At 69.4% G+C, this 56,551-nt stretch carries 50 protein-coding genes and 1 riboswitch (2 of these 51 only partly in view); of the genes, 31 read left to right on the top strand and 19 right to left on the bottom strand.

The window, feature by feature from the left end:
* From ACO6VK_RS10830 to pnuC, 4 genes are all read left to right on the top strand, one after another.
* Positions 1-1,027, top strand: the 3' portion of a protein-coding gene (locus ACO6VK_RS10830; RefSeq protein ID WP_422506995.1) for a PLP-dependent aminotransferase family protein. It extends 356 nt beyond the left edge of the window; only the last 1,027 of its 1,383 coding nucleotides appear in the window; its start codon lies off the left edge, out of view; its stop codon occupies positions 1,025-1,027.
* 91 nt (positions 1,028-1,118) lie between these two features.
* Positions 1,119-2,252: a phosphotransferase enzyme family protein gene (locus tag ACO6VK_RS10825; RefSeq protein ID WP_422506993.1), complete on the top strand. Its 1,134-nt coding sequence runs from the start codon at positions 1,119-1,121 to the stop codon at positions 2,250-2,252.
* A gap of 39 nt (positions 2,253-2,291) precedes the next feature.
* A riboswitch (TPP riboswitch) is annotated at positions 2,292-2,387 on the top strand.
* 70 nt (positions 2,388-2,457) lie between these two features.
* On the top strand, positions 2,458-4,629 hold the full coding sequence (locus ACO6VK_RS10820) for a TonB-dependent siderophore receptor (protein ID WP_422507033.1): 2,172 nt from the start codon (positions 2,458-2,460) through the stop codon (positions 4,627-4,629).
* Complete coding sequence (pnuC, locus tag ACO6VK_RS10815; RefSeq protein ID WP_422506991.1) at positions 4,626-5,216, top strand: nicotinamide riboside transporter PnuC; 591 nt, start codon at positions 4,626-4,628, stop codon at positions 5,214-5,216. Before ACO6VK_RS10820 ends, pnuC begins: the two co-directional genes overlap by 4 nt.
* Before the next feature lie 122 nt (positions 5,217-5,338).
* Here the strand turns inward: pnuC and ACO6VK_RS10810 are convergent, their stop codons facing one another.
* From ACO6VK_RS10810 to ACO6VK_RS10800, 3 genes are read right to left on the bottom strand one after another with little or no spacing between them, the layout of a single operon-like run.
* On the bottom strand, positions 5,339-5,554 hold the full coding sequence (locus ACO6VK_RS10810) for a heavy-metal-associated domain-containing protein (protein ID WP_422506989.1): 216 nt from the start codon (positions 5,552-5,554) through the stop codon (positions 5,339-5,341).
* Between the two features lie 59 nt (positions 5,555-5,613).
* On the bottom strand, positions 5,614-6,108 hold the full coding sequence (gene cueR, locus ACO6VK_RS10805; RefSeq protein ID WP_422506987.1) for a Cu(I)-responsive transcriptional regulator: 495 nt from the start codon (positions 6,106-6,108) through the stop codon (positions 5,614-5,616).
* Positions 6,109-6,130: 22 nt separating this feature from the next.
* Complete coding sequence (locus ACO6VK_RS10800) at positions 6,131-8,653, bottom strand: heavy metal translocating P-type ATPase (protein WP_422507031.1); 2,523 nt, start codon at positions 8,651-8,653, stop codon at positions 6,131-6,133.
* Between the two features lie 190 nt (positions 8,654-8,843).
* Here ACO6VK_RS10800 and ACO6VK_RS10795 point away from each other — a divergent pair, with 190 nt between their 5' ends.
* The 6 genes from ACO6VK_RS10795 to ACO6VK_RS10770 all read left to right on the top strand — a co-directional run bounded on the left by ACO6VK_RS10795 (position 8,844) and on the right by ACO6VK_RS10770 (position 15,196).
* Positions 8,844-10,628, top strand: a complete 1,785-nt coding sequence (locus tag ACO6VK_RS10795) for an FAD-binding protein (protein WP_422506985.1) — start codon at positions 8,844-8,846, stop codon at positions 10,626-10,628.
* A gap of 71 nt (positions 10,629-10,699) precedes the next feature.
* Positions 10,700-12,595 carry a DUF885 domain-containing protein gene (locus ACO6VK_RS10790; protein WP_422506983.1) on the top strand — a complete coding sequence of 632 codons (1,896 nt, stop codon included), beginning with the start codon at positions 10,700-10,702 and terminating at the stop codon, positions 12,593-12,595.
* Between the two features lie 118 nt (positions 12,596-12,713).
* The gene (locus ACO6VK_RS10785) at positions 12,714-13,514 is read left to right on the top strand and encodes a DUF2092 domain-containing protein (protein ID WP_422506981.1); all 801 of its coding nucleotides are present in this window, start codon (positions 12,714-12,716) and stop codon (positions 13,512-13,514) included.
* A gap of 463 nt (positions 13,515-13,977) precedes the next feature.
* A complete protein-coding gene (locus tag ACO6VK_RS10780; RefSeq protein WP_422506979.1) occupies positions 13,978-14,127 on the top strand; it encodes a hypothetical protein in 150 nt (49 codons plus the stop codon).
* A gap of 29 nt (positions 14,128-14,156) precedes the next feature.
* Positions 14,157-14,966, top strand: coding sequence for a hypothetical protein (locus ACO6VK_RS10775; RefSeq protein ID WP_422506977.1), 810 nt, complete (start codon positions 14,157-14,159; stop codon positions 14,964-14,966).
* Positions 14,967-15,019: 53 nt separating this feature from the next.
* Entirely contained in the window at positions 15,020-15,196 is a 177-nt protein-coding gene (locus ACO6VK_RS10770) for a hypothetical protein (RefSeq protein ID WP_422506975.1), read from the top strand.
* A 6-nt stretch (positions 15,197-15,202) separates the two neighbouring features.
* Here ACO6VK_RS10770 and ACO6VK_RS10765 read toward each other — a convergent pair whose 3' ends face one another.
* From ACO6VK_RS10765 to ACO6VK_RS10720, 10 genes are all read right to left on the bottom strand, one after another.
* On the bottom strand, positions 15,203-17,506 hold the full coding sequence (locus ACO6VK_RS10765) for a patatin-like phospholipase family protein (RefSeq protein ID WP_422506973.1): 2,304 nt from the start codon (positions 17,504-17,506) through the stop codon (positions 15,203-15,205).
* Entirely contained in the window at positions 17,497-18,648 is a 1,152-nt protein-coding gene (locus tag ACO6VK_RS10760) for a BamA/TamA family outer membrane protein (RefSeq protein WP_422506971.1), read from the bottom strand. The genes ACO6VK_RS10765 and ACO6VK_RS10760 overlap by 10 nt, the downstream gene beginning before the upstream one ends.
* Before the next feature lie 135 nt (positions 18,649-18,783).
* Positions 18,784-19,332 carry a DUF4136 domain-containing protein gene (locus ACO6VK_RS10755; RefSeq protein ID WP_422506969.1) on the bottom strand — a complete coding sequence of 183 codons (549 nt, stop codon included), beginning with the start codon at positions 19,330-19,332 and terminating at the stop codon, positions 18,784-18,786.
* A 150-nt stretch (positions 19,333-19,482) separates the two neighbouring features.
* Entirely contained in the window at positions 19,483-20,007 is a 525-nt protein-coding gene (locus tag ACO6VK_RS10750; RefSeq protein WP_422506967.1) for a hypothetical protein, read from the bottom strand.
* 1 nt (position 20,008) lies between these two features.
* Entirely contained in the window at positions 20,009-20,815 is an 807-nt protein-coding gene (locus ACO6VK_RS10745) for a DUF2092 domain-containing protein (protein ID WP_422506965.1), read from the bottom strand.
* Positions 20,816-20,860: 45 nt separating this feature from the next.
* Positions 20,861-21,853, bottom strand: coding sequence for a SphA family protein (locus tag ACO6VK_RS10740; protein WP_422506963.1), 993 nt, complete (start codon positions 21,851-21,853; stop codon positions 20,861-20,863).
* 41 nt (positions 21,854-21,894) lie between these two features.
* On the bottom strand, positions 21,895-22,821 hold the full coding sequence (locus tag ACO6VK_RS10735) for a formylglycine-generating enzyme family protein (protein WP_422506961.1): 927 nt from the start codon (positions 22,819-22,821) through the stop codon (positions 21,895-21,897).
* 54 nt (positions 22,822-22,875) lie between these two features.
* On the bottom strand, positions 22,876-24,465 hold the full coding sequence (locus ACO6VK_RS10730; protein ID WP_422506959.1) for an arylsulfatase: 1,590 nt from the start codon (positions 24,463-24,465) through the stop codon (positions 22,876-22,878).
* A 72-nt stretch (positions 24,466-24,537) separates the two neighbouring features.
* The gene (locus ACO6VK_RS10725) at positions 24,538-25,047 is read right to left on the bottom strand and encodes a DUF202 domain-containing protein (RefSeq protein ID WP_422506957.1); all 510 of its coding nucleotides are present in this window, start codon (positions 25,045-25,047) and stop codon (positions 24,538-24,540) included.
* 4 nt (positions 25,048-25,051) lie between these two features.
* The gene (locus ACO6VK_RS10720; protein ID WP_422506955.1) at positions 25,052-25,483 is read right to left on the bottom strand and encodes a hypothetical protein; all 432 of its coding nucleotides are present in this window, start codon (positions 25,481-25,483) and stop codon (positions 25,052-25,054) included.
* A 154-nt stretch (positions 25,484-25,637) separates the two neighbouring features.
* Here ACO6VK_RS10720 and ACO6VK_RS10715 point away from each other — a divergent pair, with 154 nt between their 5' ends.
* Positions 25,638-26,780, top strand: coding sequence for a hypothetical protein (locus ACO6VK_RS10715; RefSeq protein WP_422506953.1), 1,143 nt, complete (start codon positions 25,638-25,640; stop codon positions 26,778-26,780).
* Here the strand turns inward: ACO6VK_RS10715 and ACO6VK_RS10710 are convergent.
* The 3 genes from ACO6VK_RS10710 to ACO6VK_RS10700 all read right to left on the bottom strand — a co-directional run bounded on the left by ACO6VK_RS10710 (position 26,777) and on the right by ACO6VK_RS10700 (position 29,106).
* The gene (locus ACO6VK_RS10710) at positions 26,777-27,184 is read right to left on the bottom strand and encodes a response regulator (RefSeq protein ID WP_422506951.1); all 408 of its coding nucleotides are present in this window, start codon (positions 27,182-27,184) and stop codon (positions 26,777-26,779) included. The genes ACO6VK_RS10715 and ACO6VK_RS10710 overlap by 4 nt on opposite strands.
* A 105-nt stretch (positions 27,185-27,289) precedes the next feature.
* Positions 27,290-27,940, bottom strand: coding sequence for a response regulator (locus ACO6VK_RS10705; RefSeq protein ID WP_422506949.1), 651 nt, complete (start codon positions 27,938-27,940; stop codon positions 27,290-27,292).
* Between the two features lie 194 nt (positions 27,941-28,134).
* Positions 28,135-29,106: a helix-turn-helix domain-containing protein gene (locus ACO6VK_RS10700; RefSeq protein WP_422506947.1), complete on the bottom strand. Its 972-nt coding sequence runs from the start codon at positions 29,104-29,106 to the stop codon at positions 28,135-28,137.
* A 140-nt stretch (positions 29,107-29,246) separates the two neighbouring features.
* Here ACO6VK_RS10700 and ACO6VK_RS10695 point away from each other — a divergent pair, with 140 nt between their 5' ends.
* From ACO6VK_RS10695 to ACO6VK_RS10685, 3 genes are all read left to right on the top strand, one after another.
* Complete coding sequence (locus ACO6VK_RS10695; RefSeq protein WP_422506945.1) at positions 29,247-30,887, top strand: histidine kinase; 1,641 nt, start codon at positions 29,247-29,249, stop codon at positions 30,885-30,887.
* A gap of 109 nt (positions 30,888-30,996) precedes the next feature.
* Positions 30,997-31,845 carry an acid phosphatase gene (locus tag ACO6VK_RS10690; RefSeq protein WP_422506943.1) on the top strand — a complete coding sequence of 283 codons (849 nt, stop codon included), beginning with the start codon at positions 30,997-30,999 and terminating at the stop codon, positions 31,843-31,845.
* Between the two features lie 99 nt (positions 31,846-31,944).
* Entirely contained in the window at positions 31,945-32,337 is a 393-nt protein-coding gene (locus ACO6VK_RS10685; protein WP_422506941.1) for an OsmC family protein, read from the top strand.
* A 177-nt stretch (positions 32,338-32,514) separates the two neighbouring features.
* Here ACO6VK_RS10685 and ACO6VK_RS10680 read toward each other — a convergent pair whose 3' ends face one another.
* The 3 genes from ACO6VK_RS10680 to ACO6VK_RS10670 all read right to left on the bottom strand — a co-directional run bounded on the left by ACO6VK_RS10680 (position 32,515) and on the right by ACO6VK_RS10670 (position 39,251).
* A complete protein-coding gene (locus ACO6VK_RS10680) occupies positions 32,515-33,378 on the bottom strand; it encodes an OmpA family protein (protein ID WP_422506939.1) in 864 nt (287 codons plus the stop codon).
* 68 nt (positions 33,379-33,446) lie between these two features.
* Positions 33,447-38,012 carry a YadA-like family protein gene (locus ACO6VK_RS10675; RefSeq protein WP_422506937.1) on the bottom strand — a complete coding sequence of 1,522 codons (4,566 nt, stop codon included), beginning with the start codon at positions 38,010-38,012 and terminating at the stop codon, positions 33,447-33,449.
* A gap of 252 nt (positions 38,013-38,264) precedes the next feature.
* Positions 38,265-39,251: a helix-turn-helix domain-containing protein gene (locus ACO6VK_RS10670; protein ID WP_422506935.1), complete on the bottom strand. Its 987-nt coding sequence runs from the start codon at positions 39,249-39,251 to the stop codon at positions 38,265-38,267.
* Positions 39,252-39,914: 663 nt separating this feature from the next.
* Between ACO6VK_RS10670 and ACO6VK_RS10665 the strand changes: the two genes are divergently transcribed.
* From ACO6VK_RS10665 to ACO6VK_RS10585, 17 genes are all read left to right on the top strand, one after another.
* On the top strand, positions 39,915-40,094 hold the full coding sequence (locus tag ACO6VK_RS10665; protein ID WP_411851174.1) for a Flp family type IVb pilin: 180 nt from the start codon (positions 39,915-39,917) through the stop codon (positions 40,092-40,094).
* A gap of 104 nt (positions 40,095-40,198) precedes the next feature.
* Positions 40,199-40,744 carry an A24 family peptidase gene (locus ACO6VK_RS10660; RefSeq protein ID WP_422506933.1) on the top strand — a complete coding sequence of 182 codons (546 nt, stop codon included), beginning with the start codon at positions 40,199-40,201 and terminating at the stop codon, positions 40,742-40,744.
* Entirely contained in the window at positions 40,741-41,229 is a 489-nt protein-coding gene (locus ACO6VK_RS10655; RefSeq protein ID WP_422506931.1) for a pilus assembly protein, read from the top strand. Before ACO6VK_RS10660 ends, ACO6VK_RS10655 begins: the two co-directional genes overlap by 4 nt.
* A 22-nt stretch (positions 41,230-41,251) precedes the next feature.
* Complete coding sequence (cpaB, locus tag ACO6VK_RS10650; RefSeq protein WP_422506929.1) at positions 41,252-42,274, top strand: Flp pilus assembly protein CpaB; 1,023 nt, start codon at positions 41,252-41,254, stop codon at positions 42,272-42,274.
* Between the two features lie 20 nt (positions 42,275-42,294).
* Positions 42,295-43,650, top strand: a complete 1,356-nt coding sequence (locus ACO6VK_RS10645; protein WP_422506927.1) for a type II and III secretion system protein family protein — start codon at positions 42,295-42,297, stop codon at positions 43,648-43,650.
* A gap of 68 nt (positions 43,651-43,718) precedes the next feature.
* Entirely contained in the window at positions 43,719-44,951 is a 1,233-nt protein-coding gene (locus ACO6VK_RS10640) for a fimbrial protein (protein WP_422506925.1), read from the top strand.
* Positions 44,936-46,288, top strand: a complete 1,353-nt coding sequence (locus tag ACO6VK_RS10635) for a CpaF family protein (RefSeq protein ID WP_422506923.1) — start codon at positions 44,936-44,938, stop codon at positions 46,286-46,288. Before ACO6VK_RS10640 ends, ACO6VK_RS10635 begins: the two co-directional genes overlap by 16 nt.
* A 2-nt stretch (positions 46,289-46,290) precedes the next feature.
* Positions 46,291-47,226: a type II secretion system F family protein gene (locus ACO6VK_RS10630; protein WP_422506921.1), complete on the top strand. Its 936-nt coding sequence runs from the start codon at positions 46,291-46,293 to the stop codon at positions 47,224-47,226.
* A gap of 13 nt (positions 47,227-47,239) precedes the next feature.
* The gene (locus ACO6VK_RS10625) at positions 47,240-48,187 is read left to right on the top strand and encodes a type II secretion system F family protein (RefSeq protein WP_422506919.1); all 948 of its coding nucleotides are present in this window, start codon (positions 47,240-47,242) and stop codon (positions 48,185-48,187) included.
* A gap of 17 nt (positions 48,188-48,204) precedes the next feature.
* A complete protein-coding gene (locus tag ACO6VK_RS10620; RefSeq protein ID WP_422506917.1) occupies positions 48,205-49,089 on the top strand; it encodes a Flp pilus assembly protein TadD in 885 nt (294 codons plus the stop codon).
* Complete coding sequence (locus ACO6VK_RS10615; protein ID WP_422506915.1) at positions 49,086-49,535, top strand: DUF3613 domain-containing protein; 450 nt, start codon at positions 49,086-49,088, stop codon at positions 49,533-49,535. The genes ACO6VK_RS10620 and ACO6VK_RS10615 overlap by 4 nt, the downstream gene beginning before the upstream one ends.
* A gap of 10 nt (positions 49,536-49,545) precedes the next feature.
* On the top strand, positions 49,546-51,729 hold the full coding sequence (locus tag ACO6VK_RS10610) for a TadG family pilus assembly protein (RefSeq protein ID WP_422506913.1): 2,184 nt from the start codon (positions 49,546-49,548) through the stop codon (positions 51,727-51,729).
* 107 nt (positions 51,730-51,836) lie between these two features.
* Entirely contained in the window at positions 51,837-52,556 is a 720-nt protein-coding gene (locus tag ACO6VK_RS10605) for a DUF2968 domain-containing protein (protein WP_422506911.1), read from the top strand.
* A gap of 110 nt (positions 52,557-52,666) precedes the next feature.
* The gene (locus tag ACO6VK_RS10600; protein WP_422506909.1) at positions 52,667-53,980 is read left to right on the top strand and encodes a serine hydrolase domain-containing protein; all 1,314 of its coding nucleotides are present in this window, start codon (positions 52,667-52,669) and stop codon (positions 53,978-53,980) included.
* A 76-nt stretch (positions 53,981-54,056) separates the two neighbouring features.
* On the top strand, positions 54,057-54,572 hold the full coding sequence (locus tag ACO6VK_RS10595; protein WP_422506907.1) for a sigma-70 family RNA polymerase sigma factor: 516 nt from the start codon (positions 54,057-54,059) through the stop codon (positions 54,570-54,572).
* Complete coding sequence (locus ACO6VK_RS10590) at positions 54,569-55,516, top strand: FecR domain-containing protein (protein ID WP_422506905.1); 948 nt, start codon at positions 54,569-54,571, stop codon at positions 55,514-55,516. Before ACO6VK_RS10595 ends, ACO6VK_RS10590 begins: the two co-directional genes overlap by 4 nt.
* Before the next feature lie 85 nt (positions 55,517-55,601).
* On the top strand, positions 55,602-56,551 hold the beginning of the coding sequence (locus ACO6VK_RS10585; protein ID WP_422506903.1) for a TonB-dependent receptor domain-containing protein. 2,020 nt of this gene lie beyond the right edge of the window; the window shows 950 of its 2,970 coding nt (coding positions 1-950); its start codon is at positions 55,602-55,604; its stop codon lies beyond the right edge, outside the window.

The raw sequence follows: 56,551 nt of genomic DNA, 5'->3' as shown, positions 1-56,551 counted from the left end.
ACTGACCCGCAGCGATGCCGGCAACCTGATGACGTACCACGTCGGCGGCGGCAGCGCGGCCGACCAGTTGGCCGCCGCGCAGTGGCTGAAGCCGATCCTGGGCCGCTGCGAGCCGGCACGGCTGGTGGTCACCGAGGGCGCGCAGGCAGCGTTGTCGGCGCTGCTGCTGGCCTTGACCGACGCAGGCGATACGGTGCTGTGCGAGCCGCTGGTCTACCCGGGCCTGCTGCACGCCGCACGGGTGCTGCAGCGGCGACTGCAGGTGGTGGACAGCGACGAACACGGCATGCGCCCGGACGCGCTGCGCCGGCTTGCCCGCACCACCGGGGCGCGCGTGGTCTACCTCAACCCGACCGCGCAGAACCCCACCGCGCATACGCTGCCCGACGCACGTCGGCGCGCGTTGGCCGAGGTGCTGCGCGCGCAGGATCTGCAGCTGATCGAGGACGACCCTTACTGGCTGCTGGCCGAGGACGCGCCCGCCCCGCTCGCGCTGCATGCGCCCGAGCACACCTGTTACATCTCCACCCTGTCCAAATGCCTCAGCCCCGGGCTGCATACCGCGTTCGTGCACCTGCCTGACGGCGTCGCCCGCCAGGCGGTGCTGGATGCGCTGCGCGCCGTCAACCTGATGGCACCGCCGCTGATGAACGCGCTGGTCACCCAGTTGATCCTGGACGGCTCGGCACAGGCGATGCTCAAGCTGGTGCAGGACGAGGCGGCCGAACGCCGCTACCTGGCGCGCTCCGCGCTGTCGCCGCGGTTCCTGCAGGCGTGCGCGGGGGTGCACGCCTGGTGCCGGCTGCCTGCACACTGGACCGATGTCAGCCTTACCCACGCCGCCCGCCTGCAGGGCCTCGGCATCGCGCCGTCGTCGGCCTTTACCCCGGAAGGGGTGGCCATCACCGATGCGGTGCGGATCTCGCTGGGCGCCGCCGCCAGCCGCCAGGAGCTGCACCGGGCGCTGCGCCAGCTCGACCAGCTGATGCACCTGCCTGCGGGCCAGGAAGCGACATGGACGGTGTGACCGCTGCGCCGGGCGGAGTAGCATGTGCGCCCACGCAGCGACGGCGGGCCCGTCGCCCTGCCCCTGCACCGCCGTCTTCGATCGCCACGCCATGACCCATCCCAACCACCGCGTCCAAGGCCTCGACAACGATGAGGTGGCCCCGGACTGGCCCGCCATCGACGCGACCGAGATCGCCTGGCTGCGCACGCGCTTTCCGGCGTTGCAGGGGGATGCCGCGCTGCAGTGGCACAGTCCCCGCCCGCTGTCCGCCGCGGCCATCGTCGGCCACGGCGCGGATGCGGTGTTCGTCAAGCGGCACCACGCCAGCGTGCGCAGTGCCGCCACCCTGCAGGAAGAGCACCGCTTCATCGCGCACCTCGCGGCCCACGGCGTTCCCGTGGCCGCGCTGCTGCGCGACCGGGCAGGCGCAACGGCGGTCGAACATGCCGGTTGGACCTACGAACTGCACGGGGTCGGCCAGGGCGAGGACCGGTATCGCGACGCCCCCTCCTGGACCCCGCTGACCGACACGGCCCAGGCCAGGGAAGCCGGCAGGGCGCTGGCCGGACTGCACCAGGCCGCGGCCGGGTACCACGCGGCCCAGCGCGGCACGCACCTGCTGGTGGCCCGCGACGATCTGATCCGCGCCGCCGACCCGATCGCCGCCCTCGCGGCACAGCTCGGCGAGCGCCCTGCCCTGGCCGACTACCTGGCCGGCACCGCCTGGCAGGACGATCTGCAGCGCGACCTGCTGCCCTGGCATGCGCGCCTGGCCGGGCGCCTGGAGCAGGAGCCACGGTTGTGGGCGCACAACGACTGGCATGTGTCGAACCTGCTGTGGCACCAGGCTGCCACCGGCGACCGGGTCAGCACCGTGCTCGACTTCGGCCTGGCCTCGCCGACCAGCGCCCTGTTCGACCTCGCCACCGCGATCGAGCGCAATGCGATTGCCTGGCTGGACCTGGACGGCCCGGTGCCGGTACGCACCGATATCGCGCTGGCCCTGCTCGACGGCTACCGGGCCGTACTGCCGCTGTCGGCGGCACGCGTTCATCTGCTGGCGGACCTGCTGCCGCTGGTGCACCTGGATTTCGCCCTGTCCGAGGTGGAGTACTTCCACGGCGTGACCCTGTCCACGCCCAACGCGGACGTGGCCTACCGGACCTTCCTGCTGGGCCATGCGCAGTGGTTCGGCACGCCCCACGGCACCGCGCTGCGGGAGGCGCTGCACGCCACTGCCTGAGCCCGCGCTCGCAAACGCGCGCCATTTGGTGTGAAATAGCCGCTGAAGCGGGGGTGCCTGGCGAAACCAGGCTGAGAGAGTCCCTTGGAACCTGATCCGGTTTGCACCGGCGTAGGGAGCTTTGAGCAGTGGGCGCAGGGACCGTTGACGGTCGATGCGCGCGCGCCGTCGCTTCGTCTCCTTCTGCTGGCTGATGACGAATCGAATGAACCGCTGCTATCCCCCTGCGTTGCTGACCGTCGCCCTGTGCGCCGCCCTGCCGCTGTACGCGGCCGAACCCGCCCCGGATACCGCCGACCGCTCGCCGACCGAGCTGGCCGCGGTGCGCGTGCAGGCACGCCAGCCGGCCGCCGATACCGCGCAGTCCACCAGCTTCGGTGCCGGCGACTGGAAGAGCACCCCGGCCTCGGTGACCCGGCTGGACCGCACGCAGATCGAACGCCGCCAACTGCGCACCCTGTCCGAGATCGCAACCCAGGACGCGTCGCTGGGCGACAGCTACGCCCCGGTCGGCTATTACCAGAACATCGCCATCCGCGGTTTCGCCCTGGATACCGCGACCGGCTACCGGTTCAACGGCCTGCCCATCGCCGGCGAGCAGCGGCTGGCGCTGGAGAACGTGCAGGCGGTGGAGATCCTCAAGGGCGAAGCCGGTCTCGCCGCCGGCGTGATGTCGCCAGGCGGCATCATCAACTACGTCGGCAAGCGTGCCGCGGACGTGCGCACGGTGACCCTGGGCACCGATGCCGAAGGCTCGCGCTATGCCGCCGTGGACGTGGGCCAGTGGCTGACGCCGCGCTTCGGCGTGCGGGTCAACGCCGCCTGGGAAGACACCGCGTCCTACATCGACCATGCCGACGGCCGCCGCAACTTCTATTCGGTGGCGGCCGACTGGCTGATCGGCGAGCGCGGCAAGCTCGAGGTGGACGCCAACTACCAGACCAGCGCGCAGCGTTCGGCCTCCGGCTACCAGCTGCTCGGCGCAACGGCGCTGCCGCGCGGCGTGGACCGGTCGCGCATGCTCGGCTACCAGGCCTGGCAGCAGCCGGTGGGCATCGACAGCACCAACATCACCGCGCTGCACACCTATGACTTCAGCCCGGACTGGCAGTCGCGCGTCTCGGTCAGCCACAGCCGCACGGTCATCGACGACAACGTCGCCTTCGCCTACGGCTGCTACTACGCCGCGTCCTGCGCCGATGGCAGCGTGCCGGGCAACTACTTCGGCCCGGATGGTGCCTACGACATCTACGACTACCGCAGCCCGGACGACACCCGTCGCAACCAGGCCGCACGCGCCGAACTGCGCGGCACCCTGCACACCGGCCGGGTGGAACACGCACTGACCTTCGGCGCCGAAACGTTCCGGCGCACGGTGGACAAGCGCCGCAACGTCAACGAATACGTGGGCACGGCCAACATCAACGACGCCCAGGTGCCGCAGTTCGCACCGTCGCCCCTGCAGCCGGGCGCCTCGGCGCGGCGTCTGGACAGCCGCCAGAATGCGGTGTTCGCGCTGGACCGGATGCGCTTTGGCGACGACTGGGAGTGGCTGGCGGGCGGCCGCTTCGTGCGCCTGGACGAGCATGCCTACAGCAAGGCCGGCGTCCCCGAACGCCACAGCCGGCTGTCGCGCTTCCTGCCGCAGACCGCGCTGGTGTGGAAGGCCACCGACGAGGTCAGTGCGTACGCAAGCTACGTCCGTGGCATCTCGCTGGGTCAGGAAGCCCCTTTCTGGACCAGCAATGACGGCACCTTCCTCGCACCGATGCTGTCGCGCCAGGTCGAAGTGGGCGTCAAGTTCGCGTCCACCGATGCGCTGACCCTCGGCGCGGCCCTGTTCCGCACCACCCAGCCCTACCAGTACGCGATGCCGGACCAGAGCGACGCGGGCTTCACCTTCGTCCAGGCAGGACAGCAGGTCCACACCGGACTGGAACTCACCGCGCAGGGGCATCTGACCGAACGGCTTGAACTGAACGCCAGTGCCAGCGTACTGCGGGCGCGTGCCGGCGATACCGGCACCGCGGCCCACGAAGGCCATCAGCTGGTCAACGTGCCCAAGGTGCGGGCCACCGTGCATGCCGACTACCAGGTGCCGTTCGTGCCGGGCCTGGGCGTGACCGGCGGCTGGCGCTATGCCGGCGCGAACGTGGCCACGGTCGACGGTGCGGTGCGTGCACCGGCCTACCACGTGTTCGACGTGGGCGTGCGCTACCGCCACCTGCTGCGCGAGCGGCCGGTGACCTGGAACCTCACCGTCGACAACGTCACCGATCGCTTCTACTGGCGCGATACCGGCAGCAGCGCCGGTGACTACTACCTGTTCGCCGGCGCACCGCGCCAGGCGCGCCTGTCGGTGACGTTCGCGCTATGAACGCCGCCGTGCTCGAGTGGACCGCCGCGATCGTCAGCATGGCCGGCGTCGCCATGATGGGGCGCCGCTGGATGATCGCCTGGCCGGTCGGCCTGCTGTCGGTGGCGCTGTATGCGCTGGTCTTCATCGAGGCCCGCCTGTACTCGGACACGCTGCTGCAGGTGGCCTTCGGCGCGTTCCTGGTCTACGGCTGGCTCAGCTGGCGCCGGCATGCGGTGGAAGACGGTGCGATCGTCATCGTGCCGCTGTCGCGTCGCCATGCGTGGCGCGACCTGGGCGTCGGCGTGGTGTCCGGTATCGCGCTGGGCGCGGCAATGCACACCTTTACCGATGCCGCCCTGCCCTGGCTGGATGCGCTGCTGGCCGCACTGAGCCTGGTCGCGCAGTGGTGGCAGGCGCGGCGGCACGTGGCCGCGTGGTGGCTGTGGATCCTGGTGGACGTGGTGTACGTCGGCATGTACCTGGTCAAGTCGCTGCACGTGACCGCCGTGCTCTACCTGGTCTTCGTCGGCCTTGCGGTGATGGGCCTGCGTGCCTGGTCCGCCGCCGGTGTTCCGTCGGCCACCCTGGCGGCGCGACACCGCTGAGCGTTGGCCGGCGGCGCCGTGCCGGCCGGCCCGGCCAGGCGTCCCCACAGGGACGCCTCCGCCGCGAGCGAGGGCAGGATCACCAGGAGGTGATGCTGGGCATGCATATGCGGTCTGCCCGGTCAGTCGCGCGCGGCATCGGGCCGCGCGGTGTGCGGGTACCCTGCCGCGAGCAGGGCGGCCAGCAGGACGCTTTCATCGCGCTCCGACTGGACCTCCACCGAACGCGCGGACGGATCGGTTTCGATGCGGGCCTGCGGATCCGCATCGAGCAGCGCGCGGGTCACGGAATGGGCGCAGCCGCCGCAGGTCATGTTGGGGATGTGGAACTGGAACATCGTGTCTACCTGTTGAGTGAGGGTGTCCGATCACTCTCCGGCCTGACAGCATGGCAATGTCAACGGTTTTTTCGTGCGCCGGTGCGGCGTGACGGCACCGGCGTATCGACGCCGAACAACGGCGCTCTGCGCGCCGCCGGCGGCGTCTGCGATGCCGCGTCGGCGGCCGGTTCGGCCAGGTCGGCGATGATCGGGCAATCGGGCCGGTCGTTGCCGTGGCAGTGCTCGGCGAGGTGTTCGAGGGTACCGACCATCGCCTGCAGTTCGTCGATCCGCGCCTTCAATCCGGCCACATGCGAGAGCGCCATTGCCTTCACATCGGCACTGGCGCGGGTGCGGTCGCGCCACAGCACCAGCAGGTCGGCGATCTGTTCCACCGAGAAGCCGAGGTCGCGCGCGCGCCGGATGAAGCGCAGGCTGTGCGCGTCCTGGGGACTGTAGTGGCGATAGCCGGCCTCCGAGCGCATCGCCTTCGGAATCAGGCCGATCTGTTCGTAATAGCGGATCATCTTCGCCGAGACGCCGGAAAACTGCGCCGCTTCACCGATGTTCATCGTTTCACCCTCCCGTTGACGGTTAGAGGGTACCGGCTCGCGCCGGTACATAGGGCGCCTGGAAGCGCTTGAGACGCAACGCGTTGCCCAGCACGAACACGCTGGACAGCGCCATCGCCGCCGCCGCGAAGATCGGCGAGAGCAAGGTGCCACTGAACGGATACAGCGCACCGGCCGCCACCGGAATCAACAACGCGTTGTAGGCGAACGCCCAGAACAGGTTCTGCTTGATGTTGCGGATCGTCGCCTTGCTGATCGCGATGGCATTGGCCACGCCACGCAGGTCGCCGGAGATCAGCACCACGTCGGCCGCCTCGATCGCCACGTCGGTGCCCGACCCGATCGCCAGCCCGACATCGGCCTCGGCCAGCGCCGGAGCGTCGTTGATGCCGTCGCCCACGAACGCGACCCGCATGCCGTTGGCACGCAGCTGCTGCAGCGCAGCGACCTTGCCGTCGGGCAGCACCTCGGCCACCACGTCATCGATGCCGAGCTGGCGGGCGATGGCCGCAGCGGTGGCGGCATTGTCACCGGTGATCATCGCGACCTTGAGTCCGATCGCATGCAGCGCGCGGATCGCCTCGGGCGTCGTCTCGCGGATCGGATCGGCAACCGCGATCACCGCCGCGAGGCGGCCGTCGATGGCGGCGTACAGCGGACTGCGGCCCTGCGCGCCGAGGCGCTGCGCGGTCGCGACGAAGGCCGTGACATCCAGCCCCAGCCGGGTCATGTAGCGGTCCGCGCCCACCGCGACGCTGCGGCCGGCCACGGTGGCCGAGACACCAAAGCCCGGCACCGCATCGAAATTCCCGACCGCGTCCAGCGCAAGGTTGCGCTGCCGTGCGGCCGCTACGATGGCCGCGCCGATCGGATGCTCCGACTGGGTCTCCACCGCCGCCACCAGAGCCAGCACCTCGTCGGAGGTAAAGCCGTCGGCGATCTCCAGATCGGTCAGCTCCGGACGCCCCTTGGTCAGCGTACCGGTCTTGTCCAGCGCGACCACGCCCACATCGCGCAGCGCCTGCAGCGCTTCGCCCTTGCGGAACAGCACGCCCAGCTCGGCCGCGCGGCCGGTGCCGACCATGATCGAGGTCGGCGTGGCCAGCCCCATCGCGCAGGGGCAGGCGATGATCAGCAGCGCCACCGCATTGACCAGCGCGAAGCTCAACGCCGGTGCGGGCCCGAACACCAGCCACACCACGAACGTCACCACGGCCGCGGCCATCACCGCCGGCACGAACCACAGCGTCACCTTGTCCACCAGCGCCTGGATCGGCAGCTTGCTGCCCTGCGCCTGTTCGACCAGGCGGATGATCTGGGCGAGCACGGTGTCCGCGCCGACCTGGGTGACCTCGAAGCGGAACGCGCCGGTGGTGTTGATCGTGCCGCCGACCACGTTGGCCCCGGCCTGCTTGGCCACCGGGACCGGTTCGCCGGTGATCATGCTTTCATCCACGTAGGAGCTGCCGTCGACCACCGTGCCGTCCACCGGCACCTTCTCGCCCGGCCGCACCAGCACGACATCGCCGGTCACCACCTGGTCGAGCGCGACCTCCTGCACCTGGCCATCGCGTTCCACCCGTGCGGTCCGGGCCTGCAGCCCGACCAACCGCTTGATCGCCTGCGAGGTGCGCCCTTTCGCGCGCGCTTCCAGCACGCGGCCGAGCAGGATCAGCGTGACGATCACAGCGGCGGCCTCGTAATAGATGTTCGCGGTGCCGGCCGGCAGCACCTGCGGTGCGAACGTCGCCACCAGGGAATAGCCGTACGCGGCCGCCGTGCCCACCGACACCAGCGAATTCATGTCCGGCGCCCCCCGCAGCAGCGCCGGAATGCCTTTGCGGAAGAAGCGCAGGCCCGGCCCGAACAGCACCAGCGTGGTCAGTACGAACTGCACATACGCATTGGTCTGCCCGCCCAGCGTGTGCTGCACCCAGTGGTGCAGCGCCGGAATCAGATGGGCGCCCATCTCCAGCACGAACACCGGCAGGGTCAGTGCCGCCGCCACCGTCAGCGCGCGCCGCAGCGAGCGGTCTTCCGCCTCGCGGCGTTCGGCGTCCTGGTCGGCCGACTGCGTGGTGCCGGCCGACACCGCCCGGGCGACATAGCCGGCCTGCTCGACCGCCGCGATCAGCGCGGCAAGTGGCACCGCGCCGTCCAGGTGGCGCACCCGGGCGCGTTCGGTGGCAAGGTTGACGCTGGCCTCCAGCACCCCGGGCACCGCGGCCAGGGCACGCTCGACCCGCCCCACGCACGACGCGCAGGTCATCTCCTGGATCGCCAGTTCGGTGGTGGCGGCGCGCACCTGATAGCCGGCGTGCTCGATCGCACCGACCACCGCCTGCGCATCGGGCGCACCGTCGAAGGTGATGTCCGCACGTTCGGTGGCCAGGTTGACCGACGCCTGCCGGACGCCGGCCACCGCACTCAGCGCGCGCTCGACCCGGCCAACGCAGGACGCGCAGGTCATGCCCTCCACCGGCACGCTGATGCGCACGCTGGCGGACGGGGCGACAAGGGGGGCGGGAGTGGCGCTGGGCGACATGGCGGCCTCGGAAACGGGATTCGGGAGATCAAGGGTAAAGATTCCCATCATGGGAAGGTCAAGCCCGTCCCTGCCCGGCCGCCACTCGTCCCACAGGCGCCTGCATTCGGCCCCGGCCCGCTGACGGCGGGCCCCGCCGGGCGGACACTGGCCCCCGAACAGATGGCCTGGAGGCCGAGGACGAACCGCCATGAAACGACGCGACTGCCTGAAGGCCGGACTGGTGCTGCCGCTGCTCCCCCTGTTGTCCAAGACCACCGCCACCCTTGCGCCCCGCCTGCCGAGGGTGCGTCCGGGCAGCGCGGGCTGGCCGTGCGATGCCGAGTGGGCGCGGCTGTCGCGGGCCGTCGGCGGCCGCCTCTCCATCCCGCAGTCGCCCTTCCTTGGCGACGCCACCGCGCGGGCCGAAGCCCTGGCCCAGATCCGCAACCCCTTCTACATCGGTGACCAGCCGGCACTGACCCAGACCAGCGGCTACTACGGCGCCTGGCGCTCGGTCCCCAGTGCCCGGGCGGTGGCGGCGACCGGCAGCGCCGACGTCGCCGCGGCAGTGGATTTCGCCCGCCGGCACCGGCTGCGTTTGGCGATCAAGGGCGGTGGCCACAGCTACCACGGTACCTCCTGCGCCCCCGATTCGCTGCTGGTGTGGACCCGGGCGATGAACCAGGTGGAGGTACACGACGCCTTCATCCCGCACAACGCGCGGCCAGGGACGGCCGCCGAGCCGGCCGTGAGCCTGGGCGCCGGCGCCATGTGGATCGACGCCTACGATGCGGTCACCACCCGGCGCGGTCGCTACGTGCAGGGCGGTGGCTGCACCTCGGTGGGCGTGGCCGGGCTGGTCACCGGCGGTGGCTTCGGCAGCTTCTCCAAGGCCTACGGCAGCGCGGCCTCGCACCTGCTGGAGGCCGAAGTGGTCACCGCAGACGGCCGCGTGCGGGTGGTCAACGCCGACAACGATGCCGAGCTGTTCTGGGCATTGAAGGGCGGCGGCGGCGCGAGCTTCGGCGTCGTCACCCGCCTGACGCTGCGCACCCACGCGCTGCCGGACACCTTCGGCGGCGTCACGCTGGCGGTACGGGCCGACACGGACGACGCGTGGCAGGCGCTGGTCGGCGAGATGCTCCGCTTCTACCGCGATGCCCTGTGCAATCGGCACTGGGGCGAGCAGATCGCGTTCCGCGGCGAGCGCACCCTGCGCGTGTCGATGGTGTTCCAGGGGCTGGCCAAGGACGACGCGGAAGCGGTCTGGGCGCCGTTCCTGGCGTGGCTGCAGGCGCGTCCGGCGTATCGCCTCCTTGAGCCCCTGCAGGCACTGGCGCTGCCGGCCCGCCACATGTGGGATGCGGAATTCTTCCGCGCGCACGCCCCGCAGTTCATCGCCGAAGACACCCGCGCCGGTGCACCACCGCGGCACATGCTGTGGAAGGGCGACCAGAGCCAGGTGGGCTGGTTCCTGCACGGCTACGCCTCGGTCTGGCTGCCGTCGGCCCTGTTGTCCGACGCCGGGCGTACGGCAGCGGCCACCGCGATCTGTGCCGCTGCCGCGCACATGGACGTGGAACTGCATTGCAACAAGGGCCTGTTCGGCGCGCCCGCCGAGGCGCTGGCCGCCGCGCGCGATACCGCCACCCATCCGGGCGTTCTGGATGCCTTCGCACTGGCGCTGATCGGTACCGCGAGCCGGCCGGTGTACCCCGGCTGCGGCGGCGAGGTGGACGACGGCGACGCACGCTGGGGCGCCGTGCGGGTCGGTCGTGCCTATGCCGCCCTGCGCGAGGTGGCGCCGGACCCGGCCACCTACGTCTCCGAGTGCGACTACTTCCAGCCACAGTGGCAACAGGCGTTCTGGGGGCCGCACTATCCGCGCCTGCAGGCGGCCAAGCGCCGCTACGACCCGGACGGCCTGTTCGTGATCCATCACGGTGTGGGCAGCGAGGGCTGGAGCGGGGATGGCTTCACCCCGCAGGGGTAGCGGTTGCCAGGTGCAGTGGGCCACGCGCTGCCGTAGCCTGCGCGCAGCCCATCGCTCTTCGGAGAATGCCCGTGACACGCACGCCAGCCGCTGCCGCCCTGCCCGCTCTGCTCGCCGTTGCCGTTGTCGTTGCCCTCGCGATGACAGTACCGTGCGCACCTGCCCACGCACAGTCAGCACCTGCCGGGGACAGCACGCCGGCCGGTGCGTCCTTCAATGCCCTGCTGGATGCACAGACGATGGAGGCGATCAACGCCGACCCGGAGCTGCGCACCCTGCTCGGCCTCCGCGGCGATGGCGCCAACGATACGGCCGGGCAGTTGACCGATGTGTCGCTGGCAAGGCGCGAGGTCAACCGCCGCCTGCTGGCCGACAACCTCGCCGCGATCAAGGGCTGGCACGGTGCACCGCTGGGCCCGCAGCAACGCCTCAGCGACGGGCTGGCGCGCTGGTTCTACCAGGCCCAGATCGACCTCATGGCGACACCGTGGGCACCGGCGTGGTTGCCGGTGGGCGGCAGCACCTATGCGGTGGACCAGTTGTTCAGCCTGCCGGTCAACCTGCCGCAGTTCATGGACAACCAGCATGCCGTCACCGATGCGGCCAGTGCGGCGGCCTACATCGCGCGGCTGCAGGCGATGGGAACCAAGCTCGACCAGGTCCGCGCCAACCTGGACATGCAGGTGCGCCAGGGCGTGGTGCCACCCGAACTGGCGCTGCAGGGCGCGGCCACCCAGTTCCGCACGCTGCTCGCGCCGGCCCCGCAGGACAGCCTGTGGGTGCGTGGGCTGCAGCGCAAGCTGGATGCGCTGGACACCCTCCCCGCCGCGCAACGCGCCGCGTGGATCACGCAGGCCACCGAGGCGGTACGCGACGCGGTCAATCCCGGTTACCAGCGCCTGATGGCCGATGTCGATGGCCTGCTGGCGCGTCATCCGGGCAACCACGGCGTCTGGGCGCTGCCCGAAGGCAAGGCCTACTACGATGCCGCGCTGCGCTGGTACACCAGCACCGATCTGGATGCCGATGCGATCCACCGGATCGGACTGGACGAAGTGGCACGCCTGGACAAGGCGATGGATGCCCGTCTGCGCGATCTCGGCCTGCGCGACGGCAGTGTGGCCGCGCGTGTGGCCCTGCTGCGCGACGACCCGCGCTACCGCTACGCCGACAGCGATGCCGGCCGCCAGCAGCTGATCGGCGACATCCAGCAGCGGCTGCGCGATCTCGATCCGATCCTGCCGACCTACTTCGGCCGCCTGCCGACCCAGCCGCTGCAGGTGCAGCCGGTACCCGTGCACATGCAGGCGACCTCGCCCGGCGGCTATTACTACCCGCCCGCGCTGGACGGATCGCGCCCGGGCACCTTCTTCATCAACCTCGGCGACATGGCCTCCAACACCCGCTGGAGCGTGCCCACGCTGACCTACCACGAAGGGTCGCCGGGCCATCACTTCCAGATTTCGATCGGGCAGACCCTGGACGACCTGCCGATGCTGCGCCGCAGCCTCAACCCGAGTGCGTTCAGCGAAGGCTGGGCGCTGTATGCCGAGCAGCTGATGGCCGACGCGGGGGTGTACCGCGACGACCCGGCCGGCGACCTCGGCCGCCTGCAGGCCGAGATGTTCCGGTCGGTCAGGCTGGTGGTCGATACCGGGCTGCATCGCAAACGCTGGACGCCCGAGCAGGCGGTGGCCTACATGCAGGCCACCACCGGCATGACCGCCGCCGACGTGCGCATCGAGGTCAACCGCTACCTGGTGCAGCCCGGCCAGGCCGCGTCCTACAAGATGGGTCAGCTGCGGCTGCTGGCGCTGCGCGACAAGGCGCGGCGCCAGCTCGGCAACCGCTTCGACCTGCGCCACTTCCACGATCTGGTGCTGGGCAACGGCGCCCTGCCGATGACCGTGGTCGAGCAGGCCGTGGATGCGTGGATCGCCGGCGGCGGCGGCGATCCGCGCCGCTAGTCCCGCACGCGGCGCGGCCGGCCTGCGTAGAAATACCTAGGCCGGGACCGTGGAACTCCGCTTGTGGCGCACGCAGGCGCTCCGCACAGTGGACTCGACCGTCATCGAGGAGAGTCCCATGCCGCACCGTCGATCGGGCCTGCTGGTGGCAGCGATGCTGGCCGCGCCCCTGCTCGCCGCAGTGCCCTGCGCGGCCCAGACCACCGCGCCGGCCGGCGCAGCGGTCCCGGCACTCGATCCCGACGCGATCCGCGCCGTCGAACGCATGGGCAAGGCGTTGCGCGCGCTGCCGTACTTCACCCTCCGCGCGGACACCATCACCGACTACGTGCTCGACGACGGGCAGAAGGTCAGCCTGTCCGGCACGGTGGACTACAAGGTGCTCGGCACCGACCGGTTCTTCGTGGAGATCCAAAGCGAACAACAGCATCGCCAGCTGTTCTACGACGGGCATGCGCTCACCCTGTACGCGCCCCGCCTGAAGTACTACGCAACGCTGGACGGGCTGGACCGCAGCACGCAGGCGCTGCTGGCCGATTCGGCCGCCGCCTATGGCGTGGAGTTTCCCTTGGCCGACCTGTTCCTTTGGGGCACCGACGCGTTCCCAACCGACCGCTTCCAGTCGGCGCTGGCGGTGGGCACCACCCGTATCGATGGCGATCCCACCCACCATTACGCGTACCGGCTGCCCGGTGTGGACTGGCAGGTCTGGGTGTCCGACAGCACCCAGCTGCCGCGCCGCCTGGTGATCACGAGCCACAACGACCCGGCGCTGCCGGACTACCAGGCCACGCTGCGCTGGGATACCCGCCGCGCGGTCACGGCGGCCGAGCTGACCTTCCGTCCCGACGGTGCCACCCGCATCGTATTCGTGCCGGTGGACACCGGCGCGCAGGCCAGCGTTCAAGGGGGAGAGTGACATGCATCCTCGCACCTGCCTGCGCGCCACCGCTGCCGCCGCGGCCACCCTGCTGCTGGGGGCCGTGCTGCTCCCCACCCCGGCGCACGCCCGACCGGGACTGCGCGGTTTCGCGCACCCGTCCATCGCCCATCCCGCCGGTTTCGGCGGCGGGGGCATGGAACATGGCGGCGGCGGATTCTCCCCCCATCCCGGCCCCGGACCACATCCGGCTCCAGGTCCAGGTCCGGGTCCGGGTCCGGGTCCGGGTCCGGGTCCGGGTCCGGGTCCGGGTCCGCATCCTCCTGGCCCAGGCCCTGGTCCGGGACCGCATCCTCCTGGTCCTGGGCCGGGACCGCATCCACCCGGACCCGGCCCGGGTCCCGGGCCGCACCCCTATCCGCCGCCCCCGCCGCCGCCGTACTGGGACCATCCGTTCTGGGATGCCGCCGCGTTCACCGCCGGCGTGGCGGTCACCTCGGCCATGATCGGATCGGTGGTCTATTCGCTGCCGGCCGACTGCAGCACGGTCATCATCGATGGCGTGGGCTACCAGCAGTGCGGGACGGGCTGGTACCAGCCGCAGTATGTCGGCACCACCGTGCAGTACATCGTCGTGGACGCGCCGAGATGAGCCACCGGACATGGCGTCACGGACAGTGCATGCGCGCCGGCACGATCACCTGCGGATGCGTGCTGGCAGCGCTGCTGTGCCCGGCCACGGCATGGGCGCAGGACGCCCCGCACTCGACCGACGACATCGCACGCAAGCTCGCCGACCCCGGAGCGGCACTGATCTCGGTGCCGTTCCAGTACAACTATCTGGGTTCGGTGGGACCGGGCGGCGATTTCCACAACCAGCAGTTGAAGATCCAGCCGGTGATCCCGTTCGTCGGCGAGCGTGGAAAGTTCATCCTGCGCCCGATCCTGCCGCTGGCTTGGAACCAGTTTCCGCAGGACCGGCACGGCACCGGCGACTTGTTCGTGCAGGGTTACTACATCCCCAAAACCGCGTCCGAAGCGCACGGTACCGAAGTCGGCTTTGGTGCCGCCGCCCTGCTCGACACCGCGTCCCATGAGACCCTGGGCACCGGCAAGTACTCGCTCGGACCGGCCTTCATCCTGGTACACAAGACCCGCGCCTGGACGGTCGGCGCGCTCGCCAACCATGTGTGGTCGGTGGGCGGCGACGGCGACCGCGAGGATGTGAGCAGCACCAGCGTGCAGCCGTTCGTCACCCGCAACCTGCCCAACGGCTGGTCGCTCAGCGTCACTTCCGAGACCAGCTACAACTGGAAGGCCGCCAGCAGCGATGCCTGGACCGTGCCACTCGGCGCAACGGTGTCCAAGGTGCTGCGGCTGGGCCATACACCGGTCAGCCTCGGCCTCGGTGGGTTCTACAACCTGGACCGGCCGCAGAACGCCAACCGCTGGACCGGACGCTTCTCGGTCACGCTGGTGTTCCCCGAATAGCGCTGCGGCCCGACAGCACGCTCACCTGATCCCTCCTTCCTGCAGGCGCCGCCATGCACAGCCACCCCTGGATCTGGATCCTCAGCCTGTTCGTCGTCCCGCTGCTGGCCGCGCTGGTGGTCAGCCTGCTGGTCCGCCACCGCGGTATCGGCGCCAACGCCGTGCTGACCTGGTTCGTGATCGTGTGCTGGTTCGGTGCGCTGGGCGTGATCCTGTCGCAGGTGCTGTAAGCCAGGCTACAGCGACTGCCCCAGCTCGATGAACAGCACGTTGCCGCCGCCCTCGCGGAACCCCATGCCGAAGATCAGCGGGCCGATCCACGAATCGAAGCCGAGGAACACGCTGCCGTTCCAGATGCCCTCGCTGAGCGACATGTCGCTGCGCTGCTGCCATGCGTTGCCATACTCGACCGTGCCACCGACCTGCGCCGAACGGCCCAGCACCTTGCCCAGCTCATAGGTGTAGCCGGCGAAACCCAGCGCGTAGTCCTGCCCGGTCAGCTCGTTCTGCTGGAAGCCCGCCAGGCGCCAGCGCCCACCCAGCCGGTACAGGCTCTGCACCGGCGCGGTGCCCGATGCGGTGACGTGGTAGCGCAGGCCCAGCTGCAGCGCATGGCGGCCGAACGACCGCGCCGCGACCGCGTCCAGGTCGATCTGGCCGAACGCCGTGTCCGCACCGAGTGCGTGGCGCGACTGATACGTGCCCAGATTCACCAGGTAGCCGTCGCGCGGGAAATACAGGCTGTCGATGTCGTCCAGGGTGGCTTCGGCGATCCAGGCGCCTTCCTCGAAGTCGACCCGGGGAATCGAGGGGTCGCCCACCTCCACCTTCGCATCGCCGCGATAGCGCTCCAGCCCCGCGGTCAAGGTCATCACGTTGGAGATGTTGCGCACCATCGCAGCGGTCACGCCCAGGCGCCGCACGCGATAACGAGCGATCTTGTTGTCGCCGCTGGCGTCGTAGAGGTTGAACGCGCGCGTCTGGAAGCCGCCCCCGACCTGGAACGCGTAGCGGTTGTGCAGGTCGAAGGGATGGTAGTACTGCCCGGTGAGGCCCGGTTCACTGCCAATCTGCAGCGCCACGCGCGCCTCGGCACCATACGGGGACAGTGGCGAGAACAGTATCCCGGCGCGCACATTGCTTTCATGGTTGCCGTCCAGGTCGTTGCTCAGGCTCAGGCCCGCCTCCAGGTACGCCGGCCCGTTCGGCTTGGCATGTGCCGACACCACCACGCCGGTCTGCCCATCGCGCTCGCGTACGTCGTAGGTGATACTGGCCAGCGTGCCCATCCCGTAGGCCCGCAGCACCCCGGCCTGCATGCCGGCGGTATCCAGCGGCTCGCCCACCTTCAGTGGCAGGTAGGACATCAGCAGCGCGTCGGCATACCCGGTGTCGTTGTGCATGTCCACGAAGTCCACCCGCACCGGCTGCCGGTTGCCGGCGCGCTCTGCGCGGTCCCGCTGGAAGCGCGCATAGGCGGCGGGCGGCTGCGAGAACGCGCGCAGCGCCGGAGCCGCCGCGTCCGCCGCCTGCTGGCCGATCCGAAGCGCCTCGGGCGCCTTGTCGAAGTCACCGGTGGCGACCTTGCCGGTCAGGTCCGGCGAGATCAGCAGGTCCTGCGCGCCGAGGCTGTCGAGCTGGCGCTGCGCGCTGCCGGTGGTCAGGAACCCGCTGAGCTGGCTGATCACATCCACCAGGCTGGCATTGCGATCCAACACGCTCAGCGGCGTGCCCACGTCCACCGCGATCACCCGGTCCGCGCCCATCGCGCGCACCACATCGATCGGCACCTGGTTGGACAGCCCGCCATCCAGCAGTACCCGGTCATCGATCGCCACCGGCCGGAAGATGCCGGGCAGCGACATGCTGGCGCGCATCGCCATCGGCAGGCTGCCGTGGTCGAGCACCACCGCCTTGCCGGTGTTGATGTCGGTGGCCACGGCGCGGAACGGGATGGCCAGATCGTCGAAGGCACCGCTGACCCGCGTGCCGCCGGTCGCCCGCTCGAACAGCGCGATCAACCGCTCGCCTTCGGATACACCTCCGGCCAGGGCAACCGCCTTGCCCTCGCCGCCCAGGCCCACGCCGATCGGGGCCAGCTGGGCGAAGTCGTCGCCCTTGCGGCGCAGCGAGCGCTCGCGCCGGGGCAGCGTGTCGCTGAACATCGCCATCCACTGCGTATCCAGCACCACCTGCTCGATGGTCTCCGGGCTGGACCCGGACGCGTACAGTGCGCCCACCAGCGCGCCCGCGCTGGTGCCGGCAATGCAGTCCACCGGAATGTGCAGCGCCTCAAGCTGCTTGAGGATGCGCACATGCGCAATGCCGCGCGCACCGCCACCGCCCAGCGCCAGCCCGATCCGCGGCCGCGTGTCGCCCGCCGCCCGCACGCCACACTGGGTACCGTTGCCCGCCAGCGCCGCTGCGGCATCCGGGGCATCAGCCTGCTGGCCGGCCGCGGCGCACGGTGCGGCAGCGCTCACACCGAGGGCCGCCAGGCACCCCAGCCACAGCCCGCGTCGGGTGCGGGTCAGCGCCATGCGCTGCCCACCTGGATGTAGAACGTGTCGTCTTCCGGTCCCCAGGCGTAGTCCACGCCCACGTGCATCCCCAGCTGCCGGGCGATCAGGTAGCGCACCCCCGCTCCCTTGGACACCTGGTCATCACCGTCACCGAAGCTGTTGTGCCGGCCCCAGGTGCGCCCGGCGCCGACAAAGCCGATCAGCGCCCAGCGTGGCGTCAGGTTACAGCGCAGCTCGGTTTCCAGCACTGCCGCGCGAGTGTCCTGGTAGCGGGCCGAGCCGATGCCGCGCAGGTCGATGTACGGCAACCGGTAGAACGGGATGTCGCCGTTCGCCCGGCGCGCATCGACCCGCCCGCCGAGGACCAGCCGCGTCCCCAGCGGCCAGTAGCCGTACGCGTGTCCGCGATAGCTCTGGAAACTCTGGTCGCTGCCGATCCCCGGCAGGTAGGCGTTGCCCTCGATCATCCCCAGCCAGCCGCGCGACGGGGTGAACGGATTGTCGCGGCTGTCGTATTCCAGCGACAGGCCCAGCCCGGAACTGCGCCGGGACAGCTCGTGCGGCTGGAAGCGGTCGCGGTCCGACGCCACGTCGAAGCCCAGATCCAGATCCATGTAGATCCAGGCCAGGCCCACGTACAAGTCGCGCTTGCCGAGCTGGCGGAAGCCCTGCTGGAACGACATCACCCCATCCATGTTGTAGGCGATCTTCGAGGGCGGCAGCACGTTGCCGGGGGTGTAAAAGTCCAGGTTGATCGACGCCTTGGCCACGCCGCCGCGGTAGCGCCAGCGATCTTCGTCGAAATGCAGCGATGCGCCGATGCCGGCGGCCTCGCTGCCGTTGGCGGTGCGCATGGCGCCGCCACCGTAGATGTCCGGCGTGGCCATTTTCGGCGCGCCGTCGGCATCGGTGGTGACCGGCGTGTGCGGGCGATGGAAGAACGCCAGCGCCACCCCGCCGCCGTTGCCGACGGCCGGATCGGTGATGATTACCGGGACCGGCAGAAAGCCGCGGTGGTCCAGCAGCCAGCCGGACATGTCGAAGCGCCCGTCCTCGGCGTCACGAAAGCGTCCGCCCTGCGCGGGTGGCGCTGCGGCCGCCGGCGAGGGTCCGCCTGCCGTGGCCGGCTGTGCCGACACCACGCCGCTCAGGAGCGCCATCGCAAGGCCACACAACCCGGAACAGGCGCGGATCGACACGGATCACCTCGACGTATGCGTCATGCGTTGCCGGTGCGCGACGCCGCGCCGGTGGGAGGGAGAACCCCGGCGCGACGCCGCGCGATGAAACCGTGCTCAGCGCGCCGCCGTGGCGCCCGGCGGGAAGGAGGCGAACAGCTTGTCCAGGCCGGCCTCGACCGCGGCGTTGACCTTCTCCGGCGAGCTGGGCACCGTGCCGCTGGCCGTGCCACGCCAGACCGCCTGCTTGGTGCGGGCGTCGAACATGTCCACCACCAGTGTGCCAACGTCGTAGGTACGCACCGTGGTGGTCGCATTGCCCATCGCCATGCCGCCGCCCCACCCGCCGCCGCGCCAGCCCCAGCCGCCCATGCCGGTGCCGGTGTAGAAGGTGTCCAGGGTCTGCTTCTGGCTGTTGGCGATATGCGCGGCCAGCGCAATGTCGCCGTTGGGTGCCTCGCGCAGGCCCTTGGCCTGCAGACGGGCATTGATGCCGTCAACGATGCGCTGCTGCACCAGCGGTGAGCCGGCCTCGGGCTTCATCGCCCAGGTATAGGTGCGGTAGGAGGAGAAGTTGGCGCTGCTGTCGAAGTCGGTCTTGACCGTCGGGGACGACGCGCAGGCAACCAGCGAGGTGGCGAGGACGGCAATGGCGAAGGCTTTCATGACGCGAGGCTCCAGTTCCGGAAGAGGAAGGACGCGCTGCCGGTGCAGCGGTCGTCGCAGGGCACAACCACCACGTTACGATGCCGCCGCTGTCGCGGAATCCGCATTACTACGCAGCGGCAGCGGGAAAAACTACCTAGCCGCGCCGGTTCAACGCGGCGGGTTGATCACCACGTACTGCACCGTTGTGCCCGCATAGCGCGGCTCATACCAGGTACTGCCGCATTGCTGGTAGGCCATTCCGTTGATCACGGTGGTCACACAGCTGGGCGGCACGCTGTTGACGATCGAGCCGATCACCGCCGAGGTCACTGCCACGCCGGCGGTCACTGCCGCCGCGGTGGCGAACGGGTGGTCGTCCCAGTGGTTCCAGTGATCGTCGTGATAGTCCACGTCGACATTGACGTTGCGATTGACAGTGCGGTTGACGTTGCGGTTCACGTTCCGATCGACGTTGCGGTTGCCCGCCCCACCCTGCGGCCGCTGCACCGGGCGGTTGATGCTGCTGTGCGCAGCGGCACGGGCCGCGCCGGCGTGAGCCCCTGCCCGCATGCCACCGCCACCGTGTGGGCCGTGCTGCGCCGCCACCGGCACCACGCTCAGCGCCAGCACCAGCAACGCGCCCATTGCCAGCGCTGCCCCCCGTCGCCCCTGTGCAAGGATCGTGCTGTGCATGTCAGTTCTCCTGGTCGTCAGCCGACATCGCCACCGGCACCAGCGCGATCCGCGACGCATCGGCAGGCGGCGTGAAATGGAACGCCGTGGACGCAACCGGGGTGCGCGTATCCCAGCGCAGGTCGGCGCGGTACTGCGGCAGCGCCGGATCGTCCCGCGACGTGATGATCAGTTTCCTGGGCAGCGAGGTCGCCGTGGCGATCCAGATCTGCCAGTCCACCTGGTCCTGCTGGAAGGCGTACTGCTCCACGGCATCGCCGTCGACCGTTCCGCCCCCGATATGCAGCGCGCTGCGGATCGCGTCCGTCCGCGCCTTGTCGGTTCCCCACAGGAACATGTCCGCCAGCGGCAGCTCGATGCCATAGCGGTCGGCCACCTGTGCGGCCAGATCGCCCAGCGTCGCATGCACGCCATCGGCCTGGGCGTAGTACTTCAGGCGCGGCGAGTACAGCGACATCGCCTTGCCGTCATAGAACAACTGGCGCAGCTGGCGGTCGCTGCGGATCTCCAGGAACAGCTGGTTGGGTCGCTTGACCCTGTAGGTCACCGTGCTGTCCAGCTCGATCTTCTGGCCGTCGTCGAGCACCACCTCGGTGCTCGCACGGGACACCAGCGAGAACTGGTTGAGCGCACGCAGCGCCGTGCCCATCCGGTCCAGCGCGGCCAGCGCCCCGGGATCGCGTGCGGTCGCCTCGGGGCGCGCGGCAGCCGGCGCGGGCGGTGCCGCCCCGGTGGCGGCCGTGGCCGTGGAGGCCACGGCCAGCAGCGCACAGGCCAGCCATCGGAACATCGGGAATGCAGCGCTCATGTCGTTTCTCCGCGCATCGGGTTTACCAGGACGCATCGCCCCGGGTCAGAAGCCACCGCTGATCGACAGGCTCCAGGGATCGCCCTCGAACCGGTTTTTGACGCTGAACTCGCCGACGTAGCGGAAGGACACATCCAGGTGCTCGCCCCCCGCCCACTTCTTTCCGTAGGTCAGCACCGGCCCGATGCCGAACGAACGCCCCTTGAAGCCGCCCAGACGGTCGGCGAGATCACCGTCGTCGTCCTGCACCTGCTGCAGCCAGCCGCCGGCCGCGCCGAAGCCCCAGCCACTTGGAGTGCGCTTGACCACCAGCACATCGGCGCGGGCCACCAGGCCGTTCTTGTAGTCGGTATCGTCATTGCGGCTGTACCAGTCCACCGCGCCCAGCACACTGAACTCCAGCGTGCCCGCCTGGAACAGGTGCGTGTAGCCCACGCTGGGTGAGAGCGTCCACACGTTCATGCCGGGATTGGCCAGCTTGCCCGGGTCGTACTTGGCGGTCGGTGCATACACATACAGCCCGACGGACACGTGCTGCACAGGATCAATGTGGTAGCCGGCGATGAACGGTGCGAAGTACACGTCGAACAGATTGGACGTGCTGTCCTTGACCTCGCGCCGCGTGCCCAGCGGCCCGACCAGATCCGCGGTGACGTCGGCGGTGATGTAGGGCACCGTCAGCATCGAGGCGAAGTTCCACTTGCCGGTCCGGGTCGGCCACACGTACACGCCGGTGGCGGCGGTCAGGCTGACGTCGGCGTCCAATCCCAGCGACAGCTGCCCGGCGATGGGCGCCTGCCGGTTGCCGCTGATCTTGCCGTCGTAGTGCACGTAGCTGAGCGACCACTGCATGCCGGGCTCGGGCGGAATCACCCCGGCATAGGAGGTGACCTGCATGCCGGTGATGGACCGGCCCAGCGCACCTTCGACCGCCGCCGCCGGCGCGGCCGCGGTGGCTGCCAGCAGCATCACGGACAACAGCGTCAACCGACGCCAAGGGCGCGCACTCCTGCTCACGGTGGCGGGAAGCATTGGCATGGGGATCTCCTCGCAGACAGGGACACAGGCAGCGCGGCGGTTCATGACCGCTCCACGCAGCGGAAGCCGAGATGGCAGGTGGAGGTATCGATCGGCTGCGCCATGCGGGCGCCCGGACGGTAGCGGCGGCAGTAGTTCGGCGCGCACAGGTGCGAGCCGCCCTTCATCACCCGGCGCGGCACCGCAGCGCGGTCGCGCGGGTCGTGGCTGGTCTCGCGCGCGCCGCCGCGCGGGTTGTCGATGGCGCAGCAGGGGCGGCTCTGCAGCTGGTCATGCTGCTGGTACCAGTCGCTGGTCCACTCCCACACGTTGCCGATCATGTCGTACAGGCCATACCCGTTGGGCGGATAGCTGCCCACCGGGGAGGTCCAGCGATGGCCGTCGGTTTCCAGGTTCTGCCACGGAAACTCGCCCTGCCAGGTATTGGCCATATGGCGGCCATCGCACAGCAGGCTGTCGCCCCACGCGAACTCGGTGGCATCGTTGCCGCCCTTCGCGGCGAACTCCCACTCGGCCTCGGTGGGCAGATCCTTGTCCAGCCACCGCGCATACGCCAGCGCGTCGGCATGAGTAACGTGCACCACCGGGTGGTCCTCCAGCCCGGCCAGGCTGGAGAACGGGCCGCGCGGGTGGCGCCAGTCGGCGCTCGGCACGTAGTGCCACCACTGATGGGTATCTGTCAACGGGACCGGATACGCCGGCGCCACGAACACCACCGATGAGGGCACCAGCAGCGCCGGATCGGCACCGGGGTAGTCACGGGGGTCTGCCGGGCGCTCGGCCGCCGTGACATGCCCGGTGTCGCGCACGAACCGGGCAAACTCGCGGTTGGTGACCGGGTAGCGGTCGATCCGGAAGGGCGCCACCTTGGCCTTGTGCAGCGGCCGCTCCTCCGGATAGTGGTCGTTGGAGCCCATGCTGAACACGCCCCCGGCGAGCGCGATCATGGTGTCGGCGACGACGCTCATGACCGCACCTCCGGCGCGCGCGACGAGACGGTGGCAGGATCGCACCGGGTCATGTCAGCTGCCCGCGCACGCATCGCTCATCGATTTGAGCGCATCGTCGATGGTGAAGGTGTTGGGCTTCTGCACCCGCGGGAACTCCTTGAACGTCGCTGCGAACTTGTCGGCGATCGCGTACGCGCCGAACAGGATGTAGGCGTGATACAGCATCCATTCGTAGTAGGAGTTGGAGGTCACATCGGCGAACTCGTACGGATCGGTGCGCAGGTTGTAGACCTTGGGCAGCCGCAGCGGCGTCAGCGGCTCGGCCCAGACCTGGAGCGTGCCCTTGCAGCGCTGCTCCATGAACGAGACCTTCCAGTTGTCGTAGCGGATCGCCATGACATCGCCATCGTCGCTGAAGTACACGAAGATGTTGCGCGGGCTCTCCTTTTCCTTGCCCGTCAGGTAGCCGGTCAGGTCCATGCCGTCGATGTGGTTCTTGTACGTCCGGCCATTCGCCTTGTACCCCTTCTTCAGCTTGGCGCTGACATCCGGGTCGCCGGCCATCGTCAGGAAGGTGGGCAGCCAGTCGTGGTGCTGCACGATGCCGTTGGCCACGGTGCCGGCCGGAATATGGCCCGGCCAGCGCGCCACCAGCGGGATGCGGAACGCGCCCTCCCAGTTGGTGTCCTTCTCGCTGCGGAAGGGCGTGGTGCCACCGTCCGGCCAGGAGTTGCGGTGTGGCCCGTTGTCGGTGGAGTACATCACGAAGGTGTCCTCGGCAATGCCCAGCTCGTCGAGGAAGTCCAGCAGCTCACCCACGTTTTTGTCGTGGTCGATCATGGTGTCGTGATACGGCGACTGCCACCGCCCGGCCTGGCCCAGGCTTTCCGGCTTGGTGTGGGTGAACATGTGCATGTGGGTGTAGTTGACCCACACAAAGAACGGCGTGTCGTCGTCGTGCTGCCGCTTGATGAAGTCCTTGGCGGCTGCCGCGAACTCGTCGTCGCAGGTTTCCATGCGCTTGACGTTCAGCGGCCCGGTGTCCTCGATCTTCTGCCTGCCCACCTTGCCCCAGCGCTCCTGCACCGTGGCATCGTCCTTGTCGGTGGCCCAGCTGTGGATCACCCCGCGCGGCCCGGTGGTCTTGCGGAAGTTGGGGAAATCCTTCTCGGGGAAGTAGTCGTACATTTCCGGCTCTTCCTCGGCATTGAGGTGGTACAGGTTGCCGAAGAACTCATCGAAGCCGTGGTTGGTCGGCAGCATGTGGTTCAGATCGCCAAGGTGGTTCTTGCCGAACTGGCCCGTGGCGTAGCCCTGGTTCTTGAGCAGTGCGGCAATGGTCACCAGCTGGTCGCTCATCCCGGTCGGCGCGCCGGGAATGCCGACCTTGGACAGGCCGGTGCGGTACACGCTCTGCCCGGTGATGAACGACGATCGCCCCGCCGTGCAGGACTGTTCACCATAGGAGTCGGTGAACATCGCCCCCTCGCGCGCGATGCGGTCGATGTTCGGCGTCTGGTACCCCATCAGCCCCCTGCTGTAGCAGCTCAGGTTGCTGATGCCGATGTCGTCGCCCCAGATCACCAGGATGTTGGGGCGCTTGCCGGTGCCCTTCTTCGCGGAACCGGCGGACTTCGCCGGGGCGGTCTTTGCGTTTGCCATGACAGTCTCCATTGGAGCGTAAGACGCGCCGGCGCGGCGCCGGCAACGGACGGGTGGACGGACGTGGAATGCTCAGGCGAACGGTGCGATGTTGAAGGTCATGCTGACGATCGCCAGCAGCCCCAGCAGCCACAGCAGGCCGGCGGTGATCAGGGTCAGGGAGATCGGGTAGCGGCTTTCGCCGTGGACAAGCCCCTCCCGGATCATCAGCGCACGTTCGGCGCGCAACCCCTGCATGTAGCGTACGTGGTAGACGATGCCCAACGTCAGCAGCACCAGTCCCAGCGCCACCAGGGCGACGCCGAAGTTGCGCGGCGCATGCGGGCGGAGTCCGCCGACGGTCTGCAGCATGTGACCGAAGAACTGGTAGATGGTGAAGCCGAAGCCGATCAGCGACAGCGCGGTGCGGATGATCGACATCAATGTGCGGTCCGCGCTCATGCGGGTCCGCTGGAACGACATGCCGGTACGGCGCGACGACAGCTCCAGCGATGCCTGGTCGTTGCCGCCCAGCAGCTGCGCCGCGTGCGCGATGCTCAGGGCACGGTCGCCGAGTGTGCGGGTGGGATCGGGATCGTTCATGGCCTCACGGCGCCCTTTTCGGCTTGGGGGGATGGCGGCGGAACCAGCGTGTGGCGAGCCGGTTGAACGGGCCGCGCAGGACCAGGTACGGCAGGAATCCCAGCACCACGGCAATCACGAACGATTCCAGCGGGTACTTGAAGCCCCCGAACATGCGGAACTGGTAGATCACATCCATGCCCACCCCCAGCAGCAGGATGCGGGTCGTGGCGGTGACGCCCTCACGCCATGCCGTCAACCGTGCCTGACGATCCTGCGTGTGGGTCAGCAGCCACGCATACGGACTGCGTCCGCTGCGTGCGTCCTTGATGCCGTCCAGCAGCGCCGTGATCAGGGCCATCGTCGGTTGCAGGAAGAAGCGGAACGTCATCGGCCCGTCCGCGCGATCGATCATGTCCGTCCAGAAGCGCGTCAGGAACTCGATGGCCAGGAGCATGGAGAGGGTCCGTGCGACAGGGCTCCAGCTTGGGCGTCACCACCGCATCCGACAATCGGCATTGGTACTGCATCGCCGCCAGTATTTTTACTGCGCCGGGTCGTGCGGTCGCCAGCGGTATGCTCGGCGCATGGCCCGGCACAGCGAATCCCTGATGCGTGGTGGACTGGTCCACCGGCTGCTTCACGCCAGCGGCGCGATGCGCGGCACACCGCACCTGCCCTGCTGGATCGCGCTCGGCCTGCTGCTGGTGAGCGTGCTGCCGCTGCTGCTGCTGAGCGCCTCGGCCGGCATGTTGTGGCCGCAGCCGCCGGCCATGCCCCTGCTCGGCGACTACGCCACGCTGGCGCGCCTGCTGCTGGCCACGCCGCTGCTGGTGCTTGCCGCGGCACCGGCCGACGCGCTGATGCGCAATGCGTTCCGGCAGCTGGTCCAGCACAGTCTGGTACCCGCGCACCGCCAGCAGCGCCTGCAGGCGCTGCTGCGCCAGGTGCGCCACGGCCGCGACGGGTGGTGGCCGGAAGCGTTGTGCGTGCTCATCGCCTGGGCACCGGCCCTGCTGGACGGCCATGCGGTCAGCCTGTTGCCCGGCATTGTCGATTGGCGTCTGCACGGCACCGCCCTCACCGCGGCCGGCTACTGGTACGAATGGGTGTCGCTGCCGCTGCACCGGCTGGTCGTGCTGCTGTGGCTGTGGCGCTTCGCGCTGTGGACCTACCTGCTCTGGCGTCTGCCACGGGTTGGCCTGGTGCTGCGCCCCCAGCATCCTGATGGCGCCGGCGGCCTGGGCTTTCTGGGCCTGGCACAGGAGCGTTTTGCCGTGCTGTCGCTGAGCAGTGGGCTGCTGCTCGCCGGCGCCTGTCTGAATCACATGACCTACCTCGGCGAAAGCCTGCACGATCTGCGCCACCTGCTGGCCGGTTTCGTGATTGGCGCCACCGCGCTGCTGGTGGCGCCGCTGCTGCTGTTGATGCCGGCGATGCTGCGGGCCAAACGCCACGGTCTGTATCGCTTCGATGCCCTCGGCAACCGTGCGTCGGCAACCTTTGATCGCCGTTGGAAACAGGACGACGCGACCGGCGACGGTGACGATTCGCTGCTCGACCACGGGGATGCCTCGGCGCTGGCCGACTTCAGCGGCCTGTACCACGGACTGGCATCGATGTCGGTGATACCGCTGAACCGCTGGAACCTGCTGTGGATCGCCGCGCCGGCGATGCTGCCGCTGTGCCCGCTGTTCCTGGTGGCGATGTCGGTGGATGAGCTGGCCAGCAGGCTGCTGGGCATTCTGGCCTAGTGCGGCCGGGCCGGTGCCAGCGAGCGCGAGATGAAGGCCTCGCCGCGGATCGCGGCGTGCACCGCGTGCAGCAGGTCATCGCCTGCATCGGACTTGAGGACATAGCTGCATGCGCCAAGCGCCATCGCACGGGCGATCATCTGCGTTTCGGCATGCACGGTGATGAATACCACGCCCAGTACCGGGCGTTGCTGCCGCAGCTGCTGTGCCGCGGCCAGGCCGTCCAGCTCGGGAAGGGCGATATCGGTCACCACCACATCGGGCAACATGGCCTGCGCGGCCTGCACCAGCGACGCGCCGTCCTGTACCAGGCCGATCACATCGAACTGCTGGCACAGCAGGCCACGGAGCTGGCGTCCCATTGCACAGCCATCCTCGGCCAGCAGCACACGGACTGCATTCATGGCTTCCGCCCGTTCGACGCGTGCACCGATGGTGTGCGGACGAACGCAGCAGAACAAGGGAAAAACAACCGGGGCCGGGCAAGTAAAACTACTTGCCGACAGCGCTCAGTGCCGGATCAGGCCTTCCAGCTCGGCCTTGCGCACCAGCTCCAGTGTGCCGTGCACCCCCAGTTCCTGCATGATCGCGTACTTGTGCGATTCCACCGTGCGCACCGACACGCCCAGCTCGTAGGCGATCTGCTTGGAGCGCAACCCGCGTGCGACGAACTCGAGAATGCGCAGCTGCTTGTCGGTCAGGGTGTACTGGCGACGCCCCGCGTTGACGATCGCATTGGCCGCCAGCGTCGGGGTGACATAAGTCTGGCCATCCATCACGCCGTTGATGGCCCGCACCAGCTCATCGCCGGCTGAACTCTTCAGAATGTAGCCGCTGGCGCCGGCGCGGATGGCCTCGGCGGCCACGCTGGACTCGTCGTGCATGGTCAGGAACACGAAGGGCATCCCATACCCCTCTTCGCGCATCTGGCGCATCGCATCGATACCGCTGATGCCGGGCATGGAGATATCGGCCACCACCACGTCCGGTGGATCGCGGCGTACCGACGCCACCAGCGCCTCGCCGGACGACACCAGCACAATCGAGTCGAAGCAATCCATCAGCAGGCGTTCGATACCCTGCGCGACCAGCATGTGGTCGTCGGCGACGACAACTTTCCGATACGGCATACCCTGCGACTGCGCACATGAAACGGCCATTGCATCATCTCCGTTGTCAATCAATCTCCCCTGATTGAGCAGCACCCCGTGCACCGCCCGGATTGACGGGCGTCGCCATTGTGGTCGCGTGCGGAGGGTGCAGCGCGCTGACCATGCGAGCATGCCTGTGACGAAGCCGTGAGATCACGCCGGCGGTGATCGCGTGCGCGCCGGGCGGGCCCACCCTGTCCGGTTCAGTACCGCAGCGTGTCGCGGGGACATTCCCCGAAGACAGTCCGGTACAGCCCCGAGAACCGTCCGAGGTGGGAAAAACCAAAACGCCCTGCGATGTCGGTCACGCTGTCGCCCGCCCCGCCGTGCAGCAGCGCGCTGCGGGCCAGGTTCAGCCGGGCCATCTGGTGCCAGTGGCACGGACCGTGCCCGAACGCGTCACGGAACAGGCGTTCAAGCTGCCGCTCGCCCACGCCCAGCGCGAGCGACAGCGCACGGCTGTCGAACGGACGGTCCAGCTGCGCCTTCAGATAGGCCTCTGCACGGCGTACCAGGGTGTCGCGGTGCCGCTCCATCCAGTTGCCGACCGCCCGGCGTTCGGGCCCGGTGTCGCTGGCGCTGACCGCATCGACGAAGATCGACAACACGAACTCGGCCAGTGCTTCCCATTGCGATGGCGTCACCATGCCCTCCCACTGGGCCGCATCGGCCAGCGCCTTGTCCACGCCGTAGCACAGCGAACGCGCCTGGGCAGGCGCGACCGGGCGGCTGTACCAGCCATGCCGTGGCAAGCGCAGCTCGCGCCCCACCCGCAGCACCGCCGCACGCTGCAGCACATCGCGCGGAACCAGCAGCACTGCCCACTGCCAGCCGCCGGGGCTGGGCCGCACATTCAACTCGGTATCCTCGGCAAACACCATCACCTGGCCCAGGCCGATCCAGCGTCCGTTGGCCCACATCGGCCGCGTGCAGGACACCGCCATCGCCAGCGCCATCATCCCCTCGGCGAAACAGCCGCTGGCGAAAATGGGCAGTGTGTAGGCGCCGCTGTCCAGGCTGAACCCGGGAAATACCAGCCGCTGCACACAGGCACGGAAATGGCCTGCGCCCAGCAGGCGCTGCTCGAAACGCGTATCGCGGACCACGCCGAGCAGCGCATCCGCGTCGAAGCCGTCCACCACGAAGCGGCTGTAAGGGGCCATCGGTTCGTTCATGCCAACTCCTGGGCAGGTCGGAAATCGGATAGCGCGGGACGGGACAAGCTGATGTGATCGGCGCGATTGTGGGGCGGAAACGACAGGGCCACAAGTCGCCTGCAGGCGTCCTGCCCATTCCTCATCGAGGGTCATGTTCAGTGGTTGCCCACGCGAAGCGTACCGGGGTCCCGACACACCTCGCCCATTCGGGCAGCACCGCACGCCCTACGCCGCACGTCTCCACACCACCGTCATCCGACGTACGCACCCTCGTCACACGGCTCATCCCGCTGCTGCTGGGCTGCCTGGTCGGCCAGCTGCTGCCTGCCGTGGCGCAGATGCCCGGCCTGCGCCTGCACGTGCTGTGGCTGCCGGGTCCCCTGCTGCTCGCGTGGCTGTTGTTCACCCCGCGCGCGGCATGGCGTGGCTGCGTGCTGTCGGCAGCGGGCGGCACGCTGCTTGCGGTTGTGTTTGTGCCGTTCGTCGCCATGCCGAGATTGCTGGCCACCTTCGTGGAGTTTGCCCTCGTCCTCATCGTGGCCTGGCTGCTGCAGCGCGGTCGCGCCCGGCGCGCGCCACTGGAAGGGTATCGCGACATCGCCCTGTTTCTGCTGATGGGCGTCGTGCTCCTGCCGCTCTGCAGTGCGTGGTGCCAGACACTGCTGATCACCGGTGGCGGTGACACAGCCGGGGCCGGCACCCTGCTCACGCTGATCCTGTGCAACAGCGTGAGCTATCTGCTGCTGGTGCCGATGCTGGTCAACGTCGAGCGCATCGTGCACACCCCGGAACGCCGGGTGGGGTGGCATTGGCGCACGCTGACAATGGCCCTGGTGTTGATGGGCGCGCTCGCGGCGGTGTGGAGCATGGATTGGAGCGAGGGTGTGATCACGCCGTTGCTGGCGCTGGCCCCCATCCCGCTGCTGGTCTGGGCGCTGATCGTGTTCGGCGTGGCCGGTGCCAGCGTGGCCATGCTGGTGGTTGCCGTGCTGGGCATGCAGCTCAGTCTGGAGGGATTGGGGCCGTTCGCGCTGTGGAACGCCGAGCGCAGCCTGGTGACGGCCCAGGTCTGGTCGCTGGGCAGCGGTGCGGCGCTGCTGTTCCTGGGGGCGCTGTCCGAGCAGAAGCTGTCCAACCATCTCCAGCTGCAGCAGGCCTATCGGCGCCTCGGCGAGGTCACCGGCCGCATGCTGGTGGTGCAGGAGGAAGAGCGCACCCGCATCGCGCGCGATCTGCACGACGATGTCAACCAGTCCTTGGCCGCCATCTCGATCCGGCTCAGTGCGTTGCGCAACCAGGTGCCGCCCAGCGAGCGTCCCAGTGTGGTCGAGCTGCAGGAGCAGCTGCTCTCGGTGTCCAACGACATCCGCTCCATCTCCCATGAGCTTCACCCGAGCATCCTGCGTTTTACCGGGCTGGCCAGCGCGCTCGATGCGTTCTGCATCAAACGCAACACCCGCGGGGCGCTGCGGCTGCGCTGCCATATCGACGATCCACCGCGCCTTCCCGACGATCAGGAGCTGAGCCTGTTCCGGATCGTGCAGGAGGCGATCAACAACGTCGACCGCCACGCGCGGGCGAGCGTCGCCGATGTGCTCGTCACGGTACGCGCGGGCGAGTGGCTGCTGCGCATCGATGATGACGGCGTCGGCATGCCCACCGCCTGCCGCAGCCAGCTTCCCCCCGGCCTCGGCATGATCAGCATGGAAGAACGGGCGCACCTGCTGGGCGGCACGCTGCAGGTGACGCGCAGCCCGCTCGGCGGTACCCGCGTCGAGGTGCGCTTTCCGCTGCGTTGAGCCCCACGCGTGTGCGGCCCAGTAGTCTTACTGGCGCCCCGCGCGTAGAAAGGCGGTTGTGCGCGGTCTGTCCGGGCGGCCACATTGGCCGCCTGCCAAGGAGATCCGCATGGCCGCCCTGTCGCCCCGCTCCCTGTTCGTCCCGGCGCTGCTGCTCGCCGCTGGCTGTGCCTCCACCCCGATGGGAGCACCTCCCCCGCCCGCACCGGTGGCGAAGGCAGTGCCCGAGATCCGTCCCGGCGTTCCGGCCGGCTACCTGGGGCGCGCCCTGCCCGACAGCCTCGCCCTGCTGCCACCACCACCGGCGAAGGGCTCGCCGGGATTCGCGCGTGACCAGGCCGTCAGCCGGGCCTCGCAGAAACTGCGCGGTTCGCCACGCTACGCGCTCGCCAGCGCCGATGCCGACCTGCGCTTCCCGCATATCGCCACCGCGTTCGCCTGTGCGCTCGGCGTTCCGATCAGCCAGCAGGACACCCCGCGCCTGTACCTGCTGCTGCAGCGCAGCCTGGTCGACGCCGGCCTGGCGACCTATGCGGCCAAGGACCACTACCAGCGCACGCGGCCGTTCGTGTACTACAAGGAGGCCACCTGCGCCCCGGCCGATGAAGCGCAGCTGCGTACCGACGGCTCCTACCCCTCCGGCCACACCGCGATCGGCTGGACCTGGGCCCTGTTGTTGACCGAACTCAGCCCGGATCGCGCCGACGCCCTGCTCGCGCGCGGCCGCGCCTTCGGCGAGAACCGGCTGATCTGCAATGCGCATTGGCAAAGCGACGTGCTGCAGGGGCGCGCGGTCGCCGCCGGCGCGGTGGCATCGCTGCATGCCAATGCCGATTTCGGCGACGACATGGCCGCCGCACGCGCCGAGATCGCCAGCCTGCGCGGCAGCAGCGTGACGCCCACCGGGTGCGATGTCGAAGCCGCCGCGCTGAAGGTGGCGATTCCCGGCGTCGAATGAGCCGCCCGCCCCTGCACCGGTGCATTCCACCTCGGCCTGCGCTTCCCGCAATGGCGCGTGCCATGCTCGGCACCTCATCCCAACCGGAAGGTGTCCCGCATGGCCCAGGTCCAGATCGTCTCAGACGGCCCCAACTACCGTCACCAGATCCACAGCGGCGCGCATGCGCTGGTCGCCGACGAACCGGCCAGCCTCGGCGGCCAGGGGGCAGGCTTTGCCCCGTTCGACCTGTACCTGGCCTCGCTGTCGGCGTGTACCGCGATCACCCTGCGCATGTATGCCGAGAAGAAGGGCTGGGAGCTGGGCGAGTTCCGCGCCGAGCTGAGTTCACACCGCGACGCCGCCGATCGGCTGGTGGTGCACCGCGTGCTCCATGCCAGCGCCCCGCTCACCGACGCACAGTGGGCGCGCCTGCTGGAGGTGGTCGAAAAGACCCCGGTCACCAGGGTCATGCGCGAGGGCGCCACCATCACCAGCGAACGCGGCGCCTGATCCGCCTGGGTGGCGGAGAAGAATGGCCCGGCACGCCGCTCCCAGATCGATGACGGGGGAGACATCTCGCTGTGAAAGCGGCGTACCGGGACAAGACGGTGCGTCACAGCCTGCGTGGGCAGGCCGGGACACGGAAAGCATGGGAAAGAGCGCGTGTCCGCGTGGGAGCCGCCGCGCTCAGCGCGGCGTGGCCATCCCCGACAGCTCCACGCGCCGGTTCGGTGCCAGGCAGGCGATCAGCGCCTTGCGCCCTGCCGAGTCACACTGCACCAGCGGGTTGGCCTTGCCGCGGCCTTCGGCCATGATCGCCGCCGCCGGCACGCCGCCCTGCACCAGCGCATCGCGCACGGCGTGGGCGCGGCGCTGCGACAGGTCCAGGTTGTAGGCGTCGGCCCCGATACGGTCGGTGTAGCCCAGCACCTGGATGGTCTGCACCTGGCTGGCGCTGCGCACCTGGTCCAGCACCGCGTCGATGCTGCGACGCCCTTCGGCGGTCAGCACCGCACTATCGAAGGCGAACAGCGCATCGGCCGACAGGCGCAGCGGTTCGGTCGGCATGACCACCGGGGCGGGCGGCGGCGGCGGCGGCGGCGGGGCCGGCGGCTGCAGCACCGCCGCGCAGGCGGCCGGCTTCCAATGGCTGTCCTGGGCGATGCCCTTGCTGTCGAAGCTGACCATGAACTGGCAGGTGAAGTAGTCCCCGCCCGGGGTACTGCGGAAGTTGAACAGGTAGTTCCACTCGCGTACGCCCCACATGCCCTCACCGAAATGCGGCGTACCGAGCAGGCTGTAGAGCTGGCGCTTGCTCATGCCGCGCGCGAACAGGCGCAGGCTGTCGATGTCGACGAACAGGCCTTCCTTCAGCGAGGCCTTGCGCGGGTCCGGGAACGCCGGGGCGGCCGCTTCCGCACCGCCTGCCTCCATCGTTGCAGGACCATCGGCCTTCCGACCGTGGCTGGCACATGCACTGAACAGCAGGACCGCCAGCCCCAGCGACAGCGAGCGCAGCAGCGGCGACGTGGATGCGGATGATGTGGACATGGTTTCCCCCTGGATACGTGTTGGCAGCCGCCAGGCGAGGCGCCGGCGGAGGCCGGCGCCTGCTGCGATCACCACTGGATGCCGGCACCCACGGCGACACCGCCGTCGCCGCGACTGTTGGTCGAGCCGCTGAACTTGTAGATCCAGCGCCCCCCCTCGGACACACCGGAGATCCCCACCGCCACCCCGGATTCGCCGTTGAAGCTGCCCGCGGCCAGCGAGGCCATGCTGCGGCCGGCCTCATAGGGCTGCGGCAATGCCGCCACCGCCATCGCCGAAGCGACACCGGCCGAGGCGCGGTTGTCGGTCTTCTGCAGGTTGCGGTCGAACGAATCCATGCGCTGGTCGGTGTAGGCCTTGGACCAGTCGAGCGTCTGGCTCAGGCCCGAGCGCAGCTGGTCCACGTTGACCGCATCGGTACCGGCGGTGCCGGCGGCAACGTTGCGCACCGTGGTCGGGCCGGTCGCGGTGCTGCCCAGCGTGACGCTGTTGAGGTTGGTGGTGCCGTTGACGTTGGTGTCGTAGCGGAGCGTGCCCTGCTGCGATGCCTGCAGCTGGCGCACGTTGACCGCATCGGTGGCCTGGCTGCCATCGGCCACGTTGGCGATCTGGCGTTCGGCACCCGCGCTGCCCACCGAGACCGTGTTGGCCCGGTTGGCCACCGAGCCGGCGCCCAGCGCCACGGAGTTGTCCGCCTGTGCGCTGGCCCCGTTGCCCAGTGCGGTGGCGCTGCTGCCTGCCGCCGTGGCCCCGGCACCGCCGGCGGCGGCATTGGCGCCGGTCGCCGACGGCTGTGCCAGCCCCTGGGTGTTGTTGACCTGGAACATGCCGGACGTGCCGTTGTTGATGTTGGTGATCTGCGTATCGGTGTACGCCTTGGACTGGTCGATGGCGTAGTTCACCCCGTTCTGCAGCTGGCCGACGTTGACCGCGTCGTAGCGCTCGGAACCATCGGCCACGTGGGTGACCTTGCGCTCGGCGCCGCTGCTGCCCACCGCCACTTCGCCCACCGAGTTGCTGGCACCGGCGGCACCGTAGGCGCCGGTATAGCCGCTCTGCGCGCCCACGCTGGCCACCGAGCCGCTGCCCAGGGCGATGCTGTTGTCGGCACTGGCGCTGGCGCCATCGCCCACGGCCACGCTGCCCGCACCGCCGGCACTGGCCAGCGGCCCGATCGCCACGCTGTTGGCACCGCTGGCCGCCGCACCGCGCTTGAGCGAGTTGACCTGCACGTACGGGCTGCCGCCGCCCGGCTGGATCTGGTCGATGCGCGTGTTGAGGGTGGTCAGCGACGCGTCCACCGCCGCGAAGGCCACCGTGACGTTGCTGTAGTCGTTGCTGACCACGCTGCCATCGGTGGAGATCGAGGAGATGCGGAAGGTCGGCGCCGTCCAGATGCCGGTGTTGCCGTCGAAGCTGGTGGTGCCGCCGAAGTAGCCGACCAGCGCGTTGTTGGTCTGGAACAGCTGGTTGCCGGTCACCGCCGCGCGGCTGCCGGCCAGCACGCTGCCGTCGGCCAGGTTGCCGATGCCCACCGCCGTGCCTGAGCCGTCGCCCGCCAGGGTGATCTGGTTGGTCGCGTTGCCCGCGCCGTCCACGTTGTACTTGACCGCCAGCTTGTCGATCGTATCGGTCTGATCGGCCACGTTGGCCAGCGATTGGCTGACCGCGTCGAAGGCACTGCCGACGTTGTCGTACGTGCCCGGGGTGACCTGCCCGTCGGTGGCGACCTGGTTGATGGTGTAGGTCGGTGCGGTCAGCACGCCGTTGGCATCCACTGCGGCGCCGCCGCCGAGGTGGGTGGCCACGGCCTCGTTGGCCGCAAACAGCTGGGCGCCATTGATGGCCTCGGTGCTGAGCGCGCCGATCGCACCGGCGCCGATGTTGCGCAGCGTGGTCGGCCCGGTCCCGTTGCCGAGCGTGGCGCTGGCGAAATTCAGGCTGCCGTCCGGGTTCTCGTCATAACGCAGCGCGCCCTGCTCGGACGCCTGCAGCTGACCGAGGTTGACCGCGTCGGTGGCCTGCGTGGCGGCGGCGACATTCACCACCTGGCGCTCGCTGCCCGCCGCACCCACCGAGACCGTGCCGCTGCGGTCGGCCACCGCTCCGGCGCCCACCGCAATTGCGTTGGCGGCCGTGGCCGTGGCGCCCGTACCCACCGCGATGCTGTCCACCCCGGCGGCGCTGGCGTCGGTACCGGTGGAATTGACCTTCAGGTAGCGGCTGCCGACACCGTTGCGGATGTTGGTGATCTGCGAGTTGAGATTCACCAGCGAACCGTCCACCGCCGAGAACGCGTCGGTGGCGTTGTCGTACACGCCCTGCGCGATCGCACCGGTGCCGGAAATGGTACTGATCTGGAAGCTCGGTGCCGTCCACGCGCCGGTGGCCGGGTCGTAGGCGGTGAGACCGCCGAAGTAGTCCACGATGGCCGTGTTGGTGCCGAACAGCTGGCCGCCCGTGACCGCTTCGGTGCTGCCTGCCGCCACCGCGCCATTGGCCAGGTTGCCGAGCGTGGTGGTGCCGGTGCCCTCGCCGAGCGTGATCCGGCGATAGTTGGCGTTGCCGGCGCCGTCGTCATCGTAGGTCACCGCAAACGCACTGACCGCATCGATCTGCGAGATCGCGCCCTGCAGCTGGGCGACGTTGACCGCATCGTTGGCCGCGCTGCCGGCAGCAAGATTGGTGATCTGCCGTTCGCCGCCGGCAAAGCCCACCGACACTTCACCGGCCGAGACCTGCGCGGTGGTCAGGCCGTAGGCGGTGTAACTGGCCTGCGCGCCACGGTTGGCGGCCGAGCGGTAGCCCAGCGCCACGCTGTTGGCCTGGCTGGAGGTCGCCTCCGCACCCAGGATGGTCTGGCCGTTGGCGGTACCGCGGGCACTGTCGCCCACCACCACCGAGTGGCCCATGCGCGCGGCATAGTCGGTGGTCGGCACGCCGGTGGGATCGGTCGGATCGTTCAGCCCGTTGCCCGGGAACGCGAGATTGGCATCCTGGCGCGGCAGCTCGTGACGCGCGTTGGCGCCGATCACCACTTCCTTGGACCCGTTGGCGTACGCACCATCGCCCACCAGCACCTGGTAGTCCTGTGCCGCATTGACCGCCCAGCAGTCCACGGTAGCCACCAGCAGGTTGACGCAGGTGTTGGACCAGGCCGGTGAGCCGTCCGGCAGCAGCAGCCCGAGCAGGCCATTGGGCTTGCCGTTGTTGATGTTGAAGATGTAGCTGTCGGAGGTGACACCGCCGATCAGCGTCAGGTGCGAGGCACCGCCGGTGGAGGCATTGCCCAGGCCGTCGAGCAGCGTGCCGACCGGGGTCAGGTTGACCGTCGGAATGCCCAGCACGTTGGTCACCGAATAGGTCTGCATGACGTTGGCGCTGCTGACCGCCAGGTTGCCGTTGCGCACGTAGCCATCGCCACCGAGCAGGCCCTGCGCGGTCGGCCCGACCAGCTGCGACAGCGAGCCCACCAGCCCACCGGTGCCGATCACCAGGCCGGCATTGGGGTCGGCGGCCACCGGTCCTTTCGGGCTGCCCGGCGGCAGCGCGGTCGGCGCTGGCAGCACCGTGCCCACCACCGGCTGAAGAATGCCGCCCACGGTATTGCCCACACCGCCCAGCAGGTCGCCCACGGTGCCACCGACACCGTTGAGGACGCCGCCGACGGTGTTGCCCACACCGTTGAGCAGATCGCCTACGCCGCCGAGCAGGCCGGTCGGTGCAAGCGTCATCGAACTGGTCTGTCGCGCGGCGGCCGAGGCGTCCACCAGCTTGGGATTGCGGTCGGCCGCATCCACCGCGTGGCCCAGTGCATCCACCTTGACGCCGCCCGCGACGGTGGTGGCCAGCGAGGCGGCCACCGTGTCATGCGCGGGAGCGGCATCCACCTGCGCCAGGGCATCCACGTCCGCCGTGACGTCGGCATCGACAGTGGCCACCGGCGTTGACGCCTTCACGGTGGCAGCGCTGTTGACCGCCGCTGCCACGGCCGCCGCGCCGGCGCGCGGTGCCAGGCCCGCCGTGGCGTTGGCCTGCACATCGACCTGCGCGTGGGTGGCCGCCGTTGCGCCTACCGCCGCCTGCACGTTCGCGGCGGCATCGGCCTGCACCGCCAGTCCCTGCTGCGATACCGAGACCGTCGGCGCGACGCCGAGCGTGGCCTTCGCCACCGGCGTGTCAACACGGACATCCACGCCCAGCCCGGCCAGGGTGTCGCCGCTGCCGGGCAGCGCGATGCGCGTGGGCACCGACAGCGCCACCTTGGCATCTACCGGCACGGTGACGTTGCGGGTGCCAAGCGCGAGATTCACGTTGGCCTGGGCGCTGAGCGCGGGCGAGGTGTCGCGGGTATGGGTGACGGCGGCCAGCGCGGCCTCGGCGTCGATCTTGACCGGGAGCGGCGCGTACTTGGCCGCCAGCGCCTGCAGATCATTGAGCGTCTGGCTCTCGCCTGCCCATGCGCCGCCGCTGCACAGCGCCAGCGCCAAGCCGATCGACAGGGCCGACAGCGGCACGCGCAGGTGCACGCGGACCGGGCCCGCCGCCAGACTGCCACGCGACGTGGCGATTTCCGAGACGACCACCAGGGCCTTCAGTTGGTGGTTCCAGACCAGACGAAAGATGCGATTCATGACGGTATTCCCCCGTTTGACGATCGATGCGGACTGCGGCGTCCATGCCTCTGGGCACGTGGGACCCATTACAGTCGTCGCGTCGAGCGCCGCGCACTTCATTCCGGCAGGCCAACAGCGGGTTCCGGCAAAGCAACGGGGAAAACCGGCAGGCGAATGCGCAAATACGGCAGAAAGCCACCGGAAACCCTTGCAGGGCGGCGGCATGCCTGGGTGAGCGAATGGGGCGGCGGCCCGCGGCCCGCCGATGGTTCAGGCCGGGCTGCCGATCTGCGCCGGGGCCCGCATCAGGGTGTCGCGGGGCAGCTCACCGAAGACACGACGATAATTGTCGGCAAAACGGGACAGATCCCACAGGCCACAGCTCAGCGCGATCGCCTTGACCGACTTGCGGCTCGAATCGGCCATCGAAAGGCCGCGGCACGCCGCGCACAGACGCAGCATCGACAGATACCGGTTCGGCGAGGTGCCAAACAGGTCTTCGAACGCGTAGCGCAACGCGCGTTCGCTGACGCCGGCGGCGTCGCAGATTTCATTCATGTAAATGTAGCGACGCAGATTGAGCCGCATGAAATGCTCGGCGCGCTGCGCGATCAGATAATGGGTGCGGCGCGCCCGGCTGCAGGTGGGCCGGTCGCCCGGGCCGGCCGCCAGCAACGCCTGCACATGCGCGTGCAGCAGCACGTCGACCGCGTCATCGGCCAGCGCCACCCCTTGCCCGCCCAGCGCCTCCTCCAGCTGCCGGTACTGCTGCACCAGCCGGTGCACGCCGACCCCGCCCACCGGGTGGAACAGCGACAGGGCCTGGCCTGCCGGCGGCGTACTGAGCAGGCTCAGCTGGGTCAGTTTGCGCTGCACCCGCTGCATGGGCGCGAGCAGCAACGTCAGGCGCGTGCCGGCACTGAAGGTGAACTCGCTGATGCCCTCGGGCAACACGGTCAAGGCCATGCCCGCCGCCAGCGGAATGCCGTGGCACCAGCTCACGCCATCGTCGGTGTCATGAATGTAGCCGAGCAGGCACCAGTCCGGCGGCAGCATGAAACGCCCCCGGAAATGGAAGCCGCAGACCAGCGTGCAGAACAGCGCTTCGTCGTGCACGACCGCATCGATGCTGGCGCGGGGACCGTTGCCATCGAGCAGCACCATCTCGACGTCGCACACCCGCAGCACGCCGCTCAGCGTGGCCAGGTCGAACGCCCTGAGGTTGTCGCCCATGTCGCCCACTACACCATCGACCATGACAGTGATGCCCCCGTTGGCCCGGCGAATTCCGGCGTGCATCGCGCAGTGCCGGGTCACCGTTTCCAGTAGCTGTCCGCGCTCCTCGCACGCTGCGGAATATGACTGCGCATTCCGGTTGAGTATGCATCAATCACGACACTGGAAAACAATCGGAATGGCCGGAAATTCCACGGATTACGTGGGTTTCACCTGTCCATCACATAATCTCGACAACTCGTTCACCTTCAGGATATTAAATGGGAGCCAACGCAGCACGGTTCGGGGAATCGGCAACGCGGGACTAAAGTTCGGATTATCCCTGCCGATTTTGTGCATCACAGCCCATCGCATTCGCTGAACATTTCGTTGATTGTCGGTACCGCCACGCGCGGCACCATCGCATCACAGGGGGACGTCATGGACAGGCAGGCAACCGCAGTCGTTGCTTCCACCGACAGGCCGCAGCCGCGTTCGCGCCGCGCCTGGCCGGTGCGTGCGTTCCATCAGGCACGGTTGCAGCCGGGATAGACCGGCCGGCACCGGCGACCCGTACGGTCGCACTCCTGCGCAAGGACATGCGCAGGCCAGCGGAAGGCCCTCCGCGGAGTCGGAACCGGCCCTCTTCATCGCAAGGCAGCTGCTGCCCATCCGGGCCCTGATAGGTAAATGGAGATAACCGTCATGAATGCATCCATCCGCAAGTTCCTGGTCGAGGAAGACGGCGTCACCGCACTGGAATACGGCCTGCTCGCCGCGGTCATCGCCGGCGTCCTCGTTGTCACCGGCCGCACCCAGATCACCGCCTTCTTCACCAATCTGTTTACCCGTCTGACCGCACTGGTCGATTCCGCAGCGGCCTGACCGGTAACGGCGCGCGCCGGCCGAACCTGCCTGCCGCCTTCCCGGCGGCAACGGTGCCGTCTGGCCAGCGATTCACGATGAAACCGCACAGGGGGATAGTGCCCATGTCGTTTCTTCCCCTACTGGCACTGCTGCTCGGCGTACAGGTCGCGATCAGCGACCTGTACGCCCGCCGCGTCTCCAACCGCGCCCTGCTGCTCGCCTCGGTAGCCGCCGTGGCGTGGCTGTGCGTGCAGTGGGCGCTCGCACGCACCGGCGCACCCACCGCACACCTGCTGGGTGCCGCGGCCGGTCTGGTCGCGCTGCTGCCGTTCTATGCCATCGGCTGGATGGGCGCTGGCGACGTCAAGTACTTCGCGGTACTCGGCCTGCTGCTGGGCTGGAGTGCGCTGCTGCCGGTATGGATCATCGCCAGTCTGTGCGCGGGCGCGCATGCGCTGTGCATCTACACCGCTCGCCGCGTGCGCCCGATGATGCCGCTGCGCCTGCAGTTCCTGCGCGACAGCACCCTCCAGCACCTGGACCACCATCCCGCCGCCGACCAGATCCGCCACGCGCGCCAGGGGCGTGTGGGGATTCCGTTCGCGGCCTATCTTTCGCTGGGCGCCCTGCTCTGGGTCGTCCAGGACACCTATGCGGTGTGGCCATGACGACCCTGCGTGGTGGACCCACCGGCCGGCGCCGCCAAGCCGGCATTGCCACGCTCGAATTCGCGCTGATGCTGATGTTCGGGCTGTTGCCGCTGCTGCTGATCACCTACTCCGGGGTGATGCTGATGGCCGTGCAGCAGACGCTGTCGATGGCATCGGCCGAGGGCGCGCGCGCCTCGCTGCGGTACGCCACGCCGGACCAGCGCCGCCTGGCCGCCTGCATGGCGGCACGCCGCTCCATGCAGTGGCTGCTGGCGTATGCCGGTCAGACCCCGACCTGCGCCACCAGCGCCGCGCCGCCGATTGTCGTGTCCGCCCCGGCGCCGTGCGCCGACCTCCCCAGTGCGCAATGTATCCAGATACGGGTCAGTTACGACTACCGCGCCCACCCGTTCCTGCCCGGCACCGGCACCGTTTACGGCTGGGTCGTGTCCCGGCCCATCACCAGTACCGCCGTCGCCCAGCTCGACCAGGGCAGCAACTGATGTCACTTCGAGGAGACGCCGCATGCTCAAGTTGACCCGCATTGCCGCCGTGTTGCTGATCGCGTTGGCGGCAATCCTGGCCGTGGTCGCCTTCGGCGTCAGCCGGCGGGCGAGCCAGGCGCCGGCGGCGCCCGCCCAGACGCGCGCCGCCGAGGCGCCGACGTGGCCGGTGGTGGAAGCCGTCAACGCGCTGCCCGCCGGCCTGCCGATTGCGGCCAAGGACCTGCGTGTGGCCGGACGCGCGCAGCCGGTGGCCGGCGGATTCACCACCGTCGCCGACGTGGTGGGTGCCGTGCCGACCCGGGACATTGCCGCCGGCACCGCCCTCGATGGCCTGGTCATTGCCCAGGGCTACGCGCTGCGGCTCAATCCGGGCGAGCGCGCCCTGGCCGTGCCAGTGGACGAACTGGTGGCCGCCGGCAACCGCATCCAGCCCGGCGACTTTGTCGATGTCTTCCTCAATCTCCGCGCGACGCCCGGCGTCCGCGATGACGGCGACGCGCAGGCACGGTTGCTGCTCTCGCGCCTGCGCGTGCTCAGCTACGGCGCCGACGACCTCGGCACACCCGCCCCCGCCACCCCCGCCGATGCACCGCCGGCCGACAGCCGCGCACAGGACATCACCCAGCGCCCGTCAAGCAGCCGCAGCGGTGATGCCTCGACCACCGCCACGGCGCGCAGTGCGGTGCTGGCGGTGCCGGTGGCAGACGCCAGCCGCCTGCTGCTGGGTGCACAGCAGGGCAAGCTGTTCCTGGCCCTGCGCAATCCGGCCGACGTCGGCCAGCCGGACCTGGCGCTGTTCGCACAACCTGCCGGCGTGCTCGCCCCACGCCGCGAACTGACTCCGGAGCAGCGCCTGGCGCTGCAGTCGCCCGAGAACGACGCCTATGCCGGTATCGACAGCGCCGCGCTGGCCGGACGTGGCGGCGCCCGCCCGGCGCCGGTGGCATCGACGGGCAGCGCGCCCCGCCGCAGCGCACCGCGCCTGGATCGTGGCGTGGAGATCATCCGCGGCGACGCCTCCTCCCCTAGCGGCTCGCCATGAGCCATCTGCCGAGACAGCCCATGACCCAACGCCCCACCCCTGCGTGCCGTCTCTTCCGCGCCCCTGTCCCGGCCTGGTGGCTGCTGCTGGCCCTGGTGCTGGCGCCCTCCGTCCACGCCAACGCCGACCTGGTGCTGCAGACCCGCGAGCAGCGGCCGTGGACGCTGCCGGCCGACCTGGAACGCGTGGCCATCGCCGATCCCGGCGTGGCCGATATCGTGATGCTGCGGGGCCCGCGCCAGGCCCTGCTGGTCGGCAAGGCGCCCGGAACGACCACGCTGCTGCTGTGGCGACGCAACAACAGCGAGCCGCAGCGGATGCAGATCGACGTGCGCAGCGCCGTGCAGGGTGCACTCGGTGACGGCGCCGGCACCGAGTTGACCGTACAGGGCGACCAGGGCCTGCTGCAGGGGCTGAGCCCGTCGGTGCTCGACCACGCCCAGAGCCGCAAGGCCGCCGCGATGGCGATCGGCAAGGAAGGGCAGCTCGCCGATGTCGCCACCATCGCCAGCGGCGGTGTGGTGCAGGTCGAAGTCAAAGTGGTGGAATTCAACCGCACCACGCTGCGCCAGATCGGCGTGAGCTTCTACAACAGCAATGGCGGCTTCACCTACGGGCTGACCCGCCCGGGCGGCATTCCACCGACCACCGACGACGGTGGGTCCGGCAATGGCGGCGAGACCACGGTGACGCTCAACCCGCTGTCGTCAGCCTTCAACCTGGTCGCCAGTTCACTCACCCACGGCTGGTTGGCCAACCTGGACCTGCTGCAGAGCAACGGCATGGCACGCGTGCTGGCCGAGCCCACGCTGGTGGCGTTGTCCGGGCAGAGCGCCAGCTTCCTGGCCGGCGGCGAGCTGCCGATTCTCGAACCGCAGGGACTGGGCACCACGACGGTCACCTTCAAGCCGTTCGGCATCGGCCTGACCGTCACCCCGACCGTACTCAGTGCCGATCGCATCGCCCTGAAGGTCGCGCCGGAAGCCAGTGACCTCAACTACAGCACCGGCATCGCCTACAACGGCGTGCTGATTCCGTCGATCACCACCCGTCGCGCCGACACCACGGTGGAACTCGGCGATGGCGAATCGTTCGTCATCGGCGGCCTGGTCAGCAATACGGTCAGCTCCAACGTGGACAAAGTGCCCCTGCTCGGCGATCTTCCGATCATCGGGTCGTTCTTCCGCAACCTCAATTACAAACGTGAGGAGAAGGAACTGGTCATCATCGTCACCCCGCGGCTGGTGCAGCCCCTGGCCAAAGGCACCGAACTGCCGCTGCCCGGCCAGCGCGAAGCCGCGCCCAACCAGCCGGTCTGGGGTGCGTGGCTGCTGGGCCCGGCCTCGTCGGACCAGCTCCCCGGCTTCTCCCGCTGAGCCATGCCAGGACGACCGCCGCCATGTCCGCCGCCACCATGCATCTGGTTCACCCCCGGGAGTCGGCCATGAAGCTGGTGCTGTACGCGCCCGATCGCGACCTGGTGGCCCGGCTGACGCCGCTGCTGCCTGCCGCCGCCGAGGTGCAGTGGCAGGACAGCGGCGCGCCCGCTGCGGCACTGGAACCGCTGCGCGACAGTGGCTGCGTGCTGCTGCTGGACTTCCGCCACGACCAGGCCGCCTTCTCGGCGGCGCTGGTGCGCCAGGTGCAGGCGCAGGCACCGGAGCTGCCGCTGGTGGCAGTGGGGTCCACGGCAAGCGACCAGCTCGACGGCGTGGTGGCCGCCCTGCGCGCCGGGCTGCGCGATCTGATCGACCTCGATGCGCCGCCGCACGAAATCGAGGCGGTGCTGCGCCGCGCGGGCGCCACCGGCGCACCGGCCCGGGCGCCCGCCGCCGCTGCACACAAAGCGCGCATGATCCTGCTGCTGGGCGTGCGCGCCGGCGTCGGCTGCAGCACGCTGGCCGCGCACCTGGGCGTGCTGGCGCAGCAGGCGCACAGCCCGCTGCTGGCACAGGAGGAAGATCCCCCTCCGGTCGCCAATCACCTGCTGCTGCTCGACCTTGCGCAGCCTGCCGGTGACCTGGCGCTGTACCTCAACCTGGACAGCAGCTTCCACTACGACGATGCCCTGCGCCACGCCAGCCGCATCGATGCCACGCTCGCCCGCACCGCCATGACCCGTCATCCCGCCGGTCTGGCACTGCTGGGCCAGCCGGCCGGCACCGACGGCACGCCGATGGCAGACCCGGCCGTGCTGGTGCAGCGGCTGCGCGGCATCTTCGACACCCTGCTGTGCGACCTCGGCGGCGCCTGTGTTCGCCAGATTCCGGTGTCGCTGCTCAACAGCGCCGATGAACTCTGGCTGGTCGCCGACCAGGCGATCGGCACGCTGGTCTCGCTCGACCAGGCGCTGACCCAGCTCGAACGCGTTGGCGCACGTGACAAGCGCCTGCAACTGGTGATCAACCGCTTCGACGATGCCAGCGGAATCAGCCCGGCGCAGATCGCCACCCGCTTCGGCCTGCCGCTGCTGGCCACCCTGCCCGACCGCGCCCGCCTGCGCTCGGCGGCCAGCCACGGCCGGCTGCTGCTGCAGGAAGCGCCGCGCGACCCCTATCTACGCGCCCTGGCCCCGCTGCTGTCCCGACTGGATCCCGCCGCTGCCCCCGCCGCGGCACGCAGTTGGCGGGAACACCTCGCCCTTCGCCTGAGTGGTAGCCAATGGAAGACAAAGTGACGCCGTTCGCGGCCCCCGCCGCGCGCCACGACCCGCCCGCCGATCCGGGCGCGGCCGTGCTGCCGTTCGAGCAGTCCGAGGAGTACCAGAAGGTACTGATCGCGGCGCACGAACACCTGCTCAATGCGATCGAGGACGAACGCATCGACATCGATGCCTGGGCCCCGGACACGGTCGCGCGCTACGTGCACACCCAGACCGCGGCGTTCGTGCAGGAGTGGCGCATCCCGATCAACGAGATCGAAAAGGACATCGTCGCCAGTGCGCTGGTCAAGGAACTGACCGGCTTCGGCCCGCTCGACGACCTGCTGCACAACCCGGAGATCGAGGACATCCTGATCAACGGCTACAAGGACATCCACGTGTCCCAGGGCGGCATGCTCAAGCGCGCGCCGCAGCGCTTCAGCGACGACAGCCACCTGCTGCGCATCCTGCGCCGCATCCTCGCCCCGCTCGGCCGGCGTCTGGACGAATCCAATCCAATGGTGGATGCGCGCCTGCCCAACGGCGGCCGCCTCAACGCGATCATCTCGCCGCTCGCCGTCGACGGTCCGATGGTGTCGATCCGCAAATTCCGCAAGGACCCGTTCACCCCGGACGAACTGCTGCGCATGGGCACCTTTGACCGCCCCATGCAGGCACTGCTGCATGCGATGGTGCTGGGCCGCTGCAACATCCTGGTCTCCGGCGGCACCAGCTCGGGCAAGACCTCGCTGCTCAATGCGCTGGCCAACTACATCCCGCCCACCGAGCGGGTGATCACCGTGGAGGACACCGCCGAGCTGTCGCTCAACCATCCGCACGTGGTGCGCCTGGAGAGCCGCATCGGCGGTGCCGATGGCAACGGCGCCGTGAGCATCCGCGATCTGGTCCGCAACAGCCTGCGGATGCGCCCGGACCGCATCGTGGTCGGCGAAGTGCGCGGCGCCGAAGTGCTGGAAATGCTGCAGGCGATGAACACCGGCCATGACGGCTCGATGGCCACCATCCACGCCAACTCGCCGCGCGATTGCCTGTACCGCATCGAGATGCTGGCCGGCTTCGCCGGCTTCCAGGGAAGCGAGGACAGCCTGCGCCGGCAGATCGCCAGCGCCATCGACTTCATCGTGCAGATCTCCCGCCTCGGCAGCGGTCGCCGCGTCCTTGTCTCGATCACGGAAATCACCGGCGTCAGCGACAACCTGATCACCACCCAGGAAATGTTCCGTCACGAAGTGCAGTTCGATGCCGACGGCAAGGAACACGATCGCTGGATCGGGCTCGGGTTCCAGCCGCACTCGCACAAACTCGAACCGTTCCGCCGGCAGTTGCGCGATGCCCTGGATGGAGGCTACTGACGATGGTCTTCACCCTGCTCCTGGCCAGTGTGGCACTGGTGCTGGTCGCCGCAGCGCTGGCGCTGTGGAGCGGCGCGAGCGCGCGCGAGCAGCGCCAGGTATCGCTGCAGCACGCCGAACAGCGGCTGGCGCGGGGCGGGCCGGGCAATGCCGCGCTGCCGGAACTGGGCAGCGCCCCTGCCGGCGGCGCGCGCGCCCGCGGCGAACGTCCGTGGGATGCGCTCCTGCGGCGCGCCGCCCTGCCCACCGGCTGGCGGGTGCCGCTGCTGGTGGTGGGGATGAGCCTGCTGGCGACATGGATCGCCACCGCGCGCCTGGGCACGTGGTGGATGGTGCCGATCATGCTGGTGCTGTGCACCCTGGTGGTGTGGTTCTGGCTGAGCCGCCGCATCGCCAACCTGCAGCGGCGCCTGCTGCGCCAGCTGCCGGACTTCCTGGACAACCTGGTCCGCCTCGCCGGGCTGGGCAACAGCCTGCAGATGGCCTTCCAGACCGCCACGGTGCAGGTGCCCATGCCGCTGCGTGGTCTGCTCGACACCACGTTGTCCTATACCCGCAGCGGGCTCGACCTGGACCGCGCGCTTGCCCAGGCCTCGCAGCCCTACCGCCTTGAGCCGCTCAACGTGCTGGCGGTGGTGCTGGGCGTCAGCGTGCGCATCGGCGGGCGCGCCGACCAGATCCTGCAGCGCATGAGCGACTTCATGCGCGACCTCGACCAGGCCCAGCAGGAACTGATGGCCACCACCTCTGAAACCCGCATGTCGGCCTGGGTGCTCGGCCTGCTGCCGCCGATCTGCGCAGTGCTGATGGCCATCGCCAGCCCCGACTTCTTCCAGCCGGTCATCCTCGAGCCGCTTGGCCACAAGCTGCTGCTCGGTGCGCTGGCGCTGGAGACCGTGGGCGCCTTCCTGCTGTACCGGCTGGCCAAATCGATATGAACCGGAGACGCGCATGAGCAGCACCGGCTACTGGATCGCGGCCCTGTTGCTGCTGGCGGCAGGGCTCGCCCTGCTGGGCATCCGCTGGTTCGTGCTGGGCGGCCACCAGCAGCTCACCGAAGCGGCGCTGCAGTCGGCGCTGCGTCCCCGCGACAGCACGACCGCACCCGGCGCCCCGGCCGCCCCGCCGAGCGCACGCCAGCACGGCATTGCCTGGCTGACGGCCTTCGGCCAACGTTTCAGTGGCAGCCGCATCGAGAAGGCGCTGCTGGCGCCGGAGGATCGCCTGCTGCTGGACCAGGCCGGCTGGCACACCAGTGCCGGCACCGCGATCTTCCTCGGCCTGCGCCTGGTGCTGGCGGTGGTGTCGCTGGCCGTGGCGCTCACCTTCAGCGACAGCACCGGTTTCAACCGCGTGATGCTGATGCTGGCCGCGCTGGCCTTCGGCATCCTGCTGCCGAAGTTTGCCCTGCGCGCCTGGGCGACCCGCCTGCGCAAGCGCGTTTCCGCCGAACTGCCGCTGCTGATCGACCTGCTGCGCCTGCTCCAGGGCGTGGGGTTCAGCATGGACCAGAGCCTGCAGACGCTGGGCGACAAGCTGCGCAACGCCATCCCCGTGCTCGGCCGCGAGATCCACCAGGCCAACATCGCCTACATGCACGGCCGCACGCGCCAGCAGTCGCTGCGCCGGTTGAGCGAATCGTTCGACGACGAGGACCTGCGCAGCCTGGTCCAGTTGATCATGCAGGTGCACGAGCACGGCGGTGCCGTGCAGGAACCGCTGCGCCAGTTCAGCGTGCGTCTGCGCGAACAGCGGCGCAGTTCGCTGAAGGAAAAGGTCGGCAAGCTCTCGGTGAAGATGACCGTGGTGATGATGCTGACGTTGTTGCCGGCCTTGATGCTGGTGCTGGCCGGTCCGGCCATCATCGCCCTGGCCACCGCCTTGACCAGGATCGGGTGAAGACCATGCCAAGCCCCATGTTGCCCCGCCTCGGCGCTGTCGTACTGCTGGCCACGCTCTGCGCAGCCTGCGCCTCCACGCGCCCGGCATCGTACCGCCAGGACCCGATCGCGCAGGCCTCGCCGGAGGTGCCACCACAGGAGGATCGCGTGCTGTACCTGGACCTGATCGCCAAGATGCAGAAGCAGGGCGCGTTCTACGCCTCGCTGGCGCACGTGGATGCCTACCGGCAGCGCTATGGCGACAGTCCCGCGCTGCGCCTGCTGCACGCCGATGCACTGCGCGAGACCGGGCAGCGCGATGCCGCACTCGCCGCCTATACCGGATTGACCAATGGCCCGCAGGCCGCCGCCGCCTGGCATGGCATTGGCCTGATTGCCGCGCGCAACGACGACGACGCCCGCGCCGAGACCGCGCTGGCACGCGCCGTGCAGCTGCAGCCGCTCAACACCGACTACCTCGGCGACCTGGGCTTCGCACGACTGCGCGCCGGGCACTGGGACCAGGCGCAGGCGCCGTTGGCGATGGCCGCCGAACTGGCCCCCGGCAACGTCAAGGCCAATGCCAACCTGGCGGTGTGGGCACTGCTGCGCGGCCAGGACGGCACCGCCGAGCGGATCATCCGTGACGCCCGCCTGCCCGACAGCGCACGTGAGGAAATCCAGCGCCTGGCCCAGCAGCTGCGCCAGCGCGCGGCGTCACGGGCAGCGGCCGTCACGGCGGCCACCGCAGCGCCGCTGGCCAGCACCAGCGCTGCACCCGCGAACGTGCCGGCACGCCAACGCACTTCCCGCCTGGCCGCCGAGGCCGATCGACCGACCGCCAGCGGCGATGCCCGCCTGGCGCCCTCCATGCTGGAGCGCTTCGGCGCCACCGATACCGCTACGGGGAACACACCATGATCCAGCACGCCACGACCCGGATCGCATCCGCACCCGCGCTGCGCGCGTTGGCCGGCCTTGCTGTGGCGGCAACGCTGCTGCTGGCGGTGGACGCCCGCGCCCAGCAGCCACCGTTGACCGGCCGGATGCTCGCCGACCCGGCCGCACCGCCACCGCCGCCGGCCGCCGCACCCGCGTCTGCGACGCCGGCGACGGGCAGCGGAGACGAGTGGCAACCGCCGCGTGCACTGGCTCCGTCGCCAGCGCCGGCCCCGACCCGGATCGGCGACGCCACCCGTGCCCTGCTGCAGCTGCAGGCCGACGGCACGCACGGCGGCACGCGGCTGCCGATCCTCGGCGACCAGGCGGCCGCCAGCTACACGCGTTACCTGAAGAGCTTCGAGCACGAGATTCCCGAATACATGAAAACCAACGTGCGCAAGGATGTTTCCGGGTCCAACGACTGAGGCTGATGCCATGAACGTGCCTGGCCCTGCCGGGGCGCCCCGCCCCACCCCCCGTGTGCTGCGCATGCGCCAGCGCGGCGGCATGTCGGTGACGATGATGCTGGTGATGCTGGGCCTGGTGATGATGCTCGGCCTGGTGGAAATCGGCTTCCTGTACTGGGCCAAGCGCGATGCGCAGAAGGTGGCCGACCTGGCCGCGCTCGCCGGAGCCCAGCGGCTGGAACTGTGCGCGGCCAACCAGGCCGACAACAGCGCCGCGCGCGGCAATGCGATCACCGCCAACCGCTTCCCCGGCACCGTGCAGGTGCAGTGCGGCAACTGGAATCCGGCCAACCCCGCGGCCGATCACTTCACCACCACGCTCGGTCCGCAGGCGCCGCTGAATGCCGTACGGGTACAGGCGCAGCGTTCGGTGCTGCCGTTCTTCGGCCAGAACACCAGCCTGCCCACGCTGCAGGTCCAGGCCGTGGCCATGCGCGCCCAGCCTACTGCCGTGTTCAGCGTCGGCTCGCAGCTGCTGCGGGTCAACGGCAACACCCCGCTCGGCAATGTCCTGCGGCTGGTCGGCGTGGATCTGGACCGCACCACCCTGCTCGGCTACGACGGCCTGGCGCAGGCCCACATCACCCCCGGCGGCCTGCTGCAGGCGCTCGGCATCCCGGTCGCCGCCGACATCGGCATCGCCGAGTTCAACCGGCTGCTGGCCGCCAACCGCATCTCGCTGGGGCAGCTGCTGGATGCCACCGCCACGGTGCTGGCGCAGAGCGGCGTGGCCAACGTCGACCTGCGCGCGCTCAAGAATGCGCTGGCCACGCAGATCAACATCGACCAGGCCAATCTGCAGCTCGGCTCCAACGATGCCGGCAGCGGCCTGTTCGCGCGCATCGTGGCGCCTGAAGGGCCGGCCTCCAGTGCGCTGCGTGCCGACGTCAACGTAATGGATCTGCTCACCACCGGCATCAGCATCGCCAACGGCGGGCGCGGCGTCGATGTGAACAACCTCAGCGTGCTCGGCCTGGTCAACGCCAAGGCAGCCATCATCGAACCGCCGTCCATCGCCATCGGCGGCGTCGGGGCGCGCGCCTACAACGCGCAGGTACGCCTGGCCGTGGATGTGGACACCAACAACCTGGCGGGGCTCGGCCCGATCCTGTCCACCCTCGGCGTTCGCCTGCATCTGCCGATCTACGCCGATGTCACCAACGCGATGGGCACGTTGACCGCCCTGCAGTGCGGTGCACAGCCACCCACGGCCACCATCAACGTCGAGTCCTCCGTGCTGCGCGCCTGCGTGGGCAAGGTGGACCCGGCCAACCGGTTCTCCACCCGCAACGTGTGCGAGACCACGCTGCAGAACGAACAGATGCTGACCCTGCTGGGCGCCACGCTGGTCAACGACAAAATCCGCCTCAACGGGCTCACCCACGCCGAAAGCGTCACCCTGGCGGCCGGCGAAACCGCCTCTACCCGCATCAATGCCGCCCTGCTCGGCGATACCGTGGCCGCGCTGGTCAACGAACTGCTGCGCGTGCTGGGCAACGTGCTCAATCCCGCGCCGAAGGGACTCGGCACGGCTGAAACCGCCAACCGCCTGGCCGAGCAGTATCTGAAGGCCGCCAATCCGGACCCCAGCAAAAAGTACGACGTGCACGCCACCATCGCGCTGTTGAAGAACGGCGCGCCCGCGCGCGGCATCGAACCGATCGGCACCTGGAACATCACCAAGGGCGTGCCCTACCCCTGCGGCCTGCTTACCTGCTTCCGCGACGGCACTGTCTGGGAGGGCTATGAAGCGGCGGTCACCGGCAATGGCCAGGGCCTGCTCGGCGGCGTGCTCGGCACCCTGCTCGGTGGGCTGGTGATCAACCGCTGCAACAGCCTGCTGACCGGTCTGCTGGCGTACAACACCTGCGTCAAGGGCAACCTCGCGTCCTACCTGCAGACCGCCGAGGATGGCGTGCTCGACAACTTCCAGGGCAGCGGCAGCGTGGTCGATCCGGGCACCGACACCGTGGCGTGCACCGGCCTGCTGTGCCTGGGCCTGAAGCCGGTGCTGGACCTGCTCAAGCCGATCCTCAACGGCGTTGGCACCCTCCTCACCCAGACCCTGGCGCAGGTGCTGGGGCTGGAGCTGGGGCGGACCGACGTGCACCTGCAGTCGATCAACTGCAGCCCTGCGCAGCTGGTGTATTGAGCCGCTCCCGCCCGCGCGCAGGGGGCGTGCGGACCCCGCCCCGCTGCATGCTAGACTGCCGCGGGGACTTCACATCACCGTTGAATCCATTCGTGGATGGCCTGAATATGCGAGAGAGAAAAGGGGTTGATTCCGCCACCATGCGTACGCTGGCCGGTGGAATGCTGTTGCTGTTGATGACCGCTGCACCCCAGGTGCTGGCTGCGCGCGCGCCGCGTGCCGAAGCGCCTGTCGAACCCGCGCAGCGCCCGGTACCGACGGTGCGCAACAGCGTGGACGAACTGCGTCAGCTGGTGGATTCGCGGCAGCTGACCGAGCTGCGCACCACCTACAACGGCAGCTATGGCGCCAGCCTGCTGTTCAACACCAGCACGCTGAACTACTACGTGGCGCTGTTCCACGAAAAAGAGTTCTGGCGGGTGATCAAGACCGATTCGGTGGACAACGCCGAGAAGGTCTACCGCACGTTCGTGCAGCAGACCGAAGAGCTGGCCCAGGTGTATATCGACACCACGCGTCTGCAGGCCGGCAAGCGCTACACCGAGAATCTGGTGGCCTACAACGCCCAGCGTCTGCAGAGCCTGCAGCAGGAAGCCGAGCTGCAACGCCAGCAGTCGCTGCAGGTCAGCGCATCGCTGCAGGAAGCCAAGCAGCAGGCGGTCAGCCTGAGCACCGATCTGCGCAGCACGCACAGCGAGCTGGACGCCCTGAACCAGCGCATCCAGCTGCTGCAGGCCCAGCAAGGCAATCCCGAGCTGTCGCTGCCCACGCCGGATGCAGCACCGGTCCCGGCACCTGCACCGTCAGGCCAGTCGGGCACCCCGTAACACCTGCGACCCGCGCGCTCCCTGCCCGCCAGGGAGCGTCGCGCGAACCGCACGCACCATGCGTTACCCTGATCCCCGATCACTGTTCGATCGGATGCAAGGAACGCCTCATGTCCTTCTCGCCTGTACGGGCCGCGCTGGGCCTGCTGCTGCCGCTTCTCGCCTGCACCGCCGCCGCAGCCACACCGCCGCTTACCGCCGCGCAATCCGATCCGGTGGCGCTTGGCTGGATGCAGGGTTCGCCGCCGCCGGAAGACAAGCGCATCCGCTACACGGACGAGGACTACTTCGCCTTCCCCAAGCTGCGTTGGACGGTCTGTCATTTCCGCCAGTTGATGCCCACCGTGGGCGTCAGCCGCGGCGAAGGCGCCGCCCGCCCGCTGACGCGCCGCCTCGACAGCGCGCTGGACGCAGTGACCTTCACCCCGCAGGGTGCCACCGCGCCGATGCGCTGGGCAGACGCGCTGGACGCCACCTACACCGACGGCATCGTGATCCTGCACGACGGGGTCGTGGTCTATGAGCGCTACAGCGGCTGCCTGGACGCCGATGGCCAGCATGGCGCCATGTCCGTCACCAAATCGATGACCGGCCTGCTCGGCGAGATCCTGGTCGCCGAAGGCCGCCTCGACGAGAACGCCCGCGTGGACAGCATCGTGCCCGAGCTGCACGACAGCGGCTTCGGCAATGCCACGGTCAAACAGGTGCTGGAGATGACCACCGGCCTGCGCTACAGCGAGGACTACGCCGATCCGGACGCGGACGTCTGGCAGTACGCCGCCGCCGGCAGCACGCTGCCCCACCCGCCGGGGTATCGCGGCCCCACCAGCTACTTCGACTATCTCCGCACGGTCCAGCCGGAAGGACGCCACGGTGAGGTGTTCGGCTATCGCACCGTCAACACCGACGTGCTGGGCTGGATCATCGCCCGCCGTTCCGGCCAGTCCGTCGCGCAGTTCCTGGAAGCGCGGATCTGGCGGCCACTGGGTGCCAGCCAGGATGCCTACTTCACTGTGGATTCCAGCGGTACGCCGTATGCCGGTGGCGGCTTCAATGCCGGCCTGATCGACCTTGCACGGGTGGGCCAACTGCTGCTCGACGACGGGCGCATCGACGGTCGCGAGGTGATCCCTGCCGCTGCCATCGCGCGCATCCGCGCCGGCGGCGACAAAGCGGCCTTCGCCAAGGCCGGTTATGCGCAGTTGCCCGGCTGGAGCTACCGCGGCATGTGGTGGGTCACCCACAACCCGCATGGTGCGTACATGGCGCGCGGCGTGCATGGCCAGGCGTTGTACGTAGACCCGACCGCGCGCGTGGTGATCGCGCGGTTCGCCTCGCATCCCACTGCCAGCAACAGCGCCAACGATCCCATCACCCTGCCCGCGTTCGACGCCATCGCGCGCGCCCTGATGGCCTCGCCCTGACCGCAGAGGGCGACGCGGCGGCCTGCGTCCGTATGTATAATGCGACCCATTCGCATTTGATACGGAGTGACGGCGCATGCCCTCGGCCACCTCGGCGCGCCATCGCCTGGACGGCTTCTATCGTGAGCACCACCGCTGGCTGTTGTCCTGGCTGCGGCGGCGTACCCGTCATGCCGACACCGCCGCCGACCTCGCCCAGGACACCTTCCTGCGCCTGCTCAGCAAGCGCGTGGACCCGGCCCAGCTACGTCTGCCCCGCGCCTATCTGAGCACCATCGCGCACGCCCTGATGGTCAATCACTGGCGCCGCGCCGATCTGGAGCGGGCCTATCTGGAGGCCCTCGCCGCACAGCCCGAACCGGTACATCCGTCGCCCGAAGAACGCACCCAGGCGCTGGAACTGCTGCATGCGATCGAGCGCATGCTGCGCCATCTGCCCGCGCGGCCGCGCCAGGCGTTTCTGCTCGCCCGCCTGTCCGGGCTGGGCTACGCGGCCATTGCCGGGCGCCTGGGCGTTTCCGAACGCATGGTCAAGAAGTACATGGCGCAGGCGATGCTGCACTGTCTGCGCATCGATCCGGAGCCGGCATGACCGCACGCGGCGACTACGACTGCCTGCAGCAGGCGGCGAACTGGTTCGCCGAGCTGCAGGACGGCGACGCTGCGCCCGCCGTACACCAGCAATGGCAGCACTGGCTCCAGGCGCACCCCGAACACCGGCAGGCCTGGGCGCAGGTGCAGCAGATCTGGTCGCAGTTCGCGACCCTGTCGCCGGCCGCCACCGAACAGGCGCTGGCAAGCGCCACGGTGTCCCGCCGCCGTGCCCTGCGCCGCATCGGCGGCACACTCGGGCTGGGCACGGTCGCGCTGCTCGGCCTGGCACGGTGGCACGGCCCTGCGCGCCCGGCCATGCCCCGTACCGCGTTCGCCGCACCGGGCCGCTGGACCCTGCCGGAGGGCGCCACCCTGTGGCTCAACGGCGACAGCGCTGCCGACATCACCTACGGCAGCGCTGCTCGCAGCATCGTGCTGCGTCGCGGAGAACTCCTGGTGCAGACCGCGACCGATACGCACGCGCCGCCGCGCCCGTTCGTGGTGGACACCCCGTACGGAACACTGCTGGCGCTCGGCACCCGGTTCTCGGTGTGGCTGCAGGATGACGCGGTGCTGCTCAGCGTCTTCCACGGCACCGTCGAGATCCAGCCCCATGCCGCGCCACCGCGCCGGATCGCTGCCGGCCAGCAGTGCCGCTTCGACCGCCACGGCAGCGATACACCACGCCCGGTAGACGCGGTCCGCGCGAGCTGGGCGCAGGGGCAGCTGCTGTTCGAGGCTGCGCCGCTGGCCGCGGTCGTGGCCGAACTGGGCCGCTATCGCCGCGGCTACCTCGGCTGCGACCCGGCCATCGCCGGGCTGCACCTGCTGGCGGCACTGCCGCTGCACGACAGCGATCGCGCCCTGGCGCTGGTGGCGGCGGCCCTGCCCGTGCGGATCGAACAGCCCTGGCCCTGGTGGACCCGCCTGCGACCCCGTTGAACAGCGGGGTTCCCTTTTCCGGCTTTCGTTGGGCAATCCCTGTGAGCCCGCTGCGCGGGTGCCCTTTTCCCTCCAGGTATTGCCGATGTTCCGTTCCGTCCCCCGTCCGCTGCGCCAGGCCCCGCTGCGCCTGGCCATCCACAGCGCCCTGTCCCTGCTGCCGCTGCTGGCCGTGCCCATCGCCACCGCGAACGCGCAGGCGGCCCCCGCCCGAGGCGTGCAGCACTACGCACTGCCGGCCGGGCCGCTCGCACCTCTGTTGACCCGCTTTGCCGCGCAGTCGGGCCTGCACATCGCCGCCGACGCCCATCTCACCAGCGACCGCCGCAGCCCCGGGCTGCGCGGCGACTACACCCCTGCACAGGGACTGGAGCAGCTCCTGGCCGGTACCGGCCTGGGCGTGACCTGGGACGCCAGTGGCGGCGCGGTGCTGCGTACCGCCGCTGGTGGTGGCGTGCAGTCGATCGGTGCGCTGCGCGTGCCGGGCGCGCAGCTCCGCCAGGCCACCCGCGATCCGGTGGGCTCGGTCGACGAGGTGTTCCGCGATCCGGCCGGCAGCGTGTACATCCCGCACGAAACGCTTGAACGCTTCCGTGGCCAGTCGGTGGGCGACATCCTGGCAGGTGCCGTTGGCGTGCACACTGCCGATGTCCGCAATGGCGGCGCCATCGACGTCAACATCCGTGGCCTGCAGGGCCAGGGACGCGTGCCGGTGGTGATCGATGGTGGACAGCAATCCATCGACGTCTATCGCGGCTATGCCGGGGTGCAGCAACGCAGCTACCTCGATCCGGACCTGATCAGCAGCGTCAGCATCAGCAAGGGCCCCACCCTGGCCGCCAACGCCGCCAGCGCCATCGGCGGCGTGGTCAGCATGGAAACGCTCACCCCGGCCGACATCCTGCGCGAGGGCCAGGACATCGGCGTGCGCCTGCGTGGCGGCATCGCCAGCAACAGCATCGCGCCCGGCCATTCCTTCAAACAGATCGCGCGCGGCAGCGAGCATCGCAACTCGCTTGCCTCGCCCGAGGACCG

The sequence above is a fragment of the Stenotrophomonas sp. GZD-301 genome, assembly GCF_049310345.1.
GTDB lineage: Bacteria > Pseudomonadota > Gammaproteobacteria > Xanthomonadales > Xanthomonadaceae > Stenotrophomonas.
Note: the sequence above shows the minus strand (reverse complement) of the source record. Positions and strands in the feature narration are given on the sequence as shown.

What these genes read in the sequence shown, in the direction of transcription:
- ACO6VK_RS10825 (WP_422506993.1), top strand. Translation starts at nt 1,119, where the DNA reads ATGACCCATCCCAACCACCGCGTCCAAGGCCTCGACAACGATGAGGTG.
- ACO6VK_RS10820 (WP_422507033.1), top strand. Translation starts at nt 2,458, where the DNA reads ATGAACCGCTGCTATCCCCCTGCGTTGCTGACCGTCGCCCTGTGCGCC.
- pnuC (WP_422506991.1), top strand. Translation starts at nt 4,626, where the DNA reads ATGAACGCCGCCGTGCTCGAGTGGACCGCCGCGATCGTCAGCATGGCC.
- ACO6VK_RS10810 (WP_422506989.1), bottom strand. Translation starts at nt 5,554, where the DNA reads ATGTTCCAGTTCCACATCCCCAACATGACCTGCGGCGGCTGCGCCCAT.
- cueR (WP_422506987.1), bottom strand. Translation starts at nt 6,108, where the DNA reads ATGAACATCGGTGAAGCGGCGCAGTTTTCCGGCGTCTCGGCGAAGATG.
- ACO6VK_RS10800 (WP_422507031.1), bottom strand. Translation starts at nt 8,653, where the DNA reads ATGTCGCCCAGCGCCACTCCCGCCCCCCTTGTCGCCCCGTCCGCCAGC.
- ACO6VK_RS10795 (WP_422506985.1), top strand. Translation starts at nt 8,844, where the DNA reads ATGAAACGACGCGACTGCCTGAAGGCCGGACTGGTGCTGCCGCTGCTC.
- ACO6VK_RS10785 (WP_422506981.1), top strand. Translation starts at nt 12,714, where the DNA reads ATGCCGCACCGTCGATCGGGCCTGCTGGTGGCAGCGATGCTGGCCGCG.
- ACO6VK_RS10780 (WP_422506979.1), top strand. Translation starts at nt 13,978, where the DNA reads ATGATCGGATCGGTGGTCTATTCGCTGCCGGCCGACTGCAGCACGGTC.
- ACO6VK_RS10775 (WP_422506977.1), top strand. Translation starts at nt 14,157, where the DNA reads ATGCGCGCCGGCACGATCACCTGCGGATGCGTGCTGGCAGCGCTGCTG.
- ACO6VK_RS10770 (WP_422506975.1), top strand. Translation starts at nt 15,020, where the DNA reads ATGCACAGCCACCCCTGGATCTGGATCCTCAGCCTGTTCGTCGTCCCG.
- ACO6VK_RS10765 (WP_422506973.1), bottom strand. Translation starts at nt 17,506, where the DNA reads ATGGCGCTGACCCGCACCCGACGCGGGCTGTGGCTGGGGTGCCTGGCG.
- ACO6VK_RS10760 (WP_422506971.1), bottom strand. Translation starts at nt 18,648, where the DNA reads ATGGCGCTCCTGAGCGGCGTGGTGTCGGCACAGCCGGCCACGGCAGGC.
- ACO6VK_RS10755 (WP_422506969.1), bottom strand. Translation starts at nt 19,332, where the DNA reads ATGAAAGCCTTCGCCATTGCCGTCCTCGCCACCTCGCTGGTTGCCTGC.
- ACO6VK_RS10750 (WP_422506967.1), bottom strand. Translation starts at nt 20,007, where the DNA reads ATGCACAGCACGATCCTTGCACAGGGGCGACGGGGGGCAGCGCTGGCA.
- ACO6VK_RS10745 (WP_422506965.1), bottom strand. Translation starts at nt 20,815, where the DNA reads ATGAGCGCTGCATTCCCGATGTTCCGATGGCTGGCCTGTGCGCTGCTG.
- ACO6VK_RS10740 (WP_422506963.1), bottom strand. Translation starts at nt 21,853, where the DNA reads ATGCCAATGCTTCCCGCCACCGTGAGCAGGAGTGCGCGCCCTTGGCGT.
- ACO6VK_RS10735 (WP_422506961.1), bottom strand. Translation starts at nt 22,821, where the DNA reads ATGAGCGTCGTCGCCGACACCATGATCGCGCTCGCCGGGGGCGTGTTC.
- ACO6VK_RS10730 (WP_422506959.1), bottom strand. Translation starts at nt 24,465, where the DNA reads ATGGCAAACGCAAAGACCGCCCCGGCGAAGTCCGCCGGTTCCGCGAAG.
- ACO6VK_RS10725 (WP_422506957.1), bottom strand. Translation starts at nt 25,047, where the DNA reads ATGAACGATCCCGATCCCACCCGCACACTCGGCGACCGTGCCCTGAGC.
- ACO6VK_RS10720 (WP_422506955.1), bottom strand. Translation starts at nt 25,483, where the DNA reads ATGCTCCTGGCCATCGAGTTCCTGACGCGCTTCTGGACGGACATGATC.
- ACO6VK_RS10715 (WP_422506953.1), top strand. Translation starts at nt 25,638, where the DNA reads ATGCGTGGTGGACTGGTCCACCGGCTGCTTCACGCCAGCGGCGCGATG.
- ACO6VK_RS10710 (WP_422506951.1), bottom strand. Translation starts at nt 27,184, where the DNA reads ATGAATGCAGTCCGTGTGCTGCTGGCCGAGGATGGCTGTGCAATGGGA.
- ACO6VK_RS10705 (WP_422506949.1), bottom strand. Translation starts at nt 27,940, where the DNA reads ATGGCCGTTTCATGTGCGCAGTCGCAGGGTATGCCGTATCGGAAAGTT.
- ACO6VK_RS10700 (WP_422506947.1), bottom strand. Translation starts at nt 29,106, where the DNA reads ATGAACGAACCGATGGCCCCTTACAGCCGCTTCGTGGTGGACGGCTTC.
- ACO6VK_RS10690 (WP_422506943.1), top strand. Translation starts at nt 30,997, where the DNA reads ATGGCCGCCCTGTCGCCCCGCTCCCTGTTCGTCCCGGCGCTGCTGCTC.
- ACO6VK_RS10685 (WP_422506941.1), top strand. Translation starts at nt 31,945, where the DNA reads ATGGCCCAGGTCCAGATCGTCTCAGACGGCCCCAACTACCGTCACCAG.
- ACO6VK_RS10680 (WP_422506939.1), bottom strand. Translation starts at nt 33,378, where the DNA reads ATGTCCACATCATCCGCATCCACGTCGCCGCTGCTGCGCTCGCTGTCG.
- ACO6VK_RS10675 (WP_422506937.1), bottom strand. Translation starts at nt 38,012, where the DNA reads ATGAATCGCATCTTTCGTCTGGTCTGGAACCACCAACTGAAGGCCCTG.
- ACO6VK_RS10670 (WP_422506935.1), bottom strand. Translation starts at nt 39,251, where the DNA reads ATGGTCGATGGTGTAGTGGGCGACATGGGCGACAACCTCAGGGCGTTC.
- ACO6VK_RS10665 (WP_411851174.1), top strand. Translation starts at nt 39,915, where the DNA reads ATGAATGCATCCATCCGCAAGTTCCTGGTCGAGGAAGACGGCGTCACC.
- ACO6VK_RS10660 (WP_422506933.1), top strand. Translation starts at nt 40,199, where the DNA reads ATGTCGTTTCTTCCCCTACTGGCACTGCTGCTCGGCGTACAGGTCGCG.
- ACO6VK_RS10655 (WP_422506931.1), top strand. Translation starts at nt 40,741, where the DNA reads ATGACGACCCTGCGTGGTGGACCCACCGGCCGGCGCCGCCAAGCCGGC.
- cpaB (WP_422506929.1), top strand. Translation starts at nt 41,252, where the DNA reads ATGCTCAAGTTGACCCGCATTGCCGCCGTGTTGCTGATCGCGTTGGCG.
- ACO6VK_RS10645 (WP_422506927.1), top strand. Translation starts at nt 42,295, where the DNA reads ATGACCCAACGCCCCACCCCTGCGTGCCGTCTCTTCCGCGCCCCTGTC.
- ACO6VK_RS10640 (WP_422506925.1), top strand. Translation starts at nt 43,719, where the DNA reads ATGAAGCTGGTGCTGTACGCGCCCGATCGCGACCTGGTGGCCCGGCTG.
- ACO6VK_RS10635 (WP_422506923.1), top strand. Translation starts at nt 44,936, where the DNA reads ATGGAAGACAAAGTGACGCCGTTCGCGGCCCCCGCCGCGCGCCACGAC.
- ACO6VK_RS10630 (WP_422506921.1), top strand. Translation starts at nt 46,291, where the DNA reads ATGGTCTTCACCCTGCTCCTGGCCAGTGTGGCACTGGTGCTGGTCGCC.
- ACO6VK_RS10625 (WP_422506919.1), top strand. Translation starts at nt 47,240, where the DNA reads ATGAGCAGCACCGGCTACTGGATCGCGGCCCTGTTGCTGCTGGCGGCA.
- ACO6VK_RS10620 (WP_422506917.1), top strand. Translation starts at nt 48,205, where the DNA reads ATGTTGCCCCGCCTCGGCGCTGTCGTACTGCTGGCCACGCTCTGCGCA.
- ACO6VK_RS10615 (WP_422506915.1), top strand. Translation starts at nt 49,086, where the DNA reads ATGATCCAGCACGCCACGACCCGGATCGCATCCGCACCCGCGCTGCGC.
- ACO6VK_RS10610 (WP_422506913.1), top strand. Translation starts at nt 49,546, where the DNA reads ATGAACGTGCCTGGCCCTGCCGGGGCGCCCCGCCCCACCCCCCGTGTG.
- ACO6VK_RS10605 (WP_422506911.1), top strand. Translation starts at nt 51,837, where the DNA reads ATGCGAGAGAGAAAAGGGGTTGATTCCGCCACCATGCGTACGCTGGCC.
- ACO6VK_RS10600 (WP_422506909.1), top strand. Translation starts at nt 52,667, where the DNA reads ATGTCCTTCTCGCCTGTACGGGCCGCGCTGGGCCTGCTGCTGCCGCTT.
- ACO6VK_RS10595 (WP_422506907.1), top strand. Translation starts at nt 54,057, where the DNA reads ATGCCCTCGGCCACCTCGGCGCGCCATCGCCTGGACGGCTTCTATCGT.
- ACO6VK_RS10590 (WP_422506905.1), top strand. Translation starts at nt 54,569, where the DNA reads ATGACCGCACGCGGCGACTACGACTGCCTGCAGCAGGCGGCGAACTGG.